The sequence below is a fragment of the Pseudomonas serboccidentalis genome, from assembly GCF_028830055.1.
In the GTDB taxonomy this organism is placed as follows: domain Bacteria; phylum Pseudomonadota; class Gammaproteobacteria; order Pseudomonadales; family Pseudomonadaceae; genus Aquipseudomonas; species Aquipseudomonas serboccidentalis.
The window spans coordinates 4,668,812-4,726,482 of the sequence record NZ_CP101655.1; the positions used below are offsets into that span (position 1 = coordinate 4,668,812).

Here is a 57,671-nt window from a genome sequence, read left to right on the forward strand (position 1 = left end):
TAATGCTGCTCACTTAAGAAATTTTGCGTTCAATTGAAACCCGTGGCGAGGGAGCTTGCTCCCGCTGGGTCGCGAAGCGGCCCCAAAAGAGGGACTGCTACGCAGCCCAGCGGGAGCAAGCTCCCTCGCCACAGTCACAGTGTCGGGCTTAAGTGAACAGCATTAGGACTTCGCAGCCGGGCTTTTTCTTTGGGCGGTTTTATTCGACGGTTTCAAGCTGCCGCCGTAATTCTTGCGAGTGATGCGGCGACACCGGGATCGGCGGGAAGTCCTCGTTGAGGACACACAAATGGTCGATGGCATCCTCGAACTTCGCATCGGCTTTGCGGCGCAGCGCTCGATAGCGCTCAAACTGTTCGATATCCAGGTTGTCCGCCTCCAGCAGCTCGTGGGCCGCTCGGTTGAGGGCATGGGCGTCTTCGAACAATTGACGATTGCGTTCCAGGGCCAAAGCCCTGCAAGCCTTGATTTGTGCAGGAGTCGAGCATTCTTTCATGACCGTAACCTTGTTATCCAAAGATTCCTTTTCATAGGCTGCAAGCCGCAGGGGAACCGAATCTGCCGGACCCCGCCGAGTGCATTCTGCGAGGGGTTATGGTTGTGACTGCGAGGATTTGCAGAGGGATCCATTTATTTTTAGAAGAAAATTCGATGGATTAACCGGAGAACATGGGCGGGAGAAATCAGTTTTTTCGTTTTTGCCGTTGTTCGTAGCGGGCCAGGATCGGCTGAGTGCTGATGCCATGCAGCAAAATGCTCAGCGCCACCACTGACAGGGTGAGGTCGGTGCACAGCGTGGCGACCGGGGCGCTCAGGCCATGGTTCAAGGCATAGAACAGGTAGAACAGGCTGCCGATGCCGCGAATGCCGAACCAACTGATCAACAGCCGCTGACGTGCATCGAGCAACGCGCCCCACGGCATCAGCGCCACGCAGGCCGGGCGCACCACGCAGAACAGCACCGCGCCCACCAACAGCGCTCGCCAGTCCCAATGCGCCACCAGCACCACGCCGAGCAGGGTCACCAGAAACACTTCCATCGCCCGTTCCACCAGGCTGCCGAACGACAGCATGTCGCCCATCATGATTCCGGCGGCGACCTGACTGCTTTCCAGGCGTTCGGTATCACCGTGTACCGCGTGCTGCGGTTCGATGTGCTGATGACCCACCACCGGTTGCACCAGATGTTCGGCAGGGGGCTGGCTGGCGCCGGTGGATTTCACTTCTTCCTGACGCAAGCCCAGGCCGGCGGCGAACACCGACAGAAAGCCATAACCGCCGATCGCGTCCGCGCCGACGTAGGCCAGTGCAATCAGCGACAGCGCCAGGTAATCGTTCGGGCTCAGGGTGCTGTCGTCGTTGCGAATGCGCAGCGACAGCGTCAACCGTCCAATGCCGCGGCCCATCCAGTAACCGGTCAACAAACCGACCGGCACTGCCCACAGCACATTGTGCCGTAGCCAATCGGTCAGGGCGCCGGGGTGCGCCTCGGCCTGCAACAGCAATAGCCCGAGAATCACGAACGGGAAGGCAATCCCGTCATTGAGTCCTGCTTCACCGGAAAGGCCAAAACGCACGCTATCGACGTCCCGTGCATCGTTGACCTGCACGAGCGCGGCCAGCACCGGGTCGGTCGGCGCCAGAATCGCCCCGATCAGCAGCGACGGGCCCCAAGGCAGGTGCAGGCCCCAATGCAGCAACAGGCTGACCCCGGCGATGGTCAACACCATCACCGGTCCCGCCAGGCCAAATGCAATCCGCCAGCGTCTATCGCGCAGCGGCAGACGCAGTTTGAGCCCGCAGACAAACAGCGAAAACAGCACCGCGACTTCCGTCAGGTGCTCCATCCACACCGCAGCGTTTTCTACCGACAGCTTCAGCAGATCGAGCCCGCTCGGGCCGATACCGATTCCCAGCAACAGGCACACGGCCGACGTAGTGACCGGCATCCAGCGCAGGTACGACGAGGTCAGCGCGAGGGTCAGCAGCACGGCGCCGAGCACCGCGACCCACACGATAAAGCTCATGAGCAGCTGCCGACGGTGGACAGCGTTTGCATGGGATTAACCCACGGTCGTGCGCAAGTACTCCGGCGAGAGCACGTTGAACCACAGCAGAATCATCGACAGCAGAATGGTCACCATCACCAGCAGGCCGACACCCCACACGCAGGCCGAATACAGCAGACCCTGCTCCCTGCGCTCGTGCATGAAGGTCGGCAGGCCGACGAACAGCAAGAACGTCGAATACACCGAAGCGGCGCCCAGCACCAGAATCGCCAGCCAGCGACTTGGATAGAGTCCGGCGATGCCGGCAACGAAAAACGGCGTCACGGTGTAAGCGGCAAAGCCGATGCACTGGTTAAGCGTGGGGCGTGCGTCGAACGTTCGCGACATCCAGCGGATGAACCCGCCGATGACCGCGACTCCGGCGACAATCGTCACGTACAGCAGAATGCTCAGTTGCAGGGCGCTGGCGGTGCTCAAACGCACGGTCTCGCCGGCCGCCAGACTCCAGCCGACATACGTGGTACCGAAAAACAGGCAGACCGGCGGAATCAGCGCCAATAACAGCAGATGGGCCAGGTAGTGCCTTGGATGGGCTTCTTCTTCGCGGCGGATATCAGTCCAGGCGAAGTTGGGTTGGGTGAAGAGTTTGACGAGTGGGGCGGACATGACGACCTCCTGATCCTGAGGACCGGTTGGGGGCTCTTAAAGGTATGGAGGGACGTCATGGCGCCGGGTTCAGTTTTTCTCGCGGACGGTCACAGCATCGGCTTGCCGCCGGTCACGCCATAGCGCTGGCCGGTGATGTAACTGGCTTCGTCCGAGGCCAGCAGCACGTAGATCGGCGCCACTTCCACCGGTTGCCCGGGGCGGCCGAGCGGGGTGTTGCCGCCGAAATTCTGCACTTCCTCATCGGGCATGGTCGAGACGATCAACGGCGTCCAGATCGGCCCCGGGGCCACGCAGTTCACGCGGATTTCCTGCGGCCCGAGCATCTGCGCCAGACCGCCGGTGAAGTTGGCAATCGCGCCTTTGGTGGTGGCGTAGGCCAGCAGCGTGGGTTTGGGCAGATCGGAGTTGATCGAGCTGGTGTTGATGATCGACGCCCCGGGGCGCATGTGTTTGATCGCCGCCTGACACAGGCGAAAAATCGCGGTGATGTTGACGTCGAAGGGCATCACCCATTCCTCGTCGGGGATTTCTTCGAAGGTTTCGTGGGTCATCTGGAACGCGGCGTTGTTGACCAGCACGTCGATGCGCCCGAAGCGTTCGACGGTCTTGTCGACCAGCGCCTGGCAATGGGCTTTTTGCGCGATGTCGCCGGGCAGCAGCAGGCACTGGCGGCCCGCCTGTTCGACCCAGCGCGCGGTCTCCTTGGCGTCTTCATGTTCATTGAGATAAGCCACGGCCACATCTGCACCTTCACGGGCGAAAGCAATCGCCACGGCGCGACCGATACCGCTGTCGGCGCCGGTGATCAACGCAATCTTGCCGGCCAGCCGCCCGGAACCGACATAGCTTTGCTCGCCACAATCGGGGTACGGCTGCATTTTTCGTTGCGAGCCGGGAACGGCTTGAGCTTGTGCGGGGAAGGGTGGTTTTGGATAGTCGGTCATCGCAAGTCTCCGAGGTCTCAGGGGCAGGTATGGGGGTTGACCCGGACGGTTTGCCGTGAGTTCGATCGGATTTGCGCTGCACATCAACTGCAAACACAAAGCCCCTGTAGGAGCTGCCGCAGGCTGCGATCTTTTGCTTTTGATTGTAAAAACAAGATCAAAAGATCGCAGCCTGCGGCAGCTCCTACAGGGGTATGTGGTGTTCTCAGGTAATGCGCTGAGTCAGCGCGTGCTCCATGCGGCTGATGCCTTCTTCGAGCAACGAACGCGGGCAGCCGAAGTTCAGGCGCACGAACTGTTGGTGCTGGTCGCCGAAATCCACACCGGCGCTCAGACCGACTTTGGCCTGTTCGAGGAAGAACTGCTGTGGGTTGTCCAGGTCCAGCGCCGAGCAATCGAGCCAGGCCAGATAGGTCCCTTGCGGCACGTTGATGGTCACGCCCGGCAAACGGCTGCGTACCGCTTCAACCAGCCAGTCACGGTTGGCTTGCAGGTAGGTTTTCAGCTCAGCCAACCACGGCGCGCCTTCGCTGTAGGCGACGCGGGTGGCTTCCATGCCCAGCGGGTTGACGCTGTCGACCATGCCACAACGGGCGTGGTTGACGCGTTCGCGCAGGGCGGCGTCCTGGATGATCATGAACGAGGTCTTGAGGCCGGCGATGTTGTAAGCCTTGCTGGCCGACATCAGGGTGATGGTGCGTTTGGCGATTTCCGGGCTCAGGGAGGCGGTCGGAATGTGCACGCGGCCATCGAAGCACAGCTCGGCGTGGATCTCGTCGGAGATGATCCAGGCGTCATGCGCCATGCAGATGTCGGCGATGTCCGTCAGCTCTTGCGCAGTGAACACTTTGCCAATCGGGTTGTGCGGGTTGCTCAGGAGCAGGGCGCCGCCATTGGCTAGAGACTGACTCAATGCATCCAGTGGCGTGGCATAAGTGCCGTCAGCCTGGGCGACGAATTCCAGCTCGACCTTGTTCAGCCCCCAATGCCCCGGTGCATGGCGCAGCGGCGGGTAGTTCGGCACTTGCACCACGACGTTCTGTTGCGGCTGCACCAGGGCTTTCAAAGCCATGTTGAAACCGGATTCGACGCCCGGCAGGAAAATCAGCTCCTGTGGTTTGACCTGCCAGGCGTACTTGTTCCACAGGTCGGCGACGATGGCTTCACGCAGATTGTCCTGGGCCACGCTGTAACCCACCAGCGGGTGCAGCAGGCGCTGCTGCAACGCCTCGATGATCACCGGCGGAGCGGCGAAATCCATGTCAGCGACCCACATCGGCAAGACATCGGCCGGGTAGCGGCTCCACTTGGTGCTGCCGGTGTTGTGGCGGTCGAATACCTGATCAAAATCGAAAGTCATGCGCGGTCTCGTGAAGGCGGGTTGTTCATGGGCGCCATGATAAACCCGGAACCCCTGCAGGAGCTGCCGAAGGCTGCAATCTTTTGCTTTTGATTGTTAAAAACAAGATCAAAAGATCGCAGCCTGCGGCAGCTCCTACAGGGCAATGGGATGATCCGACAAACGGCCGACGGTCGGTTTTCACACAGAGTGTGTGGTCATTGTCTACAGTGAAAAAGTCGGCAGCCATCCTGCCGTAACCGTGTTTGTCCAGAAAAAGCCCGGCAGCAGTACCGGGTTCCACCTGATCAGGAGTGCACGATGGATCTCAGCCGTCGTCAATTCTTCAAGGTCGCCGGTATCGGCCTTGCAGGCTCTAGCCTGGGCGCGTTGGGCATGGCCCCGACGCCAGCCTTCGCCGAGCAGGTGCGTCACTTCAAGCTCGCCCACACCCATGAAACCCGTAACACCTGCCCGTATTGCTCGGTCGGTTGCGGGTTGATCATGTACAGCCAGGGCGATGCCGCGAAGAACGTCGCGCAAAATATCATTCACATCGAGGGCGACGCCGACCACCCGGTCAACCGCGGCACCCTGTGTCCGAAAGGCGCGGGCCTGCTGGACTTCATTCACAGCCCGGGCCGCCTGCAATACCCGCAGGTGCGCAAGCCCGGCAGCAGCGAATGGACCCGGGTCAGTTGGGACGAGGCGCTGGATCGCATCGCCGACCTGATGAAGGCCGACCGCGACGCCAACTTCATCGAGAAGAACGCCACCGGGCAAACGGTGAACCGCTGGCTCACCACCGGGTTCCTCGCGGCGTCGGCAGCGTCCAACGAAGCGGGTTACATCACCCAGAAGGTGATTCGCAGTCTCGGCATGCTGGGGTTCGATAACCAGGCGCGTGTCTGACACGGCCCGACGGTGGCAAGTCTTGCCCCGACGTACGGCCGTGGTGCCATGACCAATACCTGGACCGATATCGCCAACGCGAATCTGATTCTGGTAATGGGCGGCAACGCAGCAGAAGCGCATCCGTGCGGCTTCAAATGGGTGACCGAGGCCAAGGCACACAACGCCGCCCGGCTGATCGTGGTCGACCCGCGTTTTACCCGGACCGCTTCGGTGGCCGACTATTACGCGCCGATCCGCACCGGCACCGACATCGCCTTCATGGGCGGGTTGATCAATTACCTGCTGACCGAGGACAAGATCCAGCACGAATACGTGCGCAACTACACCGACGTCTCGTTCATCGTCAAAGCTGGCTATGGCTTTGAAGACGGTATCTTCAGCGGCTACGACGCGGCCAAGCGCAGCTACACCGACAAGTCCGGCTGGGGTTACGAGTTGGGTGAGGACGGTTTCGCCAAGGTCGACCCGACGCTGCAGGATCCGCGCTGCGTCTATCAATTGATGAAGCAGCATTACAGCCGCTACAACATCGAACTCGCGAGCCAGATCTGCGGCATGCCGGTCGATGCCATGCAGAAAATCTGGGATGAGATTGCCACGTGCTCCACGCCCGGCAAGACCATGACCATTCTCTATGCCTTGGGCTGGACGCAACACTCGATCGGCGCGCAGATCATCCGCAGCGCGGCCATGGTGCAACTGCTGTTGGGCAACGTCGGCATGCCGGGCGGAGGCGTCAATGCCTTGCGCGGGCACTCGAACATTCAGGGCCTGACCGACCTTGGATTGTTGTCCAACGCGCTGCCGGGCTATCTGACCCTGGGCAGCGATGCCGAGCAGGACTACAACGCCTACATCAAAAAACGCACGCAGATGCCGCTACGCCCGGGGCAGTTGTCCTACTGGCAGAACTACAGCAAATTCCACGTCAGCTTGATGAAGTCGTGGTACGGCGCCAACGCCACCGTCGAGAACAACTGGCTCTACGACCATTTGCCGAAACTCGACATCCCCAACTACGACGTCCTGAAAATGTTCGACCTGATGAGCCAGGGCAAGGTCAACGGTTACATGTGCCAAGGGTTTAACCCGATCGCCGCGTTGCCGGACAAGAACCGCGTGATGGCCGCGCTGGCGAAACTCAAATGGCTGGTGGTGATGGACCCGCTGGCCACCGAAACCTCGGAGTTCTGGCAGAACGTCGGGCCGTACAACGACGTGAAAAGCGCCGAGATCCAGACCGAAGTCATTCGCCTGCCGACCACGTGTTTTGCCGAGGAGGACGGTTCGCTGGTCAACAGCAGCCGCTGGCTGCAATGGCACTGGAAAGGCGCCGACGGCCCGGGCGAAGCGCAGACCGACATCCGCATCATGACCGAGCTGTTCCTGCGCCTGCGCAAGCGTTATCAGGCCGAGGGCGGCAAATTCCCCGATCCGCTGCTGAAACTGTCGTGGCCGTACAAGATCCCGGACGAGCCATCGCCGGAGGAACTGGCGAAGGAAATCAACGGCAGCGCCATGGCCGACTTCACCGATGCCAGCGGCGCGACGGTCAAGGCCGGCTCGCAACTGGCAGCGTTCGCCCAGCTCAAGGACGACGGCAGCACCGCATCCGGCTGCTGGATTTTCGCCGGCAGCTGGACCGAGGCCGGTAACCAGATGGCCCGGCGCGACAACGCCGACCCGTATGGCATGCACCAGCATCTGGGCTGGGCCTGGGCGTGGCCGGCCAACCGGCGGATTCTCTACAACCGCGCTTCGGCGGACGTCGCGGGCAAACCGTGGGATCCGAAAAAACGCCTCGTCTGGTGGAACGGCAAGGCCTGGGGCGGCACCGACGTGCCGGACTACAAGGCCGATGTGCCGCCGGAAGCCGGGATGAACCCGTTCATCATGAACCCCGAAGGCGTGGCGCGGTTCTTCGCCGTCGACAAGATGAACGAAGGGCCATTCCCCGAGCATTACGAGCCGTTCGAGACGCCGATCGGCATCAACCCGCTGCACCCGCAAAACAAGAAAGCCACCAGCAACCCGGCGGCACGGATCTTCGATTCGGTCTGGGAAAGCCTCGGCGAAGCCAAGGACTTCCCGTACGCCGGCACCAGTTACCGGCTGACCGAGCACTTCCACTTCTGGAGCAAGCATTGCAAGTTGAATGCGATTGCCCAGCCCGAGCAGTTCGTCGAAATCGGCGAAGTGCTGGCGAAGGAGAAGGGCATCGCCGCCGGGGATCGGGTGCGTGTCAGCTGCAAGCGCGGGTTTATCGAGGCGGTCGCGGTGGTGACCAAACGCATCCGGCCGCTGCAGGTCAACGGCCAGGTGGTGCATCAGATCGGCATCCCGCTGCACTGGGGGTTCACCGGTCAGACGCGTCACGGTTACCTGACCAACACCCTGGTGCCGTTCCTCGGCGATGGCAACACACAGACCCCGGAATCCAAGTCATTCCTGGTCAACGTGGAGAAACTATAAATGGCCAGCCAAGACATCATTGCCCGCTCGGCCACCACCACGGTGCCGCCCTCGGTGAGGAATCAGCAGGAAGTCGCCAAGCTGATCGACACCACCAAGTGCATCGGCTGCAAGGCCTGCCAGGTCGCCTGCTCGGAATGGAACGAGCTGCGCGACGAGGTCGGCCACAACCATGGCACCTACGACAACCCGCAGGACCTGAGCGCAGAAACCTGGACCTTGATGCGCTTCACCGAACACGAAACCGACGCCGGCAACCTTGAGTGGCTGATCCGCAAGGACGGCTGCATGCATTGCGCCGAGCCGGGGTGCTTGGCGGCATGCCCGAGCCCCGGGGCGATCATCAAGCACGCCAACGGCATCGTCGATTTCGATCAGGACCACTGCATCGGCTGCGGCTACTGCATCACCGGTTGCCCGTTCAACATTCCACGGATTTCGCAGAAGGATCACAAGGCCTACAAGTGCACCTTGTGTTCGGATCGGGTGGAGGTGGGGCTGGAGCCGGCCTGCGTGAAAACCTGCCCGACCGGCGCGATTGTCTTCGGCAGCAAGGAAGACATGAAGGAACATGCCGCCGAACGCATCGTTGACCTGAAAAGCCGTGGCTTCGACAACGCCGGTCTGTACGACCCGGAAGGCGTCGGCGGCACCCACGTGATGTACGTGTTGCACCACGCCGACACGCCGAAGATCTACGCCGGGTTGCCGGATGCGCCGACCATCAGCCCGCTGGTGGGCTTGTGGAAAGGCATCAGCAAACCGCTGGGCCTGTTGGCGATGGGCGCGGCGGTGCTGGCCGGGTTCTTCCACTACGTGCGTATCGGGCCGAACCGCACTGAAGAGGATGATCATCCAGCGCCGCCGGATACCTCGGTGCACGTGGTTGATCCGGCGGTGCACACCTTCGATCCACGCGGGGAGGACCGGCCATGAGCAACAAGACGATCCTGCGCTACACCGCCAACCAGCGCACCAATCACTGGCTGGTGGCGATTCTGTTCTTCATGGCCGGGCTGTCCGGGCTGGCGTTGTTTCATCCGTCGATGTTCTGGCTGACCCACCTGTTCGGCGGCGGGCCGTGGACACGGATTCTGCACCCGTTCATGGGCGTGCTGATGTTCGTGTTGTTCCTCGGCCTGGTGTTGCGCTTCTGGCGCGCGAACTTCTTTATCGACAACGACTGGAAGTGGATGCGCCGCATCGATCGGGTGCTGGTCAACGACGAAGAAAGTGTGCCGCCGGTGGGCAAGTACAACGCCGGGCAGAAGATGCTGTTCTGGACTTTACTGCTGTGCATGCTCGGTTTGCTGTTCACCGGGCTGGTGATCTGGCGCGCGTATTTCAGTGCGTATTTCGGCATCACTGTGATCCGCTGGGCGATGCTCCTGCATGCGCTGGCCGGGTTTGTGCTGATCTTGAGCATCATCATTCACATCTACGCCGGCCTGTGGATCAAGGGCTCGGTGGACGCGATGCTGCATGGTTGGGTCAGCCGCGCCTGGGCGAAGAAACACCACGCACTCTGGTACCGCGAAATCACCCGCGACGAACCTCATCCGGACGTGCCGGAACGACCGATCACCAAAAAGGGCTGACCTTTGGTAACCATTCTTGAACCCGGGGAAATCGAGGCGGCGGCCAGTTCGCCACCGTTTCTGTACCTGCCACCGCACAACCTGTTCACCTTGCGCGCGCAACGCCTGGAACACCTGGCCGAAGGGCATGCGCTGGCCGATTACCTGCATCTGATCGCCGGGTTGTGTCGGGCCCAGCAGGCGGTGATGGACGATCCGCCCTTGGCGGTTCCCATCGACACGCAGCGCCTTGAAGTCTGCCAGCGCCACGGTCTGCCGCCCTTTGCGGCCGACACGCTGGTGCGCGAAGACACTTGGCAGGCTTATCTCGAGGCTTTGCTGCAACGCTATGTGCCGTCGGAGCAACCGGCGGTGCTCGACGCGGTGGACACGCTGCGCGAGGCCAGTGCCGGTCAGTTGCGCGCGTGGGCAGTGGCGCTGGTCAGCGGCCAGTATTCAATGGTGCCGGCAGCGCTGGTGCCGTTTCTTGGCGCCGGGCTGCAAACGGCATGGAGCCACTGGCTGCTCAGCGTGCCTAACCTGCAACTGAAACCCGGCGACAGCCTCAGCCAATGCCCGGGCTGCGGATCACCGGCCATGGCGGGGGTGATCCGCCATCGCGGCAAACACAACGGCCTGCGTTATCTGGTGTGTTCGCTGTGCGCCTGTGAATGGCATGTGGTGCGGGTCAAGTGCGTGTATTGCGAGTCGAGCAAAGGCCTGGATTATCTGAGCCTCGAAGACGATCGCCACGCGGCCAATCAGGCGCCGATTCGTGCGGAAGTCTGCCCGAGCTGCAACAGCTATCTGAAACTGGTGTATCTGGAAAACGATGCCGAAGGCGAAGCCCTGTCGGCGGACCTCACCAGCCTGTTGCTCGACATGCGTCTGGCGCAGGACGGTTATCAGCGTCTGGCACCGAATCTGTTGCTGGCACCGGGAGACGAATGACCTTAGCGTCTACACTCGCCGGACAGTCTTATTTTTCGGGAGTGGCTGATGTCCGCAAGTGTTGCCCCGCGTTTACCTTCCATTGATGGGTTGTTGCGTCATCCGGCCTGCCTGCCACTGGCTGATCGTTATGGGCGTGAGTCGCTGCTGGCGAGTTTGCGCCAGTTGCTCGATGAGTTGCGTTCGAGCGTATTGAACGGGCAATTGTCCGCCGTTGAAATCAGCCCCGACGTGCTCGCCGGGCGAGTCGGCGAGCGTCTGGCGCAGCAACAGCGCAGCCACGTGCGGCGGGTGTTCAACCTGACGGGCACGGTGCTGCACACCAATCTTGGCCGCGCGCTGTTGCCGGACGAAGCCATCGACGCGGTGCAAATGGCCGCGCGGTATCCGCTCAATCTCGAATTCGATCTGGCCAGCGGCAAACGCGGTGATCGCGACGATTTGATCGAAGGCCTGATCCGCGAACTGACCGGCGCCGAAGCCGTCACAGTGGTCAACAACAATGCGGCTGCCGTGCTCTTGACGCTCAACAGCCTCGGCGCGCGCAAGGAAGGCATCATCTCGCGCGGCGAGTTGATCGAGATCGGCGGCGCGTTCCGCATCCCCGACATCATGGCCCGCGCCGGCGTGCGTCTGCACGAAGTCGGCACCACCAACCGCACCCACGCCCGTGACTATGAAGCCGCCATCAGCCCACGCAGCGGTTTGATCATGCGCGTGCATGCGAGCAACTACAGCATCGAAGGCTTTACCGCCCGAGTGCCTACCGCCGAACTGGCCGAGTTGGCCCATCGGCATGGTTTGCCACTGCTGGAGGATCTGGGTAGCGGCAGCCTGCTGGACCTGACTCGCTGGGGCTTGCCGGCGGAACCGACGGTGCGTCAGGCGCTGCTCGACGGTGCGGACATCGTCACTTTCAGCGGCGATAAATTGCTCGGCGGGCCGCAGGCCGGGTTGATCGTCGGGCGCAAAGAATTGATTGCGAAGATCAAGAAGAATCCGTTGAAGCGTGCCTTGCGCGTCGACAAGTTGACCTTGGCTGCGCTGGAAGCAGTGCTCGGCTTGTACCGCGACCCGGATCGACTCGCCGAGCGTCTGCCGAGCCTGCGCTTGTTGACCCGCCCGCAAGCCGCGATTTTCGCCCAGGCCGAGCGCCTGCAACCGGCGCTGGCACAGGTCATCGGCCAGCCTTGGACTGTCAGCGCAGTGAAGGCCCTGGGCATGATCGGCAGCGGCAGCCAACCAGTGGCGCGCCTGCCGAGTGCCGCGTTGTGCCTGCGCCCGCAGGTGTCGAAACGCCTGCGCGGGCGTTGTCTGCTGAATCTGGAAGCGGCGCTGCGCGGGTTGCCGATTCCGGTGCTGGGGCGCATCGATGACGACGCGTTGTGGCTGGACCTGCGCCAACTCGACGATGAGCCGGCGTGGCTGGCGCAGTTGCCGCAGTTGCAGGTCGAGTCGTGATCGTCGGCACGGCGGGGCACATCGACCACGGCAAAACCTCGCTGCTGCAGGCCCTGACCGGACAAACCGGCGACCGCCGCCCGCAGGAGCGCGAACGCGGGATGACCATCGACCTCGGTTATCTGTATGCAGAACTGGAACCGGGTGCGGGGTTGACCGGGTTTATCGATGTGCCGGGCCATGAAAAATTCACCCATAACATGCTCGCCGGGGCGCAGGGCATCGATCTGGTGTTGCTGGTGGTGGCCGCGGACGACGGGGTCATGCCGCAAACCCGAGAGCATCTGGCGATCGTCCAGTTGCTGGGAATTCCCCGGGCGCTGGTGGCGATCACCAAATGTGACCGGGCCGAGACGGGCAGGGTGGAGCAAGTACAGCGGCAGATTCTCGATCTGCTGGAAACCGGGCCGTTTGCCGAGGCGCCGATTCTGACTGTGTCGAGCGTGACCGGGCAGGGCATCGATGCATTGCGCCAGAACTTGTTGCAGACACAGGGCGAAGTGCATGAGCGCAGTCGCGAAGGCGGATTCCGTCTGGCCATCGACCGCGCCTTCAGCGTGGCCGGCGCCGGGATCGTGGTCACCGGCACGGCGTTGTCGGGTACGGTGTCAGCCGGCGACAAACTCGCCCTCGGACCATCCGGTAAATCGGTGCGGGTGCGGGGTTTGCACGCGCAGAACCAAGCCGCCGAACAGGCCTTTGCCGGGCAACGCGTGGCACTGAATATCAGCGGCGAACGGCTCACGCTGGAGCAGATCCATCGCGGCCAATGGCTGTTGGCCGAGTGGCTGCACGCACCGACGCAGCGGGTCGACATCGAATTTCAGCTGTTGCCCGGTGAGCGCACGTTCGAACACTTTCATCCGGTGCATGTGCACCTCGGCACCCAGGACGTCATCGCTCGCGTGGCCTTGCTCGAAGGCCCGCGCTTGAGTCCCGGCCAGCGCATGTTCGCGCAACTGCTGATCAATGCGCCGGTGCACGCGGTGAAGGGCGATCGCGTGATCCTGCGTGATCAGAGCGCCCAACGCACTTTGGGCGGCGGCCAGGTGCTCGACCCGTTCGCCCCGGCCCGGCAACGCCGCAGCCCGGAACGGCTGGCGCAGCTGCAAGCCCTGGCGCGCAGCGACAGCCTGGAACAGGCGCTGCCGGTGTTGCTCAACCACGGCACCGGCGGCCTCGATCCGCAGCGGCTGGAGCGCCAGTTCAATCGCCCGCGTGCCGACTGGTCGCTGGCGGCCAACGTGCGCCTGATCGACACCCGCCAAGGCCCGGTGCTGTTCAATGTCCAGCGTTGGGGGCAGTTGAAGTTCACCCTGTTACAGCACTTGGCAAAATTCCATGAACTGGAACCTGACCAGATGGGACCGGATCGGGACCGTCTACGGCGCTTCAGTGGTCTGGCGCTGGAACGCTCGACCTTTGCCAGTCTGCTGGAAGAATTGCGCACCACCGGATCAATCAACGCCAGCGGGCCGTGGCTGCACCTGCCGGATTATCAGGTGCGTTTGAACGCCGAAGACGAAACCCTGTGGCAACGCATGCAACCGCTGTTCGAACAGGCCGGATACGATCCGCCGTGGGTGCGCGATGTCGCGAAAATACTCGGTGAGGACGACGCGGTGGTGCGCCTGCTGCTGCGCAAACTGGCGCGCCTGGGTTTGATGCACCAAGTGGTGCGCGACTTGTTTCTGACCGACGTGCAACTGCGGCGCATGGCCGGCGTGCTGCTGCAACTGGAACAGGAAAAACCGCAGATCCAGGTGACAACTTTCCGCGATGCGCTAGGCTTGGGACGCAAACGCTGTATTCAGTACCTGGAATACTTCGACCGCCTCGGTCTGACCCGACGCATCGGCGAATCCCGTGTGATCCGTCACGACAACGCGCTGGCCAGTGCCGACGCACCCTGAGTTCAAAGGAAGGCAATCGCGCCCGGTGGCGCGGCCGGGCTTCAAACCCGGTTGGGGACGGCATCCGTTCCCGGGCAGGTTCGACTCCGGCTGCCTTCCGCCAATTACCCCCGAGCCCCCGCAAATCCCCTGTAGGAGTGAGCCTGCTCGCGATGGCGGTCGATCAGTCGAAATTGATCTGAATGACACACTGCCATCGCGAGCAAGCCCGCTCCCACAGGGATTCGGTTTCTGGCTGCCGCGCCTCGTCATTCCAGAGTTAACCCGGCCCCCTGTAGGAGTGAGCCTGCTCGCGATGGCGACATGTCAGTCAATATTTATGTGAATGACACACCACCATCGCGAGCAGGCTCACTCCTACAAAGATTGGGTGTCAGGCTGGCGGATCGAGGGCGCGGTTCACAGCCAGTTCGCCATCGAACATCCGCAGCCACGAGCCATCAAAACCCCAACGGGTACTGAATCACCACATAAATCCGGTCAATGTCATCCCCGGCCTGCGCCTCGTTGGCCCGGTGCGAGACATGCGATAGCTGCACCGACAGGTCCTTCGCCGCGCCCGATTGCACGATGTACTTCAGATCAATATCGCGCTCCCAGTGTTTGCCGCCAGCGCCTTGCTGCGGTTGGTATTGACCGCGCTCGGCATCGAACGGGTTGTACGCGCCGCCCTCGGGCGCATGGGTGCCGTCGATGTGGCTGCCGCGAACATAACGGGTCATGAAGGCCAGACCAGGGATGCCGAAGGCACCGAGGTCGAGGTCGTAGCGCGCTTGCCAGGAGCGTTCGCCGGCGCCGTTGAAGTCGGCGTATTTGATCGAGTTGGCGAGGTAGATCGAGTCGCCGCCGACGAAATCGAACGGCGTGTCGCCATTGATTCGCTGCCAGCCGAGCATCACGGCGTGCGGGCCGAAGGCGTATTTGCCGGACAGGCTGAAGGCTGTGTTGTCGATGGCGCCGGCCAGCGCGCGGCCGGTATCGCGAGTGTGGTAGAGGTTGGCGTCGAGCAGCACGCCGGACTGTTTGAAATGCAGATTGCCGTAGTACTGATGCCAGGTGTCGGTCAGTTCCGAGGCGTACAGCGAACCACCGACGGGACTGTCGCCGAACAGGTCAGCGCCGAGGAAACTGATCCCGCCGGCCTCGGTGTTGGCACCGTAGCCATAAAAATCGCCGCGCCCAGAGGAGCTGTCCTGATTCTTGAACGCGGTGAAGTGCCCGGCCACCAGACTGACTTCATCGATTTCCCGACTGTTGAGCAGCAGGCCCGTGGCGTATTCCGGTTGCAGGCGTTTGTCCGAGGTGTCGAATACCGGGGTTTCCACGGTCATTTCGCCGAACGCCAGGGTGGTGCGCGAGACCTTGAGTTTGAAGGCGCCGCCAGCGCTGGAGTAGTTCGGCTCGCTGCGGCCGCTGCTGTCGACCGGCAACAGGCCGGTACCGGAATGACCTTTGCCACCATCGAGTTTAAGGCCAAGAAAAGCATGGGCATCGATGCCGAAGCCGACATCGCCCGGCGTGTATCCGGAAGTGAACGTGCCGATAAAACCCTGAGCCCATTCCTGCTTATAGTTTTTGCCGGCGGGAGAGGGCGAGCGGTAGTCGTTGTTCAGGTAGAAGTTGCGGCTGAGTACTTCGGTCTTGGCATCGTCGAAGAAGTCGCTGGCGAAAGTATTGTCGGTCGCTGCGCAAAGCAGGGCCAACAGCGCAAAACGTGGTGTTGAGAGAGCCATCGTGAGAGACCAGCCATCGTAGAAGGTCGCTGATGATGGGCTGGATGTGCAGGGGAACGATTGAGCCAGTGTGCTGAATACAAGCCCCAGCGGATTTCTTTGTAGGCGTGAGCCTGTTCGCGATAGGTGTGTCATTCAGCATCAATATCAACTGATCGACCGCCATCGCGAGCAGGCACCTACAAAGGGTTATGGGTTACAGGCGACCGTACTCGCGGGCTGTGCGATCTACGGCGATGCGCGTCTTGTCGACCAGTTCATCCAGCTCCGCCCGCGTGGCGATCAGGGCCGGGGCCATGATCATCCGGCCCAGGGTCGAACGAATAATCAGGCCTTCCTCAAAGCCAATGGTGCGGCAACGCCAGGCGATGTCGTTCTCGTTGGCAAAACGCTTGCGGGTGGCTTTGTCTTCAGCGAATTGCAACGCAGCGACCAGGCCAACGCCCTGAATCTCGCCCACCAGCGGGTGGCTGCCGAACACTTCGCGCAGGCAGTTCTGCAGGTACGGGCCGGTGTCGTTTTTCACCTGCGTGACCACGCCTTCATCGCGCAAGGCCTTGAGGTTGGCGATCGCCACCGCAGCGGCCACCGGGTGCCCGGAGTAAGTCAGGCCGTGGGCGAATACGCCGCCTCTTTCCACCAGTGCTTGCGCCATGCGCCGCGACAGGATCAGCCCGCCCATGGGGATGTAGCCCGAGGTCAGGCCTTTGGCGATGGACAGGGTGTCGGGTTCAAAACCGAAGGCCTGATGCGCGAACCACTCGCCGGTGCGGCCGAACCCGCCAATGACTTCGTCAGCGCACAGCAACACGTCGTACTGGCGGCAGATGCGCTGGATTTCCGGCCAGTAAGTGGCGGGCGGGATGATCATGCCGCCAGCGCCCTGGAACGGTTCGGCGACGAATGCGGCGACCTTGTCGGCGCCCAGTTCGAGAATCTTGTCTTCCAGTTGTTTCGCCGCGCGCAGGCCGAACGCTTCAGGGCTGAGGTCGCCTTCGTGGGCGAACCAGTACGGCTCGTCTATGTGCGCCACATCGGGGATGGTGCCGCCCATTTCGTGCATGAACTTCATGCCGCCGAGCGCCGTCGCCGCCAGGGTCGAGCCGTGGTAGCCGTTCCAGCGGCCGATCATGATTTTTTTCTCGGGCTTACCCATCACCTGCCAGAACTTGCGCACGGTGCGGATCAGCACTTCGTTGGCTTCGGAGCCGGAGTTGGTGTAGATCGCGTGGCTGTAGTGCTTGGGCAGCAGGCTGAACAGCAGCTCCGACAACTCGATCACCTGCGGGTGAGTGGTGTGGAAGAACATGTTGTAGTAGGGCAGTTGTTCCAGCTGCGCGGTCGCGGCGGCGGCCAGATCCTTGCGTCCGTAGCCGAGGTTGGTGCACCACAGGCCGGACATGCCGTCCAGGTAACGCTTGCCGTCGTTGTCCCACAACGCCAGGCGATCACCGCTGACCATCACCCGCGGGCCTTCCTCGTTGAGGGCTTTCTGGTCGACGAACGCGTGAATGTGGTGGGCGGCGTCGGCGGCCTGGTAATCGCGGGTACTGCGGGACGGATCGAATTCGGCGGACATGGCTGATCTCCAGAGAATGGGGCGGGTGAGTGCGTTCATTCCAGCGCTGCACGGCAATATTTGTCATTTAAAAATATTTTTGTAAAGAAAATATTTGTCGATGAAAAAAGATATCCGTAGGCTGAGCGGCATTGGCAAGAATCATCAGAGGCAACATGAGCGGACTCAGAGAGCGGCAGAAGGAACAGCGCCGGCAGGTGATTGCCGAGGCGGCACTTGAGCTGTTCAAGACCAACGGTTTTGCGGCCACCACGCTGGACCAGATCGCGGTGCAAGCCGGGGTGTCGGCGCCGACGGTGGTGAATTACTTCGGTGGCAAGCAGGAGATTCTGCTGGCGTTGCTCAAGCAACCGGACGAGCAAGCCATGCGCGAGGCGCGGGCCAACCTGGATGACGACAGCGATCCATTGGAGGCGCTGTGCGAGTTCGAAGGGTTGATGACCGATTACCAACTGCAAGCGATGCCGGCGTCGTTGTGGCGCGAACTGGCGCCGTTTCTGCTGACCGGTGAACTGGCCCAGGCCTTGAGCCCGTGGAACGCGGCGGTGATCGAAGAAACCAAGGCACTGCTCGGGCATTTTCAGGCGCTGGGCAAAGTGCGTGCCTCGGTGGATCTGGACGTGGCGGCGACGCTGTTCAACCAGTACGCGAACATGGCGTTCATTCGCCTGGCGACCGAGTCGGCGCCGGATAGAGAAGCGTATGCAAGGCATATGCGTAACGTTTTGAATTTGATGTGTCACGGGATGTTGGCGAATGGAGAGCCACTGCGCACGATTGTCGAGACGCAGGGACCGTAGACTCCTTGAGAGATTTTACTGCTCACTCATCCAGCCAACCCGAGCTACAGCAAATTGATACCGTTCGATTTAAGGAAGAATCATGTCGATCGCAACTGTAGGGCCAAAGAAATACGACTTTCAAGATAAGGTGTGTGCGGAGGTGTTCCTGCGCCATGCACAAACCACGGGTGTAGAACTGTTTATCGAACCCGAAGCCGGAGAAGACGCAAAACTGCAGATCGCGTCTGACAGCGCTCTCAAAACCATAGAAATTCAGGTCAAGGGCAGTAAGGAAGATGTAACGCTCTCGGTACTCGCTGACTGGTTAGTGCACTTTGAGGAACGGACGGCAGGCAACTCCTTGCTTGAGCGTGTGTGCACCGACCCGCACACAACGGTCGTCTTCGTCGCTACCGGTCGATGCACCGACAAGGTGTCACTGCTCTGCAGAGGCGCAGGCGCTACCTGGGAGGCACATGACAAAAAGCTTTCCAGAGAGATAGCCAATGAACTGAAAAATGAGTTGATCGCCTGTGTGCAAACGCTGGAATCCAACGATACGGAGCTTAGCGCTGGAAGAGCGAAACATCTAAAGACCTTTTTGAGCAAAGTAAAAGTCGATCAGTTCAGGGCGAGTCTGACTCGGGTCATCATTCTCGAAAAAGTACTGGATGATGAGGTGCAGTCCTCTTGCGAGAGCAGGATGCGAAAACTGAGGGTGCCTCTTGATCGATGCGAAATACTCACGACGAGACTCATAGCCATCATCAAAAACGGCAAAGAGAGCAGGAGCAATGTTTTCCCGGAGTTGCTGCTTGCGCTCAAAGAGCACCTTCCGGAACAAATCAGGCCGAAGGATTATGTGCGTCGTGGTTGTGAGGAAGAGTGGGTACAGGAACTCTCGGATAACAATATTTTGCTGCTTTCTGGCGCACCACGGGTGGGTAAGACCAATGCGGGGCGTTGGGTTGCGGCCGAGTTCGAAGAGGCAGGGTATCAATTAAAACTGAGCAGCAATCTTGAAGAGATAGAGCGTTTCTTGCTGGACACGGCGCCTTGTGAGCGATTGGCCGTGGTGGACGATCCTTTGGGCGGTTCCTATATGTCTGCCGACCCGGGGCGGACGCTGGCAATGCTCAGACAGTTGTCAACGAAGTTATCACCAACACGAAAACTGATCGTGTCACAGGTGCAAGACCGGCTTCTGCAATTTGCTGACGCTGCGCGGCTTGAGGACTCGAGCCTGGGCCAATTCAAATGGCATGACTTGGGCAAACTGGATAAAACATTTCTGGCTGAACTCTGGGTTGATCTGCGCGAACAGTTTTCAATGCCGGACATTCTATTCACCAACATCCTGACGGCATTGCAGAGTGGAACGCTGGATATAGAGCCCGGTTGTCTGATGCACTTGGCATCATGGCATTACCGATTGCGAGATGTTGCAGACTTGCAGGAAGCTATTCGTCTTGCTCGCGAAGATTCGCAGTCCTTGGCGTCGGCCCTGAATGATGAAGGGTTCGGGGCGATTTTGCAGGCATTGGCGGTCGCCACATCCCAGGATGATGCTTGTTCATTACAGGATCTGAAATACGTATTGCAGGGTGACGGGACTGACAAACGATATGCCACTGCCAGCTACCTGGGAACTTCCATCAGTTTTGGCGCGATGTTCAATCGACCTGTTCCTGAAATCGAACAGTACCATCGTCTGGAGCTTTCAGCAGAAAACGCGTCATTGCTGGACAAACTTGAGCGTCGTCGCATCATCGTGGAAACGAGTCTAGAGCGATTCAATTTTTCCCACCCGTTTTACCGTTCAGCGGCCGAGTGCTCAGCGAAGGGACCGACGTCTTCCGGCGCCAGAACACTGATGGAACTCACCACCAGAGCATTGTTTTCGCTTTCATTCGAAACCTCAAAATCTGCGGCGGTTGCTCTGCACTGGGTTTATCTGGTCTTGAGATTGGCCAGCCGGGGGGCGAATGTCATTGAGTTGGCTGTTGAGGGGATGGAGTCCAGATACCTGTCCACCAAAGATGCTTGCTTCGATTTTCTTCTTCATTCGCTGGAAGACATTTCTGAAGAGCAAAGGAAAAGTTTTGGCAGTTGGGTCAACAAGGTTTCCTTTCTAAACCTTTCGCATGTGATTTGGGAAAAGGGCCAGGCAGCGCTGCCTGCCGGAGAAAACAATGTGCTCGAAGGACGTTTTTACGAATCCTACGAATGGAGTGAAGTTGCCGACTACGTAGCCGTTTTCAGCAGCAAAACGGCCACGGTGGTCAGTGCAGAAAATGCCTGGAAGACGTTGTGCTATCTGGAAGGCGATCGGCAAAAGCTTTCGGCGCCAGTAATGCTGCGTTTGCTTGGCTATGACTTGGGTTTGCTCAGGGCAAAAGCTGCCAAACTCTGGCTCAGCAGTATTCACGGTGATGATCAGGAAGTTTTGAAGAAGATTTTCTCCGATCAGCATCCAGCGGTAGCGCAAGCAGCACTGGAAGGAGCCATTGAAGTCTGGCCGGAGTGCGATGCTGCGAGACAAGCCGATTTACTGAGCGGTTTGAAGCAGTTTTCCAAACTCCCGGCTTCTGCCTCGACCATGATAAAGAGTCTGTTGAAGACCGAGGACAACGGATACGACGACCCCGTGCCCTGGGATTTGTTCTCCAGTGTTTTACCGGACGTTCTCGCCGCCTTCCCCGAAAGCGTCAACATGAGCGACTCGCAACTGTATGGGGCTGTCAGGAAAGCAACGAAATCACTTTCCCAGACGGACTTCATAAGAATAGTCGACAGCTGGATCGGCTTGGTTGAGCGCTCGGCATTGAAAGTGATGCCCAGCGACTACGCCATGGCCGTCACCGATTTGTTGATCTGCGGAACCACTTCATCGGCCGATTTACGCCTCCCGCGCTTGCAACGACTGTTCAACATACAGGGAACAGGCGCGCAATTGAGAGTTGTGGTGGAAATGGTGGATCGCTGGAACGATCTGAGCGTCGATGACCGGAAATTACTTCTTTGTCACTTGCGCGAAGAACGGAGCGATCAGACGTGGTTGCAAGCTGCAGCGGTCACTCGGCCGCATGTTCCTCAAGAAGTGCTGGCTCTGGTCTTTCCACTGGGGAAAATGCCTGCTGGTCATAACTTCCAGAGCTTTGAGGCAGCCCTCATTGATCGCGCATTAATGATTTACATGGGAAGTCCCGGGGTTCTCTATCAAGTCGGCGCTCATGGCGGTAACGATAATGTCTGGGAGTCGATCATAGAAACTATCGTTTGCGATCCTTCGCACAAGCTGTTCAAAAAGGCTTGGGCACATATCACAAGTGATTCTGACGATTCGAAGGTCTACGGGTATGTAGCGAAATTGGTCGGCCAATTTCCTCAAGAGATTTTTGAGCAGCTTCTCGAGCATAAAATCCGGAATAATGGTGGGTTCATGCCGACGGCCTGGAGTCTCTTGCTGGATCAGGCTCCAACGCATTTGCTGGATGATTGGTTTGCCGCCATGGTGCCTCATGTGCCAAGAGTACTTAATTATCTGGGAGAGGCGGGCAGTTGGGTGGGGGCAGAACACTCAGCCAGGCTGATAAAGCTGTTTCCTTCCGACTGTCTTTTATTGAATATCTCGTACGATCTGAGGGAAACGCTTACTGATGGACTCAAGGATTTCCAGGAATCAAAGTACGACGAGCTTAGGAGCGAGCTTGCCAGCTCTGCATTAACGCAATTTCTTGAAAGGTTCGAAAGCAATCTTCCAGCGCATTACGCGACGTGTGACGCGATTATGGAACGGTTCACAGACGTAGGGTGTCTGGAAACAGACCTCAGTGTTGTCAGCGAGCGCCGTCGGGTATTACTCGACGCCATGCACGCATTTCCTTACGTTGAAGAACGCGAAGAACTTGAAGACTGGATTGAGTAAAAAGGCAGGAAACAGCCGCTAAACCATAGTTCGTGTCCCGGCCACAAACACCGCAAAAAAGCACCTGAGGTGCTTTTTTGCTAACCATGGACCAGATTAACTGCTGGCCAGCGCAGCGCCGTGTTTTCGGGCCAATGCAGAAAGCAGTAGATCCTGTCACGTGACTAGTTGCGAATCGCCGCGTACGACTTGCCCAGATCGCTGGCCCAACCGTCCAGCACGCCTTTGACGTCATCGGCGGTCAGTACCTGTTTGTCGTTTTCCAGTGGCACGCCGGTGCCCTTGCGCACGACCTCGGCGACCACTTCGCCGGTCGAGCCGTCCTCGAACGAGACTTCGGTGGCGATTTCACTGTCCTGGTCACGGATGCCGGTGGCGGTGCTCACGCCGGCGGCAACCAGCGTCACCGGCAGCCATTCATAGAAGCGCAAGCTCTGGGTGCTGGTGGCGACGCGGGTGATCGCCGGTCTGACGATCAGGGTATTCGGACCGGGTTTTGACACCAGGTGCATGACCTTGCCCAGTTCGAGCCTGAGGGCGGCGTCGTAGTATTCGGTGACGCCGGAAAGCGTGCTCAGCGGGATCCGCTGCGTCGGCTCGGTGCTGGGGTAGAACTGGCTGGGCGCCAGATAGGCCTGGGTGTAGCGACCCCGGGCCAGCGCCGGACTGACCCAGCCCAGCACCGTCTGACCCGACGGCGACTTATGCTCGCTCAGCACGCTGTAATCGTGCAGGAATCCCGTGTACTTGCCGGGTTCGACGGTTTTGCTGCTGCAGGCCGACAGGCTCAGGGACGCTGTACACAACAGTGTCATCAAGCAATGGCTTCTCATCATGCGAATCCTTGTTTTGCGCTTTTGACCCGCGTCGTTCAAGTGCGGGCGGTGGTTGAGGCGGCGAGCGGTGGGGTGTTGTCCGAGCACTCGATGTGCAACTGGCCGTGGGTCATGATCCAGTGGATGAGGTCGGCGGTCGGAATCGAATGGACGTACTCCACCCATTGCGACCGGGAGGGCCCGTACTGTTCGAAATAGCGGCGCAGGACAATCTGGCTTTGGTCGTTCGCCAGCCCCAGGCAAAACTCCTGGAACAGCAGTGGCGTGTCGTGCTCAGGCGCGGTGGTGCGCTGGCTGAGAATCAACGGATAGCGGGCGTCGTGTCCCTCGTCGGTATACCTGCTGTGCAAAGCCTTCATGAAAATGCCCCTGTTTTGGAAGGCGTGCAGGGTGGCAGAGGGTTTTTGCCGGACAATGTCCGCTTGATGTCCGGGGTGACGGAATGTTGCTCGATTGAAATAAATGACCCGGGCGCCGGAATAGTTTTAGATGCGTTCTTTTTTTGGCCTGAGGATCCTGTGAACGTGAGCAGACTGCTGATCGTCGACGACGACGTGGAAATTCTCGCCTTGCTGAAGAAGTTCTTCGTCCAGCACGCCTACGAGGTCGATGTGGCCGTCGACGGCGCCGCGATGTGGGCGGCGATTGCGCAGCAGCGCCCGGACACCATCATTCTCGACCTGATGCTGCCCGGCGAAGGGGGCTTGAGCCTGTGCCAGAAAGTGCGCGCGCAGATGAGCATTCCGATCATCATGCTGACCGCCATGGGCGAGTTGAGCGACCGGATCGTCGGCCTCGAACTCGGCGCCGATGACTACGTCACCAAACCGTTTGCCCCGCGTGAACTGCTGGCCCGCCTACGCGCCGTGCAACGCCGCGCCGGTGAGCAGGTCAGCCCCGTGAGCGAGCCGTCGCGGCCGGTGATCGGCTTTGCCGGTTGGCATCTGGACATCACCTGCCGCGAGTTGCGCTCCCCGGAAAACGTGATGATTCCACTGTCCGGTGGCGAGTTCGATCTGTTGGTGGTGTTTCTCGACCACCCGCAGCGCATCCTCACCCGCGAGCAACTGATCGACCTGTCTCGCGGTCAGGGTCACGATGCCTTCGATCGCAGCATTGACGTGCAGGTCAGCCGCCTGCGCCGCAAGATCGAACCGGACAGCAAACGCCCGGACCTGATCCGCACGGTGCGCAACGGCGGCTATATGTTCACCGCCAAGGTCACTCGCTCATGATCCGCCGATTCCTGCAACGCGACCCGCTGAGTCGGCGGATTGCCCTGACCATTGTCGCGGCCATGCTCGCTTCGCTGGCGCTCAATGCCTTGTTCGTGCAGCTCGCCGGTATCTGGGCGCAACCGCCCATCGAACGCACCGGCCTGCTGGATCAAATTGCCGTGACCACCCGGGTGATCGAGGCAGCACCGGTGGAACTGCGCCCGCAACTGGCGCAGGCAGCGACCAACCCGGTGGTGAGCGTGTTGTGGAAAGCCCGTCGCGATGATTTCGGACTACCGCCGGGTGGCCATCCGGTCAAAGCCGAGAGGGGCACCATCTGGCAGGAGCTCCTCGGTGAAGATCGCGTTGTAGAAGCCTTCAGCCCTGCACTTTGGCCAAGCGGCAGCCCTGACGGGCACTACGTTGCTCTGGTGCAACTGACCGATGGCAGTTGGCTGACGTTCACCCCGCCTGGGCGCAGCTGGGGCCTGCCGGCCCGCACCCGCATCGCGATCATCATCGCCTTGGGCCTGATCGCCACAGTGCTGGTGGCCTGGCTTGCCACCCGGCAACTGGCCAAACCACTGCAGCGTTTCGCCAGCGCCGCCCGACGCTTCGGCGGCGATCTGCGCGCGCCACCGATCAAGATCCAAGGCCCGGACGAGATCCGCCAGGCGATCATCGCCTTCAACACCATGCAGGCGCAGATTCAGCACTACATCAGCGAACGCACGCACATGCTCGCGTCGATCTCCCACGACTTGCGCGCACCGCTGACCCGGATGCGCCTGCGCAGCGAGTTCATGGAGGACTTTGATCATCAGGGCAAACTGATCCGCGACATCGAAGAGATGCAGTCGATGATCAACGCCGCGCTGGCGTTCTTCCGTGAAGACACCCAGCCGGAGCAAGCCACCGCGTTCGACCTGTCGGAGCTGCTGCAGACGATCATCGACGATTACCGCGACCAGAACATCGCCATCGATTTCAGCGGCCCGGCGCATCTGGTCTATGAGGGCCGCCCGCTGGGGATCAAACGGGTGATCGTCAACCTCCTGGAAAACGCCGAGAAGTACGCGCAACACCCGGCAATTGCCCTGAGCAGTGACGGTTACAGCATTTGTATCGATGTCACCGACAAGGGGCCGGGGATCCCTGAAGCATCATTGCAGCGGGTATTCGATCCGTTCTTCCGCCTGGAAACCTCGCGCAACCGTGAAACCGGTGGCGTCGGGCTGGGGCTGTCGTCGGCGCGGGCGATTGTCCGCGAGCAGGGCGGGGAGCTGACCCTGAGTAATCGCAGTGGCGGCGGTTTGATCGCGCGGGTCGAGTTGCCGCTGTAGCGCCGCGAGCCCTGATCGGCGAAGAACACTCGCGTTCGTTATTTCACGGTTACAGGGCGTTGAATAATGGCTGCCAAGTGCTTCGCGGCTTGCCTGCGTGAAATATGTTCTGTAGATTTTCATGAAATTATAAGAAATAAATTTCATGAGACCGCGAATGTTTCAGCAATCCCAGCGCCATGTCGACAGTTACTACGCCCACAGCTGCGCCGATCTCCTGCGCGATCGGCCGACGTTGCAAGGCGATCACGACACCGACATCGTGATCGTCGGCGCCGGTTTCAGTGGGCTGCACACGGCATTGCGGCTGGCGCTGGCCGGCAAGCGTGTGACGCTGCTGGAGGCCAGTCGCGTGGCGTGGGCGGCGTCGGGGCGAAATGGCGGGCAGGCGATTCTGGGTTGGTCGTGCGACATGCCGCCGCTGGAAGCCGCGCTGGGGCATGAGCGCGCCAGGCGACTTTGGGACGGCATGCGCTGGGCCGCTCGGGAATTGCGCGAATTACCCGGGCGCCATGGTTTCGACTGCGATTATCGCCCGGGGCATTTGTGGACGTCGGTGATGCCGCGTCGGGTCAGCCTGCTGACTGAATGGCAACATGAGGCCAGCCACAAGTGGGGGCACGACGGCCTGCAGTTCATTCCCCGTGAAGACTTGCCGCGATGGGTCGCCAGCGAACGCTATCAGGCCGGCCTCTACGACGCCGAGGGCGCGCACCTCAATCCGCTGAAACTGGCCCTCGGGCTGGCCGCTGCCATCGAGCGCGTCGGCGGGCGCATCTACGAACAAAGCAAAGCGTTGAGTTATCTGGAGGAGGGCAGCGGGTTTCGGGTCAACACCGCGCGCGGTTCGGTGAAGGCCGATGTGCTGGTGCTGGCCTGTAACGCCTATCTCGATGAACTCGACCCGCCACTCGCCAGCTGCATTCTGCCGGTGGGCACCTATCAGGTGGCCACCGCGCCGCTCGCGCCGGAGCAAGCCACCGCACTGCTGCCGAGCAACGTCTGCGTGACCGACAACCAGTTCGTCCTCGATTACTTTCGCCGCACGCCGGACAACCGTTTGCTGTTCGGTGGCGGCTGCACCTATCTCGGTGGCATGCCCAAAGACATCGCGGCGGCCACCCGGCCGTTCCTCGAACGAGTGTTCCCACAACTGAAAGGCGTCGAGCTGGCATTCGCCTGGGGCGGGCACATCGACCTGACGATCAAGCGCACCCCGGACGTTGGCCGCGAGGGCCAGCGATATTGGCTGCAGGGTTACTCGGGCCACGGCGTGCTGCCGACACTGGCGGCCGCCCGCGCCGTGTCCGGTGCGATCCTCGGCAACCCAGATGAATTGGCTTTGTATCAAGGCTTGCGCAATGGCAGCTTCCCCGGCGGCAAATACCTGGCTGCACCGCTGGAAGCCATCGGCAAGGCCTGGTATCGCCTGCGAGACAGCATTTGATGAAGAATTTTCTGGAACCCCGGCCATGAACAAGCAAGAAGAAATCGCTGCGCTGGCGATCCTGATCCACGACCTGCGCATGCACAAAAAATACACCCTCAAAGAACTGGCCGACAAAATCGGCCGTTCGGTGGGCTTTCTGTCGCAGGTCGAACGCGGCCTGTCACGTCCGACCGTGGCCGACCTCACCGCGATCAGCGAAACCCTGGGCGTGCCGACCACCTATTTCTACAGCCTGCCCAAGCCCAAACAAGTGCCATGGGTCACCCGCCCGGACGAGCGCCGCACGCTGTATTACGCCAACGGCATTACCGACATTCTGGTGTCGCCGCAGATGCGTGCCTCGTTTTCCATGCTCGAAAGTCATCTGGAACCGGGCGCGAGCAGTGGCGACCGGCAGATGAGCGACAGTTCGGAGCAGGGCGGTTATGTGCTCGAAGGCGAATTGACCTTGTGGCTGGGCGATGACGAAGACCCGGTCACGCTGCGCCCCGGCGACAGTTTTCAGTTCGACAGTCACACCCGTTGCCGCTACGGCAACCTCACCCAGCAGCGCACGCGCGTGCTCTGGGTCTACACCTGATAACGACAAAAGGAACACCGACGATGGACGCTGTCTGCTCTGACCTGCTCGCCGAAGTGCGGGCGTTTCGCCAACGCTACCCCGAGGTACGCTATGTCGACCTGATCTCTCTGGATATTCCGGGGCACTTCTACGGCAAGCGCTACCCGGTGGACATGCTCGAAAAAGTCGCCGCGGGCAGTGCGCTGAAACTGCCGCAAAATTGCGTGCTGCTGGGCGTGCAGGGCGGTCTGTTCAAGATCGGCGATTACTGCTTCAACGACGGCGACCCGGACGCCGTGCGGCGCCTCGTCCCGGGCACGCTCAAACCAGTGACTTGGGAGGCGCAACCGCTGGGGCAGATGCTGATCACCTCCGACGGCACCGCAAAACCCATCGAATTCGAACCCCGCGAAGTGCTCGCGCAGGTGCTCGATCGTCTGGCGCGCAAAGGCATTCATCCGGTGGTGGCGTTCGAGCTGGAGTTCTACCTGTTCGACAAGAAGCTGCGCGACGGCCTGCCGCAATTCCCCCGTGACGAACTGAGCGACGATGCCGACGATCAGCCGAACATGCACATCGAGCGCCTGTCGCGTTTCGCCCCGGTGCTGGACGACATGGTCGAAGCCGCGCGGGGCCAGGGCATCGACGCCACGGTGATCACCGCCGAGCTGGGGCCGGGTCAGTTCGAGATCAATTTCGGCCACTTGGACGACGGTTTGCGTGCCGCCGACTGGGCGGCGCTGTTCTGTCGCAGCACCCGTGGCGTGGCGCTCAAGCACGGCTACCGCGCCAGTTTCATGGCCAAGCCGTACGTGCAGCATCCGGGCAGTGGCATGCACGTGCACGTCAGCCTGTATGACGCAGCGGGCAATAACCTGCTGGCTGCCAATCACCAACAGCCGCTGCGCCACGCGGTGGCCGGGTGCCTGGACTTGCTGCCGCACAGCATGCCGATCTTCGCGCCGAACCAGAACGCCATGCGCCGCTTGAGCGGCACGGTGAACACCGCGACCCAGGCGAGCTGGGGTTACGAAGACCGCGATGCGTGCCTGCGCATTCCTGAGTCGGACGCGAAAAACCTGCGCATCGAGTACCGTCTGGCCGGCGCCGACGCCAACCCGTATCTGGTGTTGGCGGCGATTCTGGTGGGCCTGGAACACGGATTGGAAACCGGCAAGGAACCGATCCCGCCACTCAACGACGACCGCAACAGCGGCATCGCTTTCCCTACCGAAATCCTCGACGCGGTGCGCGCCCTGCAACACCAGCCGCAACTGCGGGCAGGATTGGGCGCCGAGTTCGTCGACGTGTATTGCGAGAACAAGCGTCAGGATCACTTGGCGTTCATGCAGGAGATCAGTGCGCGGGAGTATCGCTGGTATTTGTGATCACTGATTCAGCAGGAGCAGGGGCGGCGCTGACAGAATGGAATTCGGCGCCGGTGAATGCCATGGTTTATCAAAAGACCGCCCGGCCCGAAATACAGTGTTGTACTGCTCCGCCAACCCAGACGGAGCCGTCAACGCTTTCGATGTGCAATCGGCCGCGGCGCCCCATCGCGGTGCCCTGGCTCACGGTGTAGCGGTCGGTCAGCATGCCCGAGCCGATCAGCCACTGAGCCAGGCTTGCATTGAGGCTTCCCGTGACGGCGTCCTCGGTGCATTCCTCGCCCATGAAGGCCCTGACTTCCATGTCCGTTTCAGACGCACCACCCACCCACGGAGCGATGACGCCGACATTCAGCCCCTGCAGCGCGGCGTAATCGGGCTTGATCGCCAGCACTTCTTCGCGATTTGTCAGCAGCACACCTGCCCAGCCAGGGCCGTTGTCTACCCATTGGCTGGCCCGGATCTGCCCGGCGGCGAGACCGAGCCCTTGTTCGATCAGGTTTAACGTCGTTGCATCCAGCGGTCCGCTGCGCACCAGTGGCGGAGCGGAGAACGCCAGGTGCGTGCCTTGCCTGCGGACCCGAATCAAGCCCGCCGGGCATTCCTGAATAATCTCGACTTGCTCAGGGGTTTCGTTCCGGGCCAGCCATACCTTGCAGCTTCCCAGAGTCGGGTGGCCAGCAAACGGCAACTCGCGCAACGGCGTAAAGATGCGTACGCGGTAATGCGCTCCCGGCGCTTCGGGGCGCAACAGAAAAGTGGTCTCGCTGAGTTGCGTCCACCGGGCAAACGCCTGCATCTGCTCGGTTGTCAGCTCATCGGCATCCACCACGACTGCCAGCGCATTACCTTCGTAGTGGTGATCGGCGAATACATCGACTTGTTCGAACGGCAGGGAGAGCGGCATTGAATGTCCTTCGCAGGTAGGGGCGGCACAGCTGAACCCGGTGAGCCAAGGCTAGTCGCTGCACGGTAATGATTAACGAATGCCTGGATTCTGGTGCTGTCCACGACGGGTAGTTTTCGACCAAGAGCAGCCAGTGGACAAGGACCTTCACAGGGCGTTAGCGTCGCCCTTTAACCAAGAGGCTGCTCCATGGATGTTATTGCCGATTACTCAAACGAACACCATCGAATTCCTGTCATGGCGCTATGGGAAACCGTTTTCGGTTACGAAACCGCGCACAACACGCCGAGCCTTGCTATCGATAAGAAACTGGCCGTCAAGGACGGCCTCTTCTTTGTCGCGCTGTCCGGAAATGACGTAGTCGGCACCGTTCTCGCGGGATATGACGGTCATCGTGGCTGGTTATATTCAGTTGCTGTGCACCCTGTACATCGCAGAAAGGGTTTGGGTGCACAACTGGTTAATCATGCTGAGCGCGCCTTGACCTTGCGCGGCTGCATGAAAATCAATCTGCAAATCATCAGCACCAATGAAAGCGTCAAAACCTTCTACGAATCTCTTGGCTATTCGACCGAACCGCGCATCAGCATGGGGAAAAAGGTAGATTCGAATATCGCAACACTAGGGCGGTAGTTTACAGAGCGTCCGCTGGCTGGTTGCTGACTATCACGAAGGGCAGCAGCCGGCCAAAAGCAGGCTTGCAGACGGCTCATACAGCTTGAAAGCCCTTAGTCAGTCATCGCCGTCCGGTTTCAAGTCTTTCAAAAGTGTGTGGCGATTCCAAGGTCCGCAGTACTGAGGAAGGTGTGCGACAAGTCGGTAGCCGCACCGCTTGTACCAGTGCGCCACGCTGTCATCGAGGGTCTCAATGAGCGCATCATGACAACCATGCTCCAGAGCAAGTGCCTCAAGCCTGTGCAATAGCTCGGTTCCGATACCTTTCCCACGCCATGGAGCATCTACCCATAGGTAACTGATAAAAAGACGGCCAAACTCAGTTCGACCCGTGACACCGCCAACTAAGACCTCATTATCCATCAGCGTGCAGGCTATGGGATGAGCATTTCCGCCATGTCCGCGCGACAAGTTCTGCCCGTGTTGTATGACGCCATCAGATACGGCAAGCAGATCCTTCTCGTGAATGCTGCCGGTTGTACGCCACTCCTTCCTCATTTCATTCCCTTGTGTCGCGTTGAAACAGAGTGACATGCAAGTCGAGTGCCGTTTCTAGCGCCTTTGGCTGGCTGCTATAACCTCTTGCCGAAGGTCACAAACGTCAGCGTCTGGCCGAAAGCAGACATCCCTTTGCGGTAGTCTGCAGCTGTTGATACCAGACCGAGTACGGCGTGTTCCCAACCACGTGCCTATTCAGTTCCGGCGCTCCGTGATCCCACCAAATCTGCCCATGCTCCCCGAGGACCACTTTGGCAACCTGTACAGCCGCGCGGGCAGTCTTCATGCGTCCTAAGTCACCAGAGGCCTAGCGGCCTTCTCGGCTCGCCTGGCGTCCATCAGCTCACTCACTAATCGCCGCTGCGTTCCTGAAAAGGGCACAGCATCTGGTATCCCCATCAGAAGTGCTCAAACGCTTAGTACTATGGATCCAATAACCCTACCTTTTGGCTGTGGTTGTATATACAGTGGTGGCACTGTGGATTGAATGCACTGGGATTGCTCGTTTTTTGGCAAGAAATAGCCATATGTGGTGCTTACTAAAATTATTATTGGCATATGTTGTGTTTTTTCTCCGAAAAGGCATATTCTGCAGAAATCTAGCTGAGCTCTGTCCCTACGCCTTTCAGTAGAAGATTTTGGTTAGGTCCATGACTATTGGCCAGTAGTGGGGTGGCGTGTGTCAGTACCTCTCGATGCTCTGTATGACCAACAGCTGCGTGCCGCGCTTGAGGCATGGCAGCACGCCTCGACCAACCGCGTGGTTCTAGCGACGGAAACCGATGGCTGGAGATTTGCTTTTTTTCGGTTCGACACAACCAGTGCTGATCCGCTAGAAGCCATTACTGGGGATATTGGAGTCTTATCCAGAGACCTAGTATTGCAATGGGCAAGCGACAAGCAAATCGTCCCCAAGCTTGAATACGCAGTGGTGCACGACGTCCCGCATGTATCTGTTAACACTGAGTCGTTCGCGGCTCAATTGCTAGCTCTTGTACCCGCTAAGGTAACCAAGAGAGCCATTCAAGTATTTCTGAAACAGCGCGATTCTCTGCTCGAAGACATGAAGCGCCCCAATCTGCCGAGTGAAGTCATCAATTGGGTTTACGCAAGGTCAGCCGGGATCTGTGAGTTCGAGGGCTGCCCTGCGGAGCTGTTCAGAGACAACTTGGGCAATTATGGGTACTACGGTTACCTTGCTCACATCGTTGCAGCCAAGCCAAAAGGTCCGCGCGGTGATGATCACCTGTCAGCAGAGCTGGCGCAGTCACCTTCGAACATCATGCTGTGTTGTGACATCCATCACCGGCTGATCGACAAAGTTGATCCGGATAGCTTTAGCCAGGAACGACTTAAGGCAATGATCGCCACGAGGGTCAACTGGCGTACCAACCAAGCTGCGACATTGTCTTACCCGATTGTGCATGCCTTGGCATTCATTGGTGACATCGCCGGGCGCACAACAACATTCTCACAACATGATGCCCGAAAGGCCTTATTGGCCGCGCACCTGACACCTGTGAGCGAGCGTGTGGCCGAATATTTTTTGCGCGATGTCCAAGGTGGAAACGATGTAAACGATCCCGGATATTGGGCTAACTTCTTGCGAGTTTTCCGGGCGCAAATTCTCCACATCCATACCGCAATCAGGGGCGATGGTGCGTTCGGCGCTCAAGCCCAAGAGCTCGCAATCTTCCCGCTGGGCAACATGCCGGCAATGCTGCTGGGCGGGTGGCTGGTCGGAGAAGCGAGACGGGTAGAGCTGTTTAGCTTTCGGCGTAACCCGGGAACCTGGGTGCGTCCTGAAGACTCCGAACCTCCTGTGAAATTCGAGTGGGCTAAGACCCCAGATGCGGAAGTTGGCTCGCATGTCTTGATCACTTTGGAGATCACCTCAGAAATAACCGATGAAGCGCTAGCGGCGGAAATGCTTAGCATGCCCCGTATTCGGATTTTTCCAAGTACCTATGGTGTTGATGTCGTGGCACCCAAAGGGGCGATGGAGAGATTCAGAAATACCTGCCAGGAGGCATGGGCTTATGCGGTTGATGTGCTCCACGCCACAGAAATTTCAATTTGTACCATCGCTCCGGCTGCAGCAATTTTTGCTCTCGGAATGAAACTCCAGTCGCGTTTGCATCCGCCAATCCACATGTATCAGATGGCCCCTCTGGGCTTGCCTTTCCATGCCTTCACATTGAACAGGCACGCGATTAGCGTGCCGCCGCATGCACCCGGCAGCGTGCTGCAGTTGGATGCCTGCTGAGTACATGCATCATCTATTCAACATCTCAATTCATGAGGAGTTTCCACATGGACATCGAAGAACGCAGCTTGCTTGTCGCAGTAGAGGCTTTAGAGCTTCCACCTAGTGCTTATGAGAAAGCGGTGCAGCGATACAAATCACTGGGCGAGTGGTTCAGCCGACCCGAATCAACCGTTGCCGAAAACGATCCCCACATCTTTGTTCAAGGGTCGTTCGCTTTGGGGACGGCCATCCGTCCACTGCTTGCAGGAGAGAGTTACGACTTGGACCTCTCATGCAAACTGAGGGAAGGTGTTTATCCGCAGACTCACAGCCAGTCGGATCTAAAGAAGCTGGTGGGAATGGAGTTGGAGGGGTACCGCGAAGCCAAGCGAATTCAGGAAGCTCTGGAGGAGAAGAATCGCTGCTGGCGTCTCTACTACCAGGATGGCGTCAGCTTCCACATGGACGTTGTCCCAGGAGTTCCCGTCGAGGAGGGCAGGCGCCAAGAGCTGGCTATCACCATGGAGAGCTATGGTGTCAAGCAAGTGTTGGCTCGGGACGTTTCGAATCTCGCTGTCTACATCACTGACAGGCGGCTTCCAGATTATGAGGACGTCAACGCTGGCTGGATGGTCAGCAATCCGGACGGCTATTGCAAATGGTTCGAATCCAAATCGGAGCCAGTGTATGAGAAAGGACTGATCGCTCTCGAAGCGCAAGTCGATGAGGTACCGTTTTATCAACGAAAGACGAATCTTCAGCGGGCCATTCAATTGCTCAAACGTCATCGTGATGTGATGTACCGTGACAATCCCGACTCAAAACCAATCTCGATCATCATCACCACGCTGGCGGCGCAAGCCTATCGACCAGGCGGCTCGTTGAAGGATGCGGTGGCGTCGTGTCTCGCCGGCCTGAGCGCTTTCGTGGCCAGTAATTCCGACACTGTGCCGAACCCGGTCAACCCTAAAGAAAACTTCGCCGATCGCTGGAAGATGCCTGAGGGGCAAAAAGATCGATTGAAGGAGCACTTCCACCTCTGGGTTCGCCAAGCTCTTGAAGATTTCAGGAAAATCAGGGATCTGGATGGACATCGTCTGGTGGAACACATCGAGGACTGCTTCGAAACCCCGACCTCGGCTGCCGCTTTGGGCATTGCTTCAGCACCCGCTCAGGTCGCCGCCCCAGCCATCGTAGTTTCCCAGCCGCCTCGCCCTTGGGGGAGCAACGGTTGATTAAGCATGATTCGATGATCGAATCATTCTTGGCCGACTACCCGCGTATGAGGTTTCGGCCGACGGTGGACGGAACAATTTCACTTGTCGGCCGATTTCCATTTTCTGCGTCAGCTGAGGGGCTTCCCGATGTAGCTGACGAGTACCGAATCCGGATCGACATCGTTGATCAGTTGGACAAGGCGCTTCCTGTCGTCTACGAGACCGAGGGGCGAATTCCCTCTTCCGTAGACAATCACGTAAACGGGAATGGCTCACTGTGCCTAGGTTCACCGCTGAGTCAACGGCTGCAATTGGGCGCCACGCCGTCGCTTACACGGTTTGTCGAGCTGTGCTTGGTGCCATTTCTGTATGCGCAGTCATTAAAGGAGAGAGGCATTGCCCAATTTCCTTTCGGAGAGCTTGCACATGGTTCCCAAGGCCTGATTGACGACTACAGGATGATATTCAGGGTCGAGGATGCGAGCGTCCTCAGGGGCTTGCTTGAGCTGCTTTCAATGAAGCGCAGAAGGGCTAATAAACTCCCGTGCCCATGTGGATGTGGCCGTCGATTCGCAGGCTGTAGGCTCCATGCAACTTCCCATCAAGCGAGGGCAACTTTGTCTCGCTGGGATATCAAACGAGCCTATAAAGAACTTCAGGGGCAGATTGAGACCTGACTCAGTTCTGGGGCGTTGGCTCGGCTATGCGCCGTTTGTGACGTCCGTTTTCGGCCAACAGTGGACCTTTAGAGTCGGGAAAGTAACTTTACGCTGATTGGCTGAAAACACTGAACAGTGCATCCAGCATCGGTGTGCTTATCTTTGCCCGCGACAGCTCTAGACTGGGCCGTACCTTTTCCAGCCCAAGGAGCGTTGTCATGTCCAAACATTCAATCAACGGCAAAGTTGTACTGATCGCCGGCGGTGTGAAAAATCTCGGCGGCTTGCTCGCCCGCGATCTCGCCCAGCAAGGTGCTAAGGCTGTGGTGGTGCATTACAACAGCGCCTCCAGCCAGGGCGATGCCAACGCCACCGTGGCGGCTCTCGAGGCACTGGGAGCCAAGGCGGTGGCGTTGCAGGCAGACCTGACCACTGCCGGTGCCGTGGAAAAGCTGTTCAGCGATGCCGTGGCCGCCGTCGGGCGCCCGGATATTGCGATCAACACCGTGGGCAAGGTGTTGAAAAAGCCTATGGCCGAGATCACCGAAGCTGAGTATGACGAGATGATGGCGGTTAACTCCAAAGCCGCGTTTTTCTTTCTCAAGGAAGCCGGCAAGCACCTCAACGACAACGGCAAGATCTGCACCATCGTCACCTCGCTGCTCGGCGCGTTCACGCCGTTCTACGCGGCGTATGCCGGCAGCAAAGCGCCGGTGGAGCAGTTCACCCGGGCGGCTGCGAAAGAACTCGGCGCGCGTGGTATTTCAGTGACGGCAGTGGGCCCTGGCCCGATGGATACGCCGTTTTTCTATCCGGCCGAAGGTCAGGATGCGGTGAACTATCATAAGACCGCAGCGGCGCTTTCGCCGTTCTCGCGCACGGGCCTGACTGATATCGAGGATGTGGTGCCGTTTATTCGCAACCTGGTGAGTGATGGCTGGTGGGTGACGGGCCAGACGATTTTGATCAACGGCGGTTACACCACCAAGTAACGGGCGAAAAAAACCATTGCAACCCCGTAATGTCGCGTTGACACTTTTCCCGACAAACCAGGCCATGGGGTTGCTATGAGCGCCGATCAGTCTGCACATCACCCGTTACTTCGCCACCGTGATGGTCACCCTGCGCGGGTGACGTTCGAAGAGCTGTTGTACAAACGCGAGGTGTATCCGGTGGTCGCCAAATCGCACCTGGCCGGCATCGTGCTATTGCTGGCGCTGGCGCCGATTGCGTTTTTGACCGACTTGCTGATGGTGGGCACGTTGACCACCGTGGTGTTGTTAATCGTCAGTTTCGTGGAATGGCGGGTGCTGCGCCGGTTTCGAGCGAAACAGGCTAACGCCGTCGTCGAGCACTGATAGCCCATGGACCGCATCGAGCAGTACCGCGTTTTCGTTCAGGTGGCTGAGCTCGGCAGTTTCATCCAGGCCGCACGACTGCTGAAACTGCCGCGCGCCACGGTATCGGCGGCCATTCAACAATTGGAAGCCAATGCCGGAACGCGCTTGTTGCACCGCACCACGCGCAAGGTGTCGTTGACCACCGACGGCAGCCAGTTACTGCAGCGCGCGCGCCAAGTGTTGGTCGAGATCGATGAGATCGACCAACTGTTCCACACCCATCAAGAGCAGGTGATGGGACGCCTGGAAATCGATGTGCCCAGCCGTATCGCCCGGCGCCTGCTCATTCCCGCGCTGCCCGAATTTTTTCAGCGTTACCCGCGCCTGCAACTGGGCCTGGGTTCCACCGACCGGTCGATAGACCTGGTGCAAGAGGGCGTCGATTGTGTGATTCGTTTCGGCACGCCGCAGAACAGCAGCCTGGTAGTGAAACCGTTGGGGCAGGTGTTGCTGATCAACTGCGCCAGCCCCGCCTACCTGGCCGAGTTTGGCGTGCCCACCGAGCTTGCCGAGTTGCAGGAGCGGCACGTATGCGTCGGCTATGCGGCGGGATCGGGCGGGCAGGAGGCTCAGTGGGAGTATTGTCTCGACGGTGTCCGGCAGTCGTTGCCACTGCCCAGTCGCCTGGTGGTCAATAATGCGGAAAGCTATATCGCCGCGTGCTGCACAGGGCTCGGTCTGATTCAGGTGCCGTTGTTCGATGTGCAGCATTTACTGGATAGCGGCGAGCTGGTGGAAGTGCTGGCCGCTTACCGGCCGCCGTCGATGACCGTGTCTGTACTGTACCCGGATCGGCGCCAACGCTCTCGGCGCCTCGGTGCGTTTATCGAGTGGTTTGCCGGCTTGATGGCGCCGTATCTGCAGAGTAGGTAAGGCCATTTCGATTGACGGTAAAGCCTGGACGCTGCATTCAGAACGCCTCGGCTTATCTTTGAGTAATGAGCGATCCCAGGCAGCCTGATCACCTTGATTAGCCCGGTAGCATCCTTGGCCACCGTTGCGTCTGATCTCACGACTGTGGCAGGTAAAGGGCCATGTCTGTCGCGCCCGCTTTGCTCAGCTACACGCCAGCGCATCATCCTGATGTGACGGCGGCTGCACCGCCAGGTGCGGAGTTTCGCCGAAGAACTCGATCAGCAGTTCAGTGAGCACACGTATTTTTCGGGCTGGATGCGGACCAGGCGGGCGGATGATGTAGGCACCGGCCGGGGGAGGTGGATGGTTTGTCATGATCGGCACCAGTGCGCCGGATGCCACGTGTTCATGGGTGAGGCAGTCGGGCAGGTAGGCGACGCCGAGGCCTGCGGTCGCAGCGGCGACGAGGGCGATGCCGTTGTCGGCCTTGAAGCGTCCTTGCGGACGAACCGTGATGATCTTGTCGCCGTCCATGAATTGCCAGGTTTCGGTGCCCTGCATGAGCGCCTGATGGGCGATCAGTTCATCCGGTGTCTCGGGTGCGCCGTGCGCCTTGATGTAGTCGGGGCTCGCGACGAGCTTGCCGTACACCGGGCCAATCCGCCTTGCGATCAGATTGGAGTCCTGCAGATAGCCCACCCGGATGGCGCAATCGTATCCCTCGGCAATGAGGTCAACGAAGCGATCGCTGTAGCAGGTCTGGATGTGCAGCTCCGGATGACGACGTGCCATTTGCGCCAGCATCGGGGCGAAGTGAGTCGGGCCGAACGACAGCGGGACGGCCACGCGCAAGCGGCCGCGAAGGGCGCCGGCGGGCAGGATGGTTTCCTTGGCGATGTCGATCTCGGTGCAGACTCTGGCGGCGTAGTCCCGGAACGTCGCGCCGGCCTCAGTCAGTGCCGCCCCGCGAGTGGAGCGTGCCAGCAGTTGCACGCCCAGTTCGGTTTCAAGCCGAGCCAGGCGGCGACTGACGATCGACTTCGATACGCCAAGACGCAGTGCAGCCTGCGAAATGCCCCCGGCATCAGCCACTTCCACGAAGGTCTGTAGTTCTTCGATATCCATTCTTGCGTTCCCCTTTTCGCAACACAGCACGTCGCGCAATGCTACTACTGCATCGAAGATGGGAACAGCACAATGGATTTTCCAGGAACGGCATCATTCGCACATGTCCTGGAGTCCATCAGTCGCACAGGCTCCGGCCTGTTCACAAACGTGCATCACCCATTAAAAGGATTTGCCAATGGCAAGCGAGACTCTCCGCAACCCCGCTACCGATCAGCTACTGACGCCGGAAAATTCGGCGTTGATCATCATCGATTATCAGCCTGTTCAGGTTTCTTCGATCCGCTCGATGCCGCGTGATGAACTCGTCTTCAACATCACCAGCGTCGCCAGGGCAGCGGTCAACTACAACCTTCCGATTATCCACTCGACCGTCAATGTCGCGACCGGCCGCAACAAGCCGCCGATTCAAGAGCTGCAAGAGGTGCTCGGTCATCTGCCGACCTATGACCGCACCTCGATCAACAGTTGGGAGGACACGGAATTCAAGAAGGCAGTCAAGGCGCTCGGGCGCAAGAAGCTCATCATGACTGCGCTCTGGACCGAAGCCTGCCTGACATTCCCGGTGCTCGACGCGATCCAGGAAGGCTATGAAGTTTATGTGCCGGTCGATGCGGTTGGCGGCACATCGCTCGCCGCACACGAGGCGGCGTTGCGCAGAATGGAACAGGCGGGCGCGAAGCTCATCAGCCGGGTGCAGATGTACTGCGAACTGCAGCGGGACTGGGCACGAGAAGTGACCGTGCCGGGCTTTATGGGCGTGTTCGAGAACTTCGACGGGTTCAACGCTGAAAAGGCGCTGGATGAGGCGGACAACAAGGCCTGATTAGCGGGCAGTTAATGAAGGCAGCACTCGCGAAAGCGGGTGCTGCCTTTATTTTTTGCAGTGAATTAGCCGGACACTTTGGCACGCTCGGGCGTCGAAAAGCTTTTCTAGCGACCATTAATTGGCAGAATCTCATTAACTGGCTGCTGCGCATCTATGACGTCGACAGCGGCGAGATTCGCATCGACGGCCAAAACATCACGAAAGTGATGCAAGTCAGACTACGCAGTGCCATCTGGAGGGGCACGCAGAATGCCTCGCTGCTGCATCGTTCCATTCGCGACAACATCGCCTGCGGCCAGCCCGATGCAACCGACGCGCAACGCCGCAGTGCCGCGGCCAGCGCGCTGGCCGATGAGTTAAAAGGACCAACTCTTCGGAACTCTGTAAACCAAGTTGGAAAGTTACCTAGACGGGAAGAAATACTATGGATTCATTCTCCCTACTCCAAACATCTGCTTTTGGCCGAAAGCCGCCATCGAATAGTGCTCTGTTTTTGATCGGAGCTGAGCCACAGCCATCGTTATCAGAGATCCAGAGTCAGCTCTAGGCTCCTGATCCAGTCCTCAGATGCGGAGTATTTTGCGTAATAATCGCTTCTTTCTGCTGGGCTGAGCGCCGAGAAAAATGGAAAAAAATAATGATCATTGTAAAAACCTTGAGCACCCTGCATGTCTCCTCCCCACCAAGACGCCTCGAAGCCTTCGAAGACCACCCACGGAGGAGGAACCGTGATTTTTGTATCACCTAGCAGGCTTAATAGCTCAGAACTGTTTGTGATCAGTCGGATCGTTGCGCTATTAAACTCTTTATACGAAATAGAAAATATAAGGTATTCACTTCTGGATCTGTGCTGAAAGCGGGTTACAGTCAATCCATTAAAAGCCTTTTCATTGACAGGTGAGAACCGTTCGCCAATGAGCTTTTCTAGAACGACTGTCTCAGCTTTGTCTATGAGGAAACTTGAGTAATAAGCTTGTACGCCTACAGGAGTCAATACTGAAAAAATAGGGTAACTTGGACGCTGCCCTACAGCATCAGTGATCGCGTCTAAAAATATAGACTTTAACTCCAGTATTGAGTATCCAACAATTTGCTCTTCAGGGGCGGTTTTGAAAAAGCCCTTCATGCGACCAAAAAAACTCATATACATTCTCACTCTTGTAAGTAGTCAGTGAGCCAAGTGGCGCCCAAGTAACCTGCAGTGCCGAATATTATTCCACCAATTGCACCACTTACAAATGCACCAGGCCCTGTCTCTATACCAACCGCCGCACCTGCAACGAAACCTATCCTTGCACCGACCATGGCGCTACCCCAGCCTCCGGCTTGTTTCACAACCTCAATAGATATCGGTTTAACGCTATTTTGCTTTATTGATTCTTCTGCGGCTAATTTTAAGTCGTAGGCGGTAAATCCGATGGCAAAAACTCTTACGACTCTTGCCCCCTTCATAAGAGTATTGGTAACTTGGTAAGATCTTGGTGTGAAAATCGCGTTGGCTGGAATCTTCTCTGCTTTTACCAATACTTCTTTATCGATATCCTTGACCCAACTTGCAATCTGATCGATCCTCGCTACGTTTTTCGGCGCTATTTTTTTATAGTCCTCTAAAGACTTGAGTATCTCTTCCGTTGTAACTAGTTTTGCTCCGGCCGCCTTTGCTTTTTCAATATCGATATAGATAACTTTCCCATCGAACCTAGGAGATCCGCCAGGAAACTCGGAACTTGTAGATAGATAGCTTGATGGGTATTTTCTGCTACTGAATACATGTTCTGCCACAGTGGCGTTAGAGTTTGGAGCGACGGGGCGCATACCGTATTTTTCAGGCCAGACTTCATGCTTCATCTGGAACTCAGGTAAGTTTTTTGCAACCAAATGCGGATTGTCGGGAGATGAGTAGATCTTTCTAACTAAGAATCCATCTTTCCCTATTTCGTCCACTGCGACGAAAAGATGGATATTTGCCGGCATGGCATATCCAGGTACGTTGCTTACCGACCCGACGTCCTTGTTCGTGGGCACTTTGCAAGAAAACTCTGTCACGCATCACCCCACTTCTCTAATGCCGCAACTCCTGTAGTAATTTCCAGAGTTTCTTGCTTGCTCGTAGCAATTCTTGGCGTACGCCCTGACTCATCTGAAAACCCGGTATAGACCATCCCAGACTCATCTTTGATGTGGTAGGGAACGTTAGCTAGTGGCTGACCATCAGCACCAACGATCCGAAACTGTTCATCGAAGACTAGAGCCCACAGTGGCATTGCGGATGGAGGTGTGATATGCGCTGGGGTATGTGAGTTGCCAATTATTACGGTACTGGAACCAGTAATGACGTTATTACCATGGGCGCCAGTGCTGCCTACGGTTGCTGCAGGCAATCCATTGATCAGAACCGTCGAAGCTACATCTCCGACGATAGGGCTGCCACATGCGCTCTTGTCAGTTTGCCGTGCAGCAGCTAACCCATCGAAGAAAACGTCTGGAGACCCGGAGGCTATTGGATTGACGCCATGCCCAGGTAGGGGGCAAGAAGTGGAATCGGTCACGCGAGCGGCGGGTTTGCCTGACATCTTTAACATCCTTGTAAATTAGCAACAGATGAATTTTGGCATAAAAGAAAGGTCGCCAACCATACGTACACCATCTGGAGCGTTCGGATGGCGCGTTGAAAATGGGACATTTGCTTGGGGCTCGCCTTGTTTCAATGGCTGCTGGTGGTCAAAAGCAGTCTGTCGTGAACCCAGCCACTCACATCATTATCGGTGACGTGCTTTCAATCACTTGATCGATTCTGGCCAGCAATGATGAGTCCAGGTACGGCATGACTTCGAGTGCGCCAAGGTTCTCTTGCAACTTTTTCAGACTTGAGGCGCCGATCAACATCAGCCGCAACTGCGGGCAGGATTGGGTGCCGTCTTCCCGGCATGTTCCTTTGGTCGCCTGCGCGGAACGTCAACCGGGCAGTCGCTCTCTACGGGTCATCCTGTGATGAGAGAAGTCCATGTTCGGTCAACAAAAGAAAGACGCCGTCGCAGCCTGGCGCAAACTGGCAACGCAATCGCAAGGCTGGATGGCTCCGCAGGACCAATACAACGAGCTGCTCAAGGCTGCGGACAATTGGAAGCCCGGCACTTGATCACCAGCGCCGAATGGCGACAGTTGGTGCGCGATGCTGGAAACGTTTTCACCGATGTCCGGCCAAGAGAGCCCAGGGACGAGATGTCCTGACGTCTGCTTTTTCTACAGCCGCTGAGCATGCGTCGAGGCATTGATTGTGTGTTCCAAAGGGCCGCCCCGCGAGTCTTTCAGCAACTGCGCGAAAGCGCTCTTGTCGATCGGCCGACTCATGAAGTACCCCTGAACCTCGTTGCATTGATCCTTGCCGAGAATGTCCAGTTGCTCCTCGGTTTCCACACCTTCTGCGGTGACGGTCAGGCCCATGGCTTTGCCCAGGCCGATGATCGCCTGCACCACGGCGCGATCGTTGGCGCCGTGACTGATCGAGGCGATGAAACGCTTGTCGATCTTGATCCCGTCGAACGGGTACGCGCGCAGGTAGCCGAGGGACGAGTAGCCGGTGCCGAAGTCGTCCATGTTCAGGCGCACGCCCAGTTCCTTGAGCGCATTCATCGTGGCCAGTGCGCCGTCGGTGTCGACGAGCATCACGTTTTCGGTGATTTCCAGCTCCAGGCGACTGGCCGGGAAACGCGTCTGCACCAGCGCTTCGCGCACGTCTTCGACGACATCGCTGAGGGCGAACTGCGCCGGGGACAGGTTGACCGACAGCAGGATGTCCGACGGCCAGGTCAGTGCGGTTTCACAGGCTTCGCGCAGCACCCAGCGCCCCAGCGGCACAATCAGGTCGGTCTGTTCTGCCAGGCCGATGAACAGGTCCGGCCCGAGCAGGCCCTTGGTCGGATGCTGCCAGCGCACCAACGCCTCGACTGAGACGATGTGCTTGCCGTCGACCTTGTAGCGCGGCTGGTAGTGCAGGACGAATTCGTCGTTCTTCAGCGCGCCGCGCAAGTCGCTTTCCATCTGCCGGCGTGTCTGGATCTGGTCGCTCATGTGCGCTTCGAAATAGCACCAGGTGTTTTTGCCCTCGGACTTGGCCTGATACAGCGCGATGTCGGCGCAGCGGATCAACTCGCTGGGGACGAAGCCCTGACGCCGGCTCAGGGCGATGCCGATGCTCGCGCCCACGTGCAGCGGATGGTGCTCGAAGGCTAGCGGTTGGTGCAGGCTCTCGACCAGCCGCGTGCAGAACCGGTCGACCTCGTGGCGGCTGTCCATGCCATTGAGCACCACGACGAATTCATCGCCACCCAGGCGCGCGACGATGTCGTGTTCGCGGGTGCATTCGCGCAGGCGACTGGCGACCTCCTGCAACACCGCATCGCCGGCCGGATGCCCGAGGGAGTCGTTGATCGGCTTGAAGTTGTCCAGGTCGATCACCAGCAGCGACAAGGGTGGCGCGTGTTCCTTGAGCAGCAGCGCATCGTCCAGATAGCGCGCCAACTGGTTGCGATTGGGCAGGCCGGTGAGGGCGTCGTGCATCGACAGGTGCTGGATCTGCGCATGGGCCGCGACTTCGTCGGTGATGTCACTGGCGGTACCGCGATAGCCGCCCACGGCGTGCTTGTCGATGATCGGCCGCGCCGACAACCGGCAATGACGTTGCTGCCCGGCGTGATCGCGGTAGGTGCAGCGCAGGTCGCTGGCATTGCTGTCTTCGCTGAGTTTTTTCAGCCACAGCTCCAGCGGCGTGGTAGCGCACGCCACCAGTTGCCCGATGCCTTGCCCGAGCCACTGGGTTTGCGGGTAACCGGTCACTTCACTGAAACGCGCCGAGAGGTAGGTCAGGCGCAGTTGGTTGTCGACTTCCCAGATCCAGTCCGACGCCGCTTCGGCCACCGCGCGAAAGCGTTCTTCGCTGGCTTCCAGGGCATGGTTGGCCGCCTCCAGCGCCTGGTTCGAGGCCTGCAGCGTGCTGAAACTCTGGTCGACGTATCGGGAAGATCGCAACGCGTGGCGCAAGAAATAGGCGGTCAACAGCATCAGGACCGCCAGTACCGCGCCGAGGGTCGGCAACAATGACCACAACAGGTGCTGGCCGGGGCGTTCCAGATCTGCCGTCAGGCTGTAACCGGTATTGTCCAGCGGCACTCGCGGCCGTTCCTTGGCGAGCAGCTCGTCCGGGGTCAGATTCAGGTTCTGCAAGCCATAGGCGACGCCGATGGCCCGCAGTTTGGTCGGCGTCAGCTTGTCAACGAACACCAGGACCGAGGTCTGCTTCGGGTCGCCCAACGGGCGCTCATCGTTGGGCAGGATCACTGCTGCCGTGACCAGTGCCGGCCAGCCGTCGAACAGCGAATAGGTGCTGATTGGCACGGTCAGATCAGGCTGACTTTGCACCTGGTCCACCAGCGACGCCGCAGGCACCTTGAGCAGGCGCGAAATGTCGACGTCCTCCAGTTGGCCCTGCAGCACTGCATATTTCGTACGTTGGCGATCAAGCACGAACACGCCGTCATAGCCGTCACTGGTAAACAGGGTCTTGCCGACATTCTGCTGGGTGTAGGCCCAGTCGGTATCGACTTGGGTGCTCAGGTGTTCGTAGGCCGTCGTCCAGTCGGCGTAGCTGGTGATGTAGCTTTTGGACGCAGCAATACGGTTTTCCAGGGCGCGAGCTGTGTAGAACAGGGTTTCGTCGATATCCTCGCGATCCAGCCGGGCAGCGATGCCAAGCAGAGTGCCGACGGCGGCAATCACCCCGACAATAAAAAGCGTGCCGACCGCAAACGCCAGCCGACGAGTGATTGCACTTTGCTGAGGTGGAACAGGCGCGGCGGGAGCGAAGACATCCATAGGCTCGTCCTTGATTCTTTATCTGAATCATCTGGAACAGCGGCCGGTGCGCAATGTTCAATGTGTTTTTTGTGATTGCGCAGAGGCGGATTTCCCAAGCGTAGTGAATGCTTGGGGATTTTGCCTTTGGTGCAACGCTATTGCGCCCTGAGTAATTGATCCAGCGCGTGGGGGGGGGCAATGGGGTGTCGTTGACCCAAGTGTTACTGAGCTACCGTTCTGCACCTTTGCGGGGCTCGCAATGAGCCATCGGGTAGCACATCTCAAGTTTCGGGCTGCAGAGGCTGATCGCTGTATGCCGGGAGCTCTTTCCTTAAGTGATTCAAATCAAGCGCTTGGCACGAGGCGGCGGAATCTGGCACGCATCATGCTTTTTTGTATCTGTGGATAATTGGATACAAAAAGACAAAAGGTGCCGCCATGCAATTCGCTCCCGCCTACGACCAACGTCAACCGATGACTGCCGAGGAAGAGGCCTACAACTTTCTGCTGGAGGGCATCTGCGGTGGCCGTTATCGCAAGGGCGACCGGCTGATCGCCGAGGACATTGCCAGCGAAATCGGCATGAGCCGCATGCCCGTGCGCGAAGCCTTTCGCCGTCTCGATGCGCAGGGGCTGGTGACTCTCAGACCCAACCGTGGCGCGGTGGTCAGCGGTCTGGATGTCGAGCAAATGCACGAAGTGTTCGAGATGCGCAGCGCGCTGGAAGGCCTGGCGATGCGCATCGCGGTGCCGAAAATCAGCGAGCGTCAGTTGACGGCGCTGGAGCGACTGCTCGATGAAATGGATGACTACCGCGACGAGAGTGCGGCGTGGGTCAGCCGTCACCGCAAGTTCCATGAATACCTGTGCAGCCTCAGCGGCCGGCCACGATTGGTGAAGCAGATCAGCGCGCTTTATTCGCTGATCGAAGCGCCGATGCGCCTGTGGTTGCAGCACATTGAAAAGCCCCTGAGCGCCCGCCAGGAACACCAGATGATCCTCGACGCGATTCGTGCCGGCGACGCCAGCAAGGCCGAGGCCGTGGTGCGCGAACACATCGAAGGCACGGTGCCCGAGCTGATCAGTTTTTTGCAATCGGAAAAATAACCACAGAGCGGAACACGAGTCCGCCGATGTTTTGACGTTGAGTACTGCCCCGTTACTAACCGAACTGGAGTGTCTGGTCATGCATACGTCTCGCCTGTTACTGGCTGCAATTTCCCTGGGACTCTGTACGCAGTGGGCGGTTGCCGCACCCACGGTGCCGGAGCGCATGGTCAAGGTCGACAAACTCACTTATTGCTCGGGCATGGATTCACCGCCGCTGGTGTCCTTCGATGAAGCGCAAAAACCCAAGGGCCTGACCGTCGACCTCGGGCTGGAAATCGCCAAGCGTTTGGGCGACAAAAAAGTCGATTGGCGGGTGATTCCGTTCTCCGGATTGCTCCCGGCGTTGCTCGCCAAACAATGCGACATGATCGTCGACCAGTTGTTCGACAAGCCCGAGCGCCGCGAGGTGATCGATATCGTCAACTACATGTATTCCAGTCAGGCGGTCGTCGTGCCGAAGGGCAATCCGAAGGCGCTCAAGACCCTGACGGACCTCAGCGGACACAAGATCGCGGTACTCAACGGCTCGACCATCAAGACCTTGCTCGACACCGAGAACGAAAGCCTGACCAAGGCCGGCAAGCCACCAATGAAACTGGTGGTCTACAACACTGACACCGATGCCTTCCAGGCCTTGCGTATCAAACAGGTCGACGCTTACGGCACCACGGTCGAAACCGCCGGTTATTACGCCGCGATGGCCCCGGACCTGTTCGAAGAAGGCGTGCCGGCCTTCAGCCGGATTCTCACCGGCCTGGGCATTCGCAAGGACGATCCGCAACTGAGCGCCGCCGTGCAGCAGGTCATCACCGACATGCGCAGCGACGGCAGCTACAACCAGCTCCTGAGTAAATGGCACGTCGCCAGCGACACACTCGATTGAGGTAAGCGTTGATGAACTTCAATTGGGATGTGTTCTGGCAGTATCTGTTGCAGCCCAGCGGGGTGTACCTCACCGGGCTCTGGTTGACCTGCCTGATCAGCGTGTTGGCGATGTTATTGGGCTGTGTTCTGGGCCTGGCCGCCGCGCTGTTGCGCTTGTCGAAGAACCCTTTGCTGCATCTGCCGGTGCGCTTTTACGTGTGGCTGATGCGGGGCACGCCGTTGCTGGTGCAAATCGTTTTCCTCTACACGGCACTGGCGGCCGGCGGGATTTTTCGCTTTGAAGACATTGAACTGTTCGGGCTGGTGATCCCCGGCAACATCCAGGCCGCGATTATCGCCCTGGGCCTCAACGAAGGCGCGTACATGGCCGAGATCATTCGTGCCGGGATCGGCGCCGTGGACAAGGGCCAGTACGAGGCCGGACGTTCACTGGGCATGACCTTCGCCAAACTGATGCGGCGCATCGTGCTGCCACAGGCCTTCCGGGTGATCGTGCCGCCGCTGGGCAACGAGTTTAACGTGATGCTGAAAAACACCACGCTGGTCAGTGTGATCGGTGTGCAGGAGCTGTTGCTCAGCACGCAGATGGTCACCTCGGCGACCTTTCGGGTGTTCGAGTTGTACCTGGTGGTGGCGATCTATTTCCTGCTGCTCACCACGCTGTGGGGCTTCTTTCAGCGCTGGCTGGAGCATCGTTTCGGCCAGTCGGACAGACCTTCCGCGCCGCCGCCGGCGTCCAGCCGGATGTTCGGTCGCAGCACCCTGAAACTGCTGAGGGGACGTTAATCATGGCGCATCAAAGCGACGAGCTGATCATCGAGGCGCTGAACATTCACAAGTCCTTCGGCGATCTGCAGATTCTCAAGGGCATTTCCCTGCAAGTGCGGCGCGGTGAAGTGGTGGTGCTGATCGGTGCTTCGGGCTCGGGCAAGACCACGTTTATCCGCTGCATCAACCTGCTCGAAGACATTCAGTCCGGGGAGATTCGGGTCAGCGGCCGGCCCATGGGCTATCGCACCCGGGCGGACGGCAGCCTGGTGCGCGATTCCGAGCGCAACATCGCTCGCCAGCGCCGCGACATCGGCATGGTGTTCCAGCGCTTCAACCTGTTCCCGCACATGACCGCCCTGGAAAACATCATCGAAGCGCCGATTCAGGTGTTGGGCGTATCGCGCCAGGCTGCGCTGGAGCAGGCCCAAGCACTGCTAAAACGGGTTGGACTGGCGGACAAGGCCAGCCATTACCCCTCGATGCTCTCCGGCGGCCAGCAGCAACGGGTGGCGATCGCCCGGGCGCTGGCGATGAAACCCCAGGCGATGCTGTTCGACGAACCCACCAGCGCCCTCGACCCGGAAACCGTCGGCGAGGTGCTGCAGGTCATGAAGGAGCTGGCCGAGGAGGGCATGACCATGGTCGTGGTCACCCATGAAATGGGTTTTGCCCGTGAAGTGGCCGACCGGGTGGTGGTGCTTGATCAGGGCGAACTGATCGAACAAGGCCCGCCGGAACAGATTTTCAGCCGTCCCGTTCATCCCCGTACTCAAGCCTTTCTCAGCCGCGTGCTGTGAACTTCACAAGGAAATCGACGATGCGTTTATCGAGTGTGTTCGCGACGCCGTGGCCCCGACACGTTGAAGAACTTCGAGAAAGACCGCCGGAAAACTTCCAGCGCCTGATCACCCGCGAATGGAACCGGATCAAGTCCGGTCAATGAATCCCGTTTTGAAGAGCCTTTGCCATGTTGAAATTCTCCGCTCACGAGTATCCCTATCCATCGCAACGCCAAAGCGTGTTTGCCCGTCGCGGCATGGTCGCGGCGTCCCAGCCGCTGGCTGCTCAGGCCGGCATCGAGATGCTGCAAAAGGGTGGCAATGCGATTGACGCCGCCATCGCCACGGCGGCGGCGCTGACCGTGGTCGAACCTACGGGCTGTGGCCTGGGCGGCGATGCGTTTGCTCTGGTCTGGTTCAAGGATCAGTTGCATGGCCTTAACGCCAACGGCCATGCCCCGGCCAGTCTGAGCATCGAAGCGGTCAAGGCGGCCGGTCATGAGCAGATGCCGCTGTATGGCTGGACGCCGGTGACGGTGCCGGGTTGCCCATCGGCCTGGGCCGAGCTGTCGCAACGTTTTGGCGTGCTGCCGTTCGCCGATTTGCTGCAGCCGGCGATCAGTCTGGCCAGAGACGGTTTTCCGCTGTCGCCGGTGGTTGCCCATCAGTGGCAGATCGCGCTGGATGAATTCGGTCCCCATCGCGATGAAGTACTGCAGGCCTGGTTCGACACCTTTTTGATTGACGGTCGCGCACCCAAGGCAGGGGAGCTGTTCCGTAACCCGGCGCAGGCGCGCACCCTTGAAGAGTTGGCGGCGAGCCGCTGTGAGAGCCTGTATCGCGGCGCGCTGGCGCAACGCCTGGATGCGCATTCTCGGGCTACCGGCGGCTATCTGCGTGCCACGGATCTGGCACATTACCGCGCGCAATGGGTAGAGCCGATCCACGTCAATTACCGGGGCGTGGATGTCTGGGAAATCCCACCGAGCGGGCAGGGACTGGTTGCGTTGATGGCGCTGAAGATTCTTGAAGGCTTCGACTTTGATCACCGTGACAGCCAGCAGACCTGGCATCGTCAACTGGAGGCGATGAAACTGGCCTACAGCGATGGCCTGCACTACATCACCGATCCGCTGCACATGCGGGTGGTCGTGGCCGATTTGTTGAGCGATGACTACAGCGCTCGTCGCCGTGAACAGATCGGCGAACAGGCCCAGCCGCCGAAACCGGGCGATCCTCACGCCAGTGGCACGGTGTATCTGGCCACGGCCGACGGGCAAGGCAATATGGTCTCGTTCATTCAGAGCAATTACCACGGCTTTGGCTCGGGCGTGGTGCTGCCTGACAGCGGCATTGCCCTGCAAAATCGCGGGCAGGAATTCAGCCTTGATCCTGAGCACGCCAACGCACTGGCCCCGGGCAAGAAGACCTTCCACACGATCATTCCCGGCTTCCTCACCAAGGACGGTCAGGCGCTTGGGCCGTTCGGCGTGATGGGCGGCTACATGCAGCCCCAAGGCCATGTGCAGATGGTGATGAACCTGGTGGATTTCGGCCTGAACCCGCAGTCAGCACTGGACGCGCCGCGCTGGCAATGGCTGGGCGGCATGAAGGTCGGCATCGAGCAGGGCGCCTCAAGGGATCTGGCCAATGCACTGGCACGTCGCGGGCATGAGGTGCAGATCGCCAGTGACCTGACGGATTACGGCAGAGGGCAGATCATTCTGCGTGACCCGGTGACTGGCGTGCTGTGTGGCGGAACTGAGCCGAGGGCGGATTCGCATATTGCGGTGTGGTGAGGACAGATAGGCCTCACCCGTGGAGGCTTGATCTTCAAACAACATCGTCGATCAGTATATGAGGCATCCCGCGACTGCACTGCTCGATACGTGCCTGAACCTTGTACACGTCACGCAGCATCCGCTCAGTAATGACTTCGCTGCTGGGGCCGCTGCCCTGTGTGGTCCCGCCAGCGATGACCAGCACCTGATCGGCAAATCGCAGCGCCTGGTTCAGGTCATGGATGGCGATGAACACGATGACCTGGCGTTGGCGGGCCAGCGTGCGCATGAAGTCCAGCACCTGCACCTGGCGGTGCATGTCGAGGGCGCTGGTGGGCTCGTCCATCAGCAGGATTTCCGGCTCGCGCACCAGCGTCTGTGCGATGGACACCAACTGCTGTTGCCCGCCACTGAGTTCACCCAGGTTGCGAAAGGACAGATCGCTGATGCCCAGCGCCGCGAGAATGTCGTCTACCAGGTGCAACTCGTCATCGCGCACGACCCACCCCGGCGTCAACTGCTTGCGTGCCAGCAACACGGATTCATAGACCGTCAACCGCGCACTGGCATTGAGCCCCTGCGGCATATAGCTGATGCCTGCCTGGCCTTTTTTCGAGTCCTGCAGAATGACCTGCCCGGGGCCGTCGATCAGCCCGGCCATGCGCTTGAACAGTGTGGATTTGCCGGCGGCGTTGGGGCCGACCACGGCAACCACCTGACCACCGAAAAACATGGTTGAAGATACATCGTTAATGATCTCGCGCTGACCGTAACGGGCGCCGAGATTGTCCAGTTGCAGCCTCACCATGAGTTTTTCTTCCCGCCAAGAATCAAAGATATGAAAAACGGCACGCCAATCAGCGAAGTGACCACGCCGATGGGAAAGATCGCGCCGGGGATCAGGGTTTTGCTGACCACGGAGCTGGCTGACAGAATCAGCGCGCCCGTCAGCAGCGAGGCCGGCAGGAAGAATCGCTGGTCTTCGCCAATCAGCATGCGGGCAATGTGAGGGCCGACCAGACCGATGAAGCCGATAGTGCCGACGAATGCCACGGGAAACGAGGCGAGCAGGCTGACCATGATCAGCGTCTGAAAGCGCAGGCTGCGCACGTTGATGCCGAAACTGGCGGCTTTGTCATCGCCAAGGCGCAGGGCGGTCAAGGCCCAGGCGCGTTTGGCAAAAATCGGCAGAGTGATCAGGATCACCACGCAGATTACCCCGAGTTTCGGCCAGGTAGCCTTGGTCAGGCTGCCCATGGTCCAGAACACCACCGCCGCCACGGCTTGCTCGGTGGCGAAGAACTGCACCAGGGCCAACAGTGCGTTGAAGGTGAACACCAGTGCGATGCCAAGCAGCACGATGGTTTCAGCCGTGACGCCGCGACGCATGCTCAGAAAATGAATCAGCAGCGCCGAAAGCATGGCCATGATGAACGCATTGAGCGGCACCATGAATTGCGCCGCCAGCGGAAACAGCGCAACACCGAAGGCCAACCCCAAGGCCGCGCCGAAACCGGCGGCTGCGGAAATGCCCAGTGTGAATGGACTGGCCAGCGGGTTGTTGAGGATGGTCTGCATCTGTGCACCTGCCAGCGACAACGCTGCACCAACGGCGACGGCCATCAGCGCCACCGGCAGGCGAATATCCCACATCACCACGCGTACCTGCGGCGAGGCGCTGTCCGGTGCAATCAGCGCACCGAGGACTTCGCTCAGGCTGTAACGCGCCGGCCCCAGCGCCAGGTCGAGCAACACACTGCACAACAACAGGAGCACCAGCGCCGCCAGGATCAGGCGTTTGCGCAGCACCAGGCGACGATAGGCCTCGCGCTGTACAACCACCGCGTCAGTCAACGAACTCATGGTTTGACCTCAGGCGAACGCAAGCTGACGAAGTAGCCGGACTCATAGGGCACCGGCAGAAAACGCTCATGCAGTTCGCGGAACGAGGCGTCCGGATCGAGATCGGCGAACAGGTCGGGGTGGAACCATTTCGCCAGTTGCTGGATGGCCACGAACTGATACGGACTGTTGTAGAACTGATGCCAGATGGCGTGAAAAGCCTGAGTGTCCTGAGCCTTGATGCCGGCGTAGGCCGGGCGCCGGGTGTACCAGGCGAGTTTTTTTCGCGCCTGATTCATGTCCGCGCCAGGCCCCACGCCAACCCAGTGCCCGCCTGGGGCAAACGCTTCCCAATTGGCACTGGTGACCACCACGTGGGCCGGGTTGGCGACGATCACTTGCTCGGGATTCAACTGGCCGAACGTGGTCGGGATGATGCGCCGGGCGATGTTGTTGCCGCCGGCCATCTCGACGAACAGACCGAAGTTCTCGTTGCCGAAACTCAGGCAGCAATCGTCGGTGTAACCGCCGATGCGCTCGATGAATACGTCGGGACGCGGCGGGTGCTGTTTTTCGATGACGTCGGTCACGCGGTGAATCTGCTGGTTGCGAAAGTCGATGAACGCTTGCGCGCGTTGTTCCTTGCCGAACAGTTGGCCGAACAGACGCATGGTCGGTTCGGTGTTCTGCATCGGGTTGTTGCGAAAGTCGACGTACACCACGGGAATGCCCAGCGCGTCGAGCTTTTCGATGTAGCGCGCATCTTCAGTGGCGTGCTGTGCCTCGATATTGAGGATGATCACGTCAGGGCGCTGCGAGATCGCCTGCTCGATGTCGAAGGTGCCGTCTTCAAAGCCGCCGAAGGTGGGGATTTTGGCGATCTGCGGGAATTTGCGCCGATAGGCGTTGTAGGTATCCGGGTCCGACTGGATCAGGTCCTTGCGCCAACCGACGATGCGCTCAATGGGATTTTGCGTGTCGAGAGCGGCGACCAGATACAACTGCCGTCCTTCGCCAAGAATCACGCGTCGGACCGGCAGGTGAACCTTGACCTTGCGCCCCAGCAAATCAGTCACCTCGGTACGCGCCGCGTCCACCTCGGCGGCGTGTACAGCGCGCGGTACCAGGGTAGACAGACCCAGCAGTCCTGCCAGTAGCAGCGCCGCCAGTGCGTAGCTGCGTCGATCAACAATCACCATGGTCAAAGCCTTTGCAATGTCAGATCGGCCAACGGCTTACGCCACCGCCCGGCTGAACGTTTCAGAAATCGACAGTTGCCGACAGTAATAAAGTGCGCGGTGAGCCCTGAGAGAACGCGCCGTAGGAGGCGACGCCCGACCAGTACTCGTGATCGAACACGTTTTGCACGGTGGCGCGAAACGTGGTCGGTCGGTCGTCGATGCGCGTGGTGTAGCGTGCGCCGACATCGAAGCGGGTCCAGTCATCGAGCTTCTGCGTGTTGGCTTGATTGACGTACTGGCTGCCGGTATGGATCGCTCCCCCGGTCAGCGTCAGGCCTTCGAGCCACGAGGTGTCCCATTCGGCCCACAGGTTGGCTTGTACTTCAGGGACGCCAACCGGTTTATTGCCGCGGTTGCCCGCCACCGACGTTTTGCTCAGTTGCGCATCGAGCAGGGTCACGCCACCGAGCAGTCGTGTGCCGGGGGCGACTTCACCGAACACGTTCAGCTCCAGGCCGCGATTGCGTTGTTCGCCCTGCACCGAAAACACCCCGCCAGCCAGTTCGCCGCTCGGTTTGGTGATCTGGAACAGCGAGAGTGTGGAAGTGAAGGTGCCGTAGTCGGCCTTGACCCCCAGTTCGTGCTGACGGGAAATGTAAGGGGCGAAGATCTCGCCGGCGTTCGAGGCGGTGGACGGCGCAATGTCGCCCTTGCTCAGGCCTTCGATGTAGTTGTAGTAGAAAGAAACGTGGTCCCAAGGCTTGATCACCGCGCCATAGAGCGGCGTGGCCCGGCCATCGTCGTAGGACGTGGTGACCACGCCGGCGGCGTTGTAATTGTCGGACTTGATGTTTTGCTGACGCACACCGAGGGTCACTTGCACCCGGTCATCGAGCACCGACAGCGTGTCAGCCAGTGCAACGCCGGTCAGTTCAGTCTCGGACACTTTCGGTGTGTCCGGTTTGGGGATGTAGGGTTGTGGCCGATCGACCGGGTGATAGATGTTCGACAGGATCGGCGCGCCGGAATTGATCCCGCGTGACAGCGCATCGTGATAACGGCTGACTTGCAGGGACGTGCGATGGCTGATCGGCCCGGTGTCGAATCGCAGACGTGCGCCGGCGTCGACGGTGTAGCGTTCGACTTCAAACTTGTAATAGCCGGGAATCGACGACGTATCGCCGGCGGCGTTGACGATGGTCGGTGTCTGGTCGGACATCCGCGCGACATCCGATTTGCCACCGCCCGCATGGGCGAACACCGTCAGTGCGTCGCTCAGGTCGTATTCGCCGATGAGCAGCGCGGATTGGTCACGGGTTCGCGACCAGCCCCATGCCTGGCTCACATTGACCCGGCCATTGGCCGCTGGGGGAATGTCCACGCCCGGGGCGATCAGAAAGGGCCGCGAGGCGGCGTCGAAGCGTTCCTCCTGATTGAGCCAGTCGAGGCCGGTGCGCAAACGCTCACCCTGGTAATCGAGGGACAGGGCGCCGATCTGGACTTTACGCGATTGATCATCGACGGCGGTGTCGCCCAGTTGCGTGCTGCCATTGAGGCGCACGCCGAAACGGCGTTCCTCGCCAAAGCGGCGACTGACGTCGAGGTGGCCACCGAGTTGCGAACTCATGCCGTAGCTGGCGGTGAACCGGGTCAGGTCGTCATCGAGGGAACGCTTGGGCACCACGTTGATCACGCCGCCGACCGCGTTGTTCGGCGACATGCCATAGAGCAGGGCACCGGGGCCTTTGACCAACTCGATGCGTTCGGCGTACTCGGTGAACACCCGGTAGTTGGGCGCTACGCCGTATACGCCGTCGAATGCCAGTTCACCCAGATTGCCTTCACCGACCGGAAAGCCACGGATGAAAAACGAATCGACGATACCCCCGGTCTGCCCCGTGGAGCGCACCGAAGAGTCGCGCTCAAGGACATCGCCAACGGTCACCGCCTGTTGATCCTTGATCAGAGTCGAGGTGTAGGTGCTGACGCTGAAAGGCGCGTCCATCACATCGGTATTGCCCAGGATCCCCAGGCGCCCGCCATTGGCCACCTGGCCACCGGCGTAAACCGGCGGCAAGGCGTCGCTGCGTTTGTCGGTACCGATGACTGCCGTTTCGTCCAGCATCAGCTGACGCTGTATCAGCGTGTAGCTGCCGTCGCTGCGCAGCACCATGTCCAGGCCACTGCCTTGCAGCAGGCGATCGACGGCTTGTCGGGGCGAAAACCTGCCGACCAGCGCAGGGCTGCTCAGACCTTCGGTCAACGATGGCTGGAACGACAGGGCTATGCCGGCGTCCACGGCAACACTCGACAGGGTCGCACCCAGCGGCCCCGCAGGAATGTCGTAGGCACGGATCGCAACAGCGTCCAGTTGCAGCGGCGCACCGGCCAGGACAAGCGGGCTGACGACTCCGGTCAGGACAAGGCTGAGCAACGCACTGCGAATAACGGGTTTGAGCGGGCGATCCGGACGCAGATGGCGTGCAGCAGGCATGAATGAGTGGACCTATGAACAGGGCGGTAGAGTTCTTCTCCCCAATAGCCAGTCGAGATCAAAAAAAGTATCACCGGTCAGGCGATTTTTTTTCGGTTCAGGCAGGGGAAAGCATGATCCAGAAACCATTCAGATGGCCGCTGACGAGGATCGGGTAGGTTTGCGCGAGCATGTTCAAGGTGCGCTGGCTGTCGCTGATGGGGTAGGCACCGGAAATGCGCAGGTCGGCAATCGCCGGATCCAGGCGCACGAACCCGCGGCGATAGCGTGTCAGTTCGCCGACGAAATCAGCCAGACGCATCTTGTCGGCCATCAGCATGCCTTGCGTCCAGGCGCCGACGTTGCGGTCGGCGGTGCTGACCTGTCCGAACGTGCGGGATGAAAAATCCGTACGTTGGCCGGCATTGATGATCAACGGTGTTCCCTGGCGGTTGTCGGCCAGTTCTACCTTTACGGCGCCTTCGAGCACGGCAAGGTGAGTGCGTGGTTGCAGTTCGCGAACCGTGAAGCGCGTGCCCAGCGCTTGCATTCGGCCCTGGCGGGTGCTGACCAGAAAGGGCCGCCGCGACGGTGAGTTGTCCGGCGCGGTCTGCACCAGTATTTCGCCTTCGCGCAGATGGATGTGGCGTTGACTGGCGTCGAACAGAACGTCGATGGCACTGTCGGTGTTGAGGGTGATTTTCGAACCGTCCGCCAGGGTCAGTTCGCGACGTTGACCGACAGCGGTGCGATAGTCCGCCGACCATTGTTGGGACTCTGCCAGTTTCCAACTGCCCCAGCCGGCGGGCAGAATCGCCAGGATCATCGCCAGTTTGCCCAGCGCGGCGCGGCGTTCCGGGCTGTTGGGGCGATCAAGCGCCGACATCGCCAGCGACGGGGGCAGCCCCCCGAGTTTGTTCTGCAACAGCTGCGCCCGCGCCCAGGCACGGCTGCGCTCGGGCGTGCTGGATTTCCAGTATTCCCATTCGGCTCGTTCAGCGTCACTGAGTTCACCTTCACTCAGGCGGATCAGCCAGTCGGCCGCTTCTTCAAGGGCCTGCTGAGCGGGGGGCGGCGTATTGCGTCGGGTGAGCACTCACTCCACCAGCAGCAGACATTGCACGAAGGCTTGCTTCATGTAGCGTTTGACGGTGATCAGCGAGACCCCCAGTTGTTCGGCGATGTCGTCGTATTTCAGGCCGCTGATCTGCGACAGCAGGAAGGCACGCTTGACCAGCGGCGGCAGCGCATCGAGCATCGCGTCGATTTCGTGCAGGGTCTCCAGCACCATGAAGCGCAATTCCGGCGAAGGCACCTCGGGTGCGGGCACATGGGCGAGGGCGTCCAGATAAGCGCGTTCCAGCGCTTTGCGCTGATACCAGTTGACCAGAATGCCCTTGGCGACGCAGCTGAGGTACGCGCGCGGTTGCTCGATGACGGTGACCTGCGACGCGAGGATACGGGTGAAGGTGTCCTGCGCCAGATCCGCCGCATCCATGGCGTTCCCCAGCTTTT

49 protein-coding genes, 1 tRNA gene and 1 pseudogene (1 of these 51 cut by a window edge) are annotated in these 57,671 nt (G+C 59.6%); 29 read left to right on the top strand and 22 right to left on the bottom strand.

Annotated elements, in window-relative coordinates:
- Window positions 1-199 precede the first annotated feature (199 nt).
- The 5 genes from NN484_RS21290 to NN484_RS21310 all read right to left on the bottom strand — a co-directional run bounded on the left by NN484_RS21290 (window position 200) and on the right by NN484_RS21310 (window position 4,982).
- Entirely contained in the window at window positions 200-496 is a 297-nt protein-coding gene (locus tag NN484_RS21290) for a hypothetical protein (RefSeq protein ID WP_215500070.1), read from the bottom strand.
- Window positions 497-683: 187 nt separating this feature from the next.
- Complete coding sequence (locus NN484_RS21295; protein ID WP_274657801.1) at window positions 684-2,027, bottom strand: cation:proton antiporter; 1,344 nt, start codon at window positions 2,025-2,027, stop codon at window positions 684-686.
- Window positions 2,028-2,063: 36 nt separating this feature from the next.
- On the bottom strand, window positions 2,064-2,675 hold the full coding sequence (locus NN484_RS21300; RefSeq protein WP_274657802.1) for a Yip1 family protein: 612 nt from the start codon (window positions 2,673-2,675) through the stop codon (window positions 2,064-2,066).
- Between the two features lie 89 nt (window positions 2,676-2,764).
- On the bottom strand, window positions 2,765-3,622 hold the full coding sequence (locus NN484_RS21305; RefSeq protein WP_274657803.1) for a glucose 1-dehydrogenase: 858 nt from the start codon (window positions 3,620-3,622) through the stop codon (window positions 2,765-2,767).
- A gap of 205 nt (window positions 3,623-3,827) precedes the next feature.
- Window positions 3,828-4,982 carry a MalY/PatB family protein gene (locus tag NN484_RS21310; RefSeq protein WP_215500073.1) on the bottom strand — a complete coding sequence of 385 codons (1,155 nt, stop codon included), beginning with the start codon at window positions 4,980-4,982 and terminating at the stop codon, window positions 3,828-3,830.
- A gap of 300 nt (window positions 4,983-5,282) precedes the next feature.
- Between NN484_RS21310 and fdnG the strand changes: the two genes are divergently transcribed.
- From fdnG to NN484_RS21345, 7 genes are all read left to right on the top strand, one after another.
- Window positions 5,283-8,348 (top strand): formate dehydrogenase-N subunit alpha, encoded by a 3,066-nt coding sequence (gene fdnG / locus NN484_RS21315; RefSeq protein ID WP_274657804.1) that lies wholly within the window; start codon window positions 5,283-5,285, stop codon window positions 8,346-8,348.
- Window positions 8,349-9,284 carry a formate dehydrogenase subunit beta gene (fdxH, locus tag NN484_RS21320; RefSeq protein WP_127647485.1) on the top strand — a complete coding sequence of 312 codons (936 nt, stop codon included), beginning with the start codon at window positions 8,349-8,351 and terminating at the stop codon, window positions 9,282-9,284.
- Window positions 9,281-9,946, top strand: coding sequence for a formate dehydrogenase subunit gamma (locus tag NN484_RS21325; protein ID WP_274657805.1), 666 nt, complete (start codon window positions 9,281-9,283; stop codon window positions 9,944-9,946). The genes fdxH and NN484_RS21325 overlap by 4 nt, the downstream gene beginning before the upstream one ends.
- A 3-nt stretch (window positions 9,947-9,949) precedes the next feature.
- A complete protein-coding gene (gene fdhE, locus NN484_RS21330; RefSeq protein ID WP_274657806.1) occupies window positions 9,950-10,876 on the top strand; it encodes a formate dehydrogenase accessory protein FdhE in 927 nt (308 codons plus the stop codon).
- A 48-nt stretch (window positions 10,877-10,924) separates the two neighbouring features.
- A complete protein-coding gene (selA, locus tag NN484_RS21335; protein ID WP_274657807.1) occupies window positions 10,925-12,337 on the top strand; it encodes an L-seryl-tRNA(Sec) selenium transferase in 1,413 nt (470 codons plus the stop codon).
- On the top strand, window positions 12,334-14,250 hold the full coding sequence (gene selB / locus NN484_RS21340; RefSeq protein ID WP_274659323.1) for a selenocysteine-specific translation elongation factor: 1,917 nt from the start codon (window positions 12,334-12,336) through the stop codon (window positions 14,248-14,250). The genes selA and selB overlap by 4 nt, the downstream gene beginning before the upstream one ends.
- 7 nt (window positions 14,251-14,257) lie before the next feature.
- Window positions 14,258-14,353: transfer RNA gene (locus tag NN484_RS21345), tRNA-Sec, on the top strand.
- Between the two features lie 337 nt (window positions 14,354-14,690).
- Here the strand turns inward: NN484_RS21345 and NN484_RS21350 are convergent.
- Window positions 14,691-15,983: an OprD family porin gene (locus NN484_RS21350; RefSeq protein ID WP_127647477.1), complete on the bottom strand. Its 1,293-nt coding sequence runs from the start codon at window positions 15,981-15,983 to the stop codon at window positions 14,691-14,693.
- 196 nt (window positions 15,984-16,179) lie between these two features.
- Window positions 16,180-17,562: an aspartate aminotransferase family protein gene (locus tag NN484_RS21355; RefSeq protein WP_274657808.1), complete on the bottom strand. Its 1,383-nt coding sequence runs from the start codon at window positions 17,560-17,562 to the stop codon at window positions 16,180-16,182.
- 155 nt (window positions 17,563-17,717) lie between these two features.
- Here NN484_RS21355 and NN484_RS21360 point away from each other — a divergent pair, with 155 nt between their 5' ends.
- A complete protein-coding gene (locus tag NN484_RS21360) occupies window positions 17,718-18,362 on the top strand; it encodes a TetR/AcrR family transcriptional regulator (RefSeq protein WP_274657809.1) in 645 nt (214 codons plus the stop codon).
- 82 nt (window positions 18,363-18,444) lie between these two features.
- Window positions 18,445-22,272, top strand: a complete 3,828-nt coding sequence (locus tag NN484_RS21365; RefSeq protein WP_274657810.1) for an nSTAND3 domain-containing NTPase — start codon at window positions 18,445-18,447, stop codon at window positions 22,270-22,272.
- Window positions 22,273-22,436: 164 nt separating this feature from the next.
- Here the strand turns inward: NN484_RS21365 and NN484_RS21370 are convergent, their stop codons facing one another.
- Complete coding sequence (locus NN484_RS21370) at window positions 22,437-23,105, bottom strand: DUF3313 domain-containing protein (protein ID WP_274657811.1); 669 nt, start codon at window positions 23,103-23,105, stop codon at window positions 22,437-22,439.
- Between the two features lie 38 nt (window positions 23,106-23,143).
- Complete coding sequence (locus NN484_RS21375; RefSeq protein ID WP_127647467.1) at window positions 23,144-23,467, bottom strand: hypothetical protein; 324 nt, start codon at window positions 23,465-23,467, stop codon at window positions 23,144-23,146.
- A gap of 165 nt (window positions 23,468-23,632) precedes the next feature.
- On the opposite strand from NN484_RS21375, the gene NN484_RS21380 reads away from it, so the two are divergent.
- From NN484_RS21380 to NN484_RS21400, 5 genes are all read left to right on the top strand, one after another.
- Window positions 23,633-24,343, top strand: coding sequence for a response regulator (locus NN484_RS21380; RefSeq protein WP_274657812.1), 711 nt, complete (start codon window positions 23,633-23,635; stop codon window positions 24,341-24,343).
- On the top strand, window positions 24,340-25,668 hold the full coding sequence (locus NN484_RS21385) for an ATP-binding protein (RefSeq protein ID WP_274657813.1): 1,329 nt from the start codon (window positions 24,340-24,342) through the stop codon (window positions 25,666-25,668). The genes NN484_RS21380 and NN484_RS21385 overlap by 4 nt, the downstream gene beginning before the upstream one ends.
- Window positions 25,669-25,825: 157 nt before the next feature.
- Window positions 25,826-27,115 (top strand): NAD(P)/FAD-dependent oxidoreductase, encoded by a 1,290-nt coding sequence (locus tag NN484_RS21390; RefSeq protein ID WP_274657814.1) that lies wholly within the window; start codon window positions 25,826-25,828, stop codon window positions 27,113-27,115.
- Window positions 27,116-27,140: 25 nt separating this feature from the next.
- Window positions 27,141-27,698, top strand: coding sequence for a helix-turn-helix domain-containing protein (locus NN484_RS21395; RefSeq protein WP_274657815.1), 558 nt, complete (start codon window positions 27,141-27,143; stop codon window positions 27,696-27,698).
- Between the two features lie 23 nt (window positions 27,699-27,721).
- On the top strand, window positions 27,722-29,068 hold the full coding sequence (locus NN484_RS21400; protein WP_274657816.1) for a glutamine synthetase family protein: 1,347 nt from the start codon (window positions 27,722-27,724) through the stop codon (window positions 29,066-29,068).
- Window positions 29,069-29,138: 70 nt separating this feature from the next.
- On the opposite strand, the gene NN484_RS21405 is transcribed toward NN484_RS21400, so the two are convergent.
- Window positions 29,139-29,975 (bottom strand): PhzF family phenazine biosynthesis protein, encoded by an 837-nt coding sequence (locus NN484_RS21405; RefSeq protein WP_274657817.1) that lies wholly within the window; start codon window positions 29,973-29,975, stop codon window positions 29,139-29,141.
- Window positions 29,976-30,164: 189 nt separating this feature from the next.
- Between NN484_RS21405 and NN484_RS21410 the strand changes: the two genes are divergently transcribed.
- Entirely contained in the window at window positions 30,165-30,608 is a 444-nt protein-coding gene (locus NN484_RS21410) for a GNAT family acetyltransferase (protein WP_274657818.1), read from the top strand.
- 99 nt (window positions 30,609-30,707) lie between these two features.
- Here NN484_RS21410 and NN484_RS21415 read toward each other — a convergent pair whose 3' ends face one another.
- Window positions 30,708-31,148: a GNAT family N-acetyltransferase gene (locus NN484_RS21415; RefSeq protein ID WP_274659324.1), complete on the bottom strand. Its 441-nt coding sequence runs from the start codon at window positions 31,146-31,148 to the stop codon at window positions 30,708-30,710.
- 679 nt (window positions 31,149-31,827) lie between these two features.
- Here NN484_RS21415 and NN484_RS21420 point away from each other — a divergent pair.
- From NN484_RS21420 to NN484_RS21440, 5 genes are all read left to right on the top strand, one after another.
- On the top strand, window positions 31,828-33,414 hold the full coding sequence (locus NN484_RS21420) for an SAVED domain-containing protein (RefSeq protein ID WP_274657819.1): 1,587 nt from the start codon (window positions 31,828-31,830) through the stop codon (window positions 33,412-33,414).
- A 47-nt stretch (window positions 33,415-33,461) separates the two neighbouring features.
- Window positions 33,462-34,631 carry a nucleotidyltransferase domain-containing protein gene (locus NN484_RS21425; protein WP_274657820.1) on the top strand — a complete coding sequence of 390 codons (1,170 nt, stop codon included), beginning with the start codon at window positions 33,462-33,464 and terminating at the stop codon, window positions 34,629-34,631.
- Between the two features lie 859 nt (window positions 34,632-35,490).
- Complete coding sequence (locus NN484_RS21430) at window positions 35,491-36,264, top strand: SDR family oxidoreductase (RefSeq protein WP_127647451.1); 774 nt, start codon at window positions 35,491-35,493, stop codon at window positions 36,262-36,264.
- 75 nt (window positions 36,265-36,339) lie between these two features.
- Window positions 36,340-36,630, top strand: coding sequence for a hypothetical protein (locus NN484_RS21435; RefSeq protein WP_274657822.1), 291 nt, complete (start codon window positions 36,340-36,342; stop codon window positions 36,628-36,630).
- Between the two features lie 6 nt (window positions 36,631-36,636).
- A complete protein-coding gene (locus tag NN484_RS21440; RefSeq protein ID WP_127647447.1) occupies window positions 36,637-37,545 on the top strand; it encodes a LysR family transcriptional regulator in 909 nt (302 codons plus the stop codon).
- A 183-nt stretch (window positions 37,546-37,728) separates the two neighbouring features.
- Here NN484_RS21440 and NN484_RS21445 read toward each other — a convergent pair whose 3' ends face one another.
- Window positions 37,729-38,652: a LysR family transcriptional regulator gene (locus tag NN484_RS21445; protein WP_127647445.1), complete on the bottom strand. Its 924-nt coding sequence runs from the start codon at window positions 38,650-38,652 to the stop codon at window positions 37,729-37,731.
- A gap of 178 nt (window positions 38,653-38,830) precedes the next feature.
- Between NN484_RS21445 and NN484_RS21450 the strand changes: the two genes are divergently transcribed.
- Window positions 38,831-39,478: a hydrolase gene (locus NN484_RS21450; protein WP_274657823.1), complete on the top strand. Its 648-nt coding sequence runs from the start codon at window positions 38,831-38,833 to the stop codon at window positions 39,476-39,478.
- Window positions 39,479-39,558: 80 nt separating this feature from the next.
- Window positions 39,559-39,837, top strand: a pseudogene (locus tag NN484_RS21455) (multidrug ABC transporter ATP-binding protein); the annotation flags it as partial.
- Window positions 39,838-40,004: 167 nt separating this feature from the next.
- On the opposite strand, the gene NN484_RS21460 reads toward NN484_RS21455, so the two are convergent.
- The 3 genes from NN484_RS21460 to NN484_RS21470 all read right to left on the bottom strand — a co-directional run bounded on the left by NN484_RS21460 (window position 40,005) and on the right by NN484_RS21470 (window position 42,054).
- Window positions 40,005-40,625 carry a hypothetical protein gene (locus NN484_RS21460; RefSeq protein WP_274657824.1) on the bottom strand — a complete coding sequence of 207 codons (621 nt, stop codon included), beginning with the start codon at window positions 40,623-40,625 and terminating at the stop codon, window positions 40,005-40,007.
- 8 nt (window positions 40,626-40,633) lie between these two features.
- On the bottom strand, window positions 40,634-41,455 hold the full coding sequence (locus NN484_RS21465; RefSeq protein WP_274657825.1) for a glycine zipper family protein: 822 nt from the start codon (window positions 41,453-41,455) through the stop codon (window positions 40,634-40,636).
- A gap of 68 nt (window positions 41,456-41,523) precedes the next feature.
- On the bottom strand, window positions 41,524-42,054 hold the full coding sequence (locus NN484_RS21470) for a PAAR domain-containing protein (RefSeq protein ID WP_274657826.1): 531 nt from the start codon (window positions 42,052-42,054) through the stop codon (window positions 41,524-41,526).
- Between the two features lie 431 nt (window positions 42,055-42,485).
- On the opposite strand from NN484_RS21470, the gene NN484_RS21475 reads away from it, so the two are divergent.
- The gene (locus tag NN484_RS21475; RefSeq protein WP_274657827.1) at window positions 42,486-42,620 is read left to right on the top strand and encodes a hypothetical protein; all 135 of its coding nucleotides are present in this window, start codon (window positions 42,486-42,488) and stop codon (window positions 42,618-42,620) included.
- A gap of 104 nt (window positions 42,621-42,724) precedes the next feature.
- Here NN484_RS21475 and NN484_RS21480 read toward each other — a convergent pair whose 3' ends face one another.
- Window positions 42,725-45,352 (bottom strand): bifunctional diguanylate cyclase/phosphodiesterase, encoded by a 2,628-nt coding sequence (locus NN484_RS21480; protein WP_274657828.1) that lies wholly within the window; start codon window positions 45,350-45,352, stop codon window positions 42,725-42,727.
- Window positions 45,353-45,772: 420 nt separating this feature from the next.
- Between NN484_RS21480 and NN484_RS21485 the strand changes: the two genes are divergently transcribed.
- The 6 genes from NN484_RS21485 (at window position 45,773) to NN484_RS21510 (ending at window position 50,678) form a co-directional block, all read left to right on the top strand.
- The gene (locus NN484_RS21485; RefSeq protein WP_127647437.1) at window positions 45,773-46,441 is read left to right on the top strand and encodes a GntR family transcriptional regulator; all 669 of its coding nucleotides are present in this window, start codon (window positions 45,773-45,775) and stop codon (window positions 46,439-46,441) included.
- 79 nt (window positions 46,442-46,520) lie between these two features.
- Window positions 46,521-47,327 (top strand): ABC transporter substrate-binding protein, encoded by an 807-nt coding sequence (locus tag NN484_RS21490; protein WP_274657829.1) that lies wholly within the window; start codon window positions 46,521-46,523, stop codon window positions 47,325-47,327.
- 11 nt (window positions 47,328-47,338) lie between these two features.
- On the top strand, window positions 47,339-48,115 hold the full coding sequence (locus tag NN484_RS21495) for an amino acid ABC transporter permease (RefSeq protein WP_064587562.1): 777 nt from the start codon (window positions 47,339-47,341) through the stop codon (window positions 48,113-48,115).
- 2 nt (window positions 48,116-48,117) lie between these two features.
- The gene (locus NN484_RS21500; protein WP_127647433.1) at window positions 48,118-48,897 is read left to right on the top strand and encodes an amino acid ABC transporter ATP-binding protein; all 780 of its coding nucleotides are present in this window, start codon (window positions 48,118-48,120) and stop codon (window positions 48,895-48,897) included.
- Window positions 48,898-48,917: 20 nt separating this feature from the next.
- Window positions 48,918-49,043, top strand: coding sequence for a hypothetical protein (locus NN484_RS21505; RefSeq protein WP_274657830.1), 126 nt, complete (start codon window positions 48,918-48,920; stop codon window positions 49,041-49,043).
- 24 nt (window positions 49,044-49,067) lie between these two features.
- Window positions 49,068-50,678: a gamma-glutamyltransferase family protein gene (locus tag NN484_RS21510; RefSeq protein WP_274657831.1), complete on the top strand. Its 1,611-nt coding sequence runs from the start codon at window positions 49,068-49,070 to the stop codon at window positions 50,676-50,678.
- Between the two features lie 34 nt (window positions 50,679-50,712).
- On the opposite strand, the gene NN484_RS21515 is transcribed toward NN484_RS21510, so the two are convergent.
- From NN484_RS21515 to NN484_RS21540, 6 genes are all read right to left on the bottom strand, one after another.
- Window positions 50,713-51,468, bottom strand: coding sequence for an ABC transporter ATP-binding protein (locus tag NN484_RS21515; protein ID WP_127647429.1), 756 nt, complete (start codon window positions 51,466-51,468; stop codon window positions 50,713-50,715).
- Window positions 51,462-52,523: a FecCD family ABC transporter permease gene (locus NN484_RS21520; protein WP_127647427.1), complete on the bottom strand. Its 1,062-nt coding sequence runs from the start codon at window positions 52,521-52,523 to the stop codon at window positions 51,462-51,464. The genes NN484_RS21515 and NN484_RS21520 overlap by 7 nt, the downstream gene beginning before the upstream one ends.
- A complete protein-coding gene (locus tag NN484_RS21525; RefSeq protein ID WP_127647425.1) occupies window positions 52,520-53,701 on the bottom strand; it encodes an ABC transporter substrate-binding protein in 1,182 nt (393 codons plus the stop codon). The genes NN484_RS21520 and NN484_RS21525 overlap by 4 nt, the downstream gene beginning before the upstream one ends.
- A 61-nt stretch (window positions 53,702-53,762) precedes the next feature.
- On the bottom strand, window positions 53,763-56,177 hold the full coding sequence (locus NN484_RS21530) for a TonB-dependent receptor (RefSeq protein ID WP_274657832.1): 2,415 nt from the start codon (window positions 56,175-56,177) through the stop codon (window positions 53,763-53,765).
- 97 nt (window positions 56,178-56,274) lie between these two features.
- Window positions 56,275-57,252 carry a FecR domain-containing protein gene (locus NN484_RS21535; RefSeq protein WP_274657833.1) on the bottom strand — a complete coding sequence of 326 codons (978 nt, stop codon included), beginning with the start codon at window positions 57,250-57,252 and terminating at the stop codon, window positions 56,275-56,277.
- Window positions 57,253-57,671: the 3' portion of a sigma-70 family RNA polymerase sigma factor gene (locus tag NN484_RS21540; protein WP_215500102.1), read on the bottom strand. Its footprint extends 97 nt past the window's final position; the window shows 419 of its 516 coding nt (coding positions 98-516); its start codon lies off the right edge, out of view; the stop codon is at window positions 57,253-57,255.

Coding starts and splice junctions, on each gene's coding strand:
- NN484_RS21290 (WP_215500070.1), bottom strand. CDS start 496: ATGAAAGAATGCTCGACTCCTGCACAAATCAAGGCTTGCAGGGCTTTG.
- NN484_RS21295 (WP_274657801.1), bottom strand. CDS start 2,027: ATGAGCTTTATCGTGTGGGTCGCGGTGCTCGGCGCCGTGCTGCTGACC.
- NN484_RS21300 (WP_274657802.1), bottom strand. CDS start 2,675: ATGTCCGCCCCACTCGTCAAACTCTTCACCCAACCCAACTTCGCCTGG.
- NN484_RS21305 (WP_274657803.1), bottom strand. CDS start 3,622: ATGACCGACTATCCAAAACCACCCTTCCCCGCACAAGCTCAAGCCGTT.
- NN484_RS21310 (WP_215500073.1), bottom strand. CDS start 4,982: ATGACTTTCGATTTTGATCAGGTATTCGACCGCCACAACACCGGCAGC.
- fdxH (WP_127647485.1), top strand. CDS start 8,349: ATGGCCAGCCAAGACATCATTGCCCGCTCGGCCACCACCACGGTGCCG.
- NN484_RS21325 (WP_274657805.1), top strand. CDS start 9,281: ATGAGCAACAAGACGATCCTGCGCTACACCGCCAACCAGCGCACCAAT.
- selA (WP_274657807.1), top strand. CDS start 10,925: ATGTCCGCAAGTGTTGCCCCGCGTTTACCTTCCATTGATGGGTTGTTG.
- NN484_RS21350 (WP_127647477.1), bottom strand. CDS start 15,983: ATGGCTCTCTCAACACCACGTTTTGCGCTGTTGGCCCTGCTTTGCGCA.
- NN484_RS21355 (WP_274657808.1), bottom strand. CDS start 17,562: ATGTCCGCCGAATTCGATCCGTCCCGCAGTACCCGCGATTACCAGGCC.
- NN484_RS21360 (WP_274657809.1), top strand. CDS start 17,718: ATGAGCGGACTCAGAGAGCGGCAGAAGGAACAGCGCCGGCAGGTGATT.
- NN484_RS21365 (WP_274657810.1), top strand. CDS start 18,445: ATGTCGATCGCAACTGTAGGGCCAAAGAAATACGACTTTCAAGATAAG.
- NN484_RS21370 (WP_274657811.1), bottom strand. CDS start 23,105: ATGAGAAGCCATTGCTTGATGACACTGTTGTGTACAGCGTCCCTGAGC.
- NN484_RS21375 (WP_127647467.1), bottom strand. CDS start 23,467: ATGAAGGCTTTGCACAGCAGGTATACCGACGAGGGACACGACGCCCGC.
- NN484_RS21385 (WP_274657813.1), top strand. CDS start 24,340: ATGATCCGCCGATTCCTGCAACGCGACCCGCTGAGTCGGCGGATTGCC.
- NN484_RS21390 (WP_274657814.1), top strand. CDS start 25,826: ATGTTTCAGCAATCCCAGCGCCATGTCGACAGTTACTACGCCCACAGC.
- NN484_RS21395 (WP_274657815.1), top strand. CDS start 27,141: ATGAACAAGCAAGAAGAAATCGCTGCGCTGGCGATCCTGATCCACGAC.
- NN484_RS21400 (WP_274657816.1), top strand. CDS start 27,722: ATGGACGCTGTCTGCTCTGACCTGCTCGCCGAAGTGCGGGCGTTTCGC.
- NN484_RS21405 (WP_274657817.1), bottom strand. CDS start 29,975: ATGCCGCTCTCCCTGCCGTTCGAACAAGTCGATGTATTCGCCGATCAC.
- NN484_RS21410 (WP_274657818.1), top strand. CDS start 30,165: ATGGATGTTATTGCCGATTACTCAAACGAACACCATCGAATTCCTGTC.
- NN484_RS21415 (WP_274659324.1), bottom strand. CDS start 31,148: ATGAGGAAGGAGTGGCGTACAACCGGCAGCATTCACGAGAAGGATCTG.
- NN484_RS21425 (WP_274657820.1), top strand. CDS start 33,462: ATGGACATCGAAGAACGCAGCTTGCTTGTCGCAGTAGAGGCTTTAGAG.
- NN484_RS21430 (WP_127647451.1), top strand. CDS start 35,491: ATGTCCAAACATTCAATCAACGGCAAAGTTGTACTGATCGCCGGCGGT.
- NN484_RS21435 (WP_274657822.1), top strand. CDS start 36,340: ATGAGCGCCGATCAGTCTGCACATCACCCGTTACTTCGCCACCGTGAT.
- NN484_RS21440 (WP_127647447.1), top strand. CDS start 36,637: ATGGACCGCATCGAGCAGTACCGCGTTTTCGTTCAGGTGGCTGAGCTC.
- NN484_RS21445 (WP_127647445.1), bottom strand. CDS start 38,652: ATGGATATCGAAGAACTACAGACCTTCGTGGAAGTGGCTGATGCCGGG.
- NN484_RS21450 (WP_274657823.1), top strand. CDS start 38,831: ATGGCAAGCGAGACTCTCCGCAACCCCGCTACCGATCAGCTACTGACG.
- NN484_RS21460 (WP_274657824.1), bottom strand. CDS start 40,625: ATGAGTTTTTTTGGTCGCATGAAGGGCTTTTTCAAAACCGCCCCTGAA.
- NN484_RS21465 (WP_274657825.1), bottom strand. CDS start 41,455: ATGCCGGCAAATATCCATCTTTTCGTCGCAGTGGACGAAATAGGGAAA.
- NN484_RS21470 (WP_274657826.1), bottom strand. CDS start 42,054: ATGTCAGGCAAACCCGCCGCTCGCGTGACCGATTCCACTTCTTGCCCC.
- NN484_RS21475 (WP_274657827.1), top strand. CDS start 42,486: ATGTTCGGTCAACAAAAGAAAGACGCCGTCGCAGCCTGGCGCAAACTG.
- NN484_RS21480 (WP_274657828.1), bottom strand. CDS start 45,352: ATGGATGTCTTCGCTCCCGCCGCGCCTGTTCCACCTCAGCAAAGTGCA.
- NN484_RS21485 (WP_127647437.1), top strand. CDS start 45,773: ATGCAATTCGCTCCCGCCTACGACCAACGTCAACCGATGACTGCCGAG.
- NN484_RS21490 (WP_274657829.1), top strand. CDS start 46,521: ATGCATACGTCTCGCCTGTTACTGGCTGCAATTTCCCTGGGACTCTGT.
- NN484_RS21495 (WP_064587562.1), top strand. CDS start 47,339: ATGAACTTCAATTGGGATGTGTTCTGGCAGTATCTGTTGCAGCCCAGC.
- NN484_RS21500 (WP_127647433.1), top strand. CDS start 48,118: ATGGCGCATCAAAGCGACGAGCTGATCATCGAGGCGCTGAACATTCAC.
- NN484_RS21505 (WP_274657830.1), top strand. CDS start 48,918: ATGCGTTTATCGAGTGTGTTCGCGACGCCGTGGCCCCGACACGTTGAA.
- NN484_RS21510 (WP_274657831.1), top strand. CDS start 49,068: ATGTTGAAATTCTCCGCTCACGAGTATCCCTATCCATCGCAACGCCAA.
- NN484_RS21515 (WP_127647429.1), bottom strand. CDS start 51,468: ATGGTGAGGCTGCAACTGGACAATCTCGGCGCCCGTTACGGTCAGCGC.
- NN484_RS21520 (WP_127647427.1), bottom strand. CDS start 52,523: ATGAGTTCGTTGACTGACGCGGTGGTTGTACAGCGCGAGGCCTATCGT.
- NN484_RS21525 (WP_127647425.1), bottom strand. CDS start 53,701: ATGGTGATTGTTGATCGACGCAGCTACGCACTGGCGGCGCTGCTACTG.
- NN484_RS21530 (WP_274657832.1), bottom strand. CDS start 56,177: ATGCCTGCTGCACGCCATCTGCGTCCGGATCGCCCGCTCAAACCCGTT.